Origin of the sequence: Novosphingobium sp. ZW T3_23 (assembly GCF_044987305.1) — a bacterium.
Taxonomy (GTDB): domain Bacteria; phylum Pseudomonadota; class Alphaproteobacteria; order Sphingomonadales; family Sphingomonadaceae; genus Novosphingobium.
In genome coordinates this window covers 1-57,671 of record NZ_JBJDRF010000013.1, presented here as the reverse complement: position 1 = coordinate 57,671, position 57,671 = coordinate 1, and the positions used below count along the sequence as shown (strand labels likewise).

Annotated in this window: 49 protein-coding genes and 1 riboswitch (1 of these 50 running past the window's edge); of the genes, 31 read left to right on the top strand and 18 right to left on the bottom strand. The window is 65.7% G+C overall.

The features are described from left to right. The 3 genes from ACI3K3_RS09665 to ACI3K3_RS09655 all read left to right on the top strand — a co-directional run. A protein-coding gene (locus ACI3K3_RS09665; protein WP_404913375.1) for a putative bifunctional diguanylate cyclase/phosphodiesterase crosses the window boundary here: on the top strand, positions 1–251 show its 3' portion. Its footprint begins 1,516 nt before the window's first position; the window shows 251 of its 1,767 coding nt (coding positions 1,517–1,767); its start codon lies off the left edge, out of view; its stop codon occupies positions 249–251. Between the two features lie 160 nt (positions 252–411). After that, a complete protein-coding gene (locus ACI3K3_RS09660) occupies positions 412–927 on the top strand; it encodes a nitroreductase/quinone reductase family protein (RefSeq protein ID WP_404913374.1) in 516 nt (171 codons plus the stop codon). 35 nt (positions 928–962) lie between these two features. Next, on the top strand, positions 963–2,129 hold the full coding sequence (locus ACI3K3_RS09655; RefSeq protein WP_404913373.1) for a MaoC family dehydratase N-terminal domain-containing protein: 1,167 nt from the start codon (positions 963–965) through the stop codon (positions 2,127–2,129). Between the two features lie 48 nt (positions 2,130–2,177). Here the strand turns inward: ACI3K3_RS09655 and ACI3K3_RS09650 are convergent, their stop codons facing one another. After that, positions 2,178–3,029: a PhzF family phenazine biosynthesis protein gene (locus tag ACI3K3_RS09650; protein ID WP_404913372.1), complete on the bottom strand. Its 852-nt coding sequence runs from the start codon at positions 3,027–3,029 to the stop codon at positions 2,178–2,180. Between the two features lie 139 nt (positions 3,030–3,168). On the opposite strand from ACI3K3_RS09650, the gene ACI3K3_RS09645 reads away from it, so the two are divergent. Beyond that, entirely contained in the window at positions 3,169–3,564 is a 396-nt protein-coding gene (locus tag ACI3K3_RS09645; protein WP_313437929.1) for a glycine zipper 2TM domain-containing protein, read from the top strand. Between the two features lie 77 nt (positions 3,565–3,641). Here the strand turns inward: ACI3K3_RS09645 and ACI3K3_RS09640 are convergent, their stop codons facing one another. Continuing rightward, positions 3,642–4,403 carry a GGDEF domain-containing protein gene (locus ACI3K3_RS09640; protein WP_404913371.1) on the bottom strand — a complete coding sequence of 254 codons (762 nt, stop codon included), beginning with the start codon at positions 4,401–4,403 and terminating at the stop codon, positions 3,642–3,644. Between the two features lie 227 nt (positions 4,404–4,630). Here ACI3K3_RS09640 and ACI3K3_RS09635 point away from each other — a divergent pair, with 227 nt between their 5' ends. From ACI3K3_RS09635 to ACI3K3_RS09605, 7 genes are all read left to right on the top strand, one after another. After that, positions 4,631–6,109: a methyl-accepting chemotaxis protein gene (locus ACI3K3_RS09635; RefSeq protein WP_404913370.1), complete on the top strand. Its 1,479-nt coding sequence runs from the start codon at positions 4,631–4,633 to the stop codon at positions 6,107–6,109. Positions 6,110–6,395: 286 nt separating this feature from the next. Further along, on the top strand, positions 6,396–6,728 hold the full coding sequence (locus ACI3K3_RS09630; protein ID WP_404913369.1) for a glycine zipper 2TM domain-containing protein: 333 nt from the start codon (positions 6,396–6,398) through the stop codon (positions 6,726–6,728). A gap of 109 nt (positions 6,729–6,837) precedes the next feature. Then, a complete protein-coding gene (locus tag ACI3K3_RS09625) occupies positions 6,838–7,623 on the top strand; it encodes a sulfotransferase family 2 domain-containing protein (RefSeq protein ID WP_404913368.1) in 786 nt (261 codons plus the stop codon). Between the two features lie 218 nt (positions 7,624–7,841). Then, positions 7,842–8,579: an SDR family oxidoreductase gene (locus tag ACI3K3_RS09620; protein WP_404913415.1), complete on the top strand. Its 738-nt coding sequence runs from the start codon at positions 7,842–7,844 to the stop codon at positions 8,577–8,579. A gap of 121 nt (positions 8,580–8,700) precedes the next feature. Next, positions 8,701–9,942: a class I SAM-dependent methyltransferase gene (locus ACI3K3_RS09615; RefSeq protein ID WP_404913414.1), complete on the top strand. Its 1,242-nt coding sequence runs from the start codon at positions 8,701–8,703 to the stop codon at positions 9,940–9,942. Positions 9,943–10,030: 88 nt separating this feature from the next. Continuing rightward, positions 10,031–11,263, top strand: a complete 1,233-nt coding sequence (locus tag ACI3K3_RS09610) for an argininosuccinate synthase (RefSeq protein ID WP_404913367.1) — start codon at positions 10,031–10,033, stop codon at positions 11,261–11,263. Between the two features lie 203 nt (positions 11,264–11,466). Then, entirely contained in the window at positions 11,467–11,937 is a 471-nt protein-coding gene (locus tag ACI3K3_RS09605) for a septal ring lytic transglycosylase RlpA family protein (RefSeq protein WP_404913366.1), read from the top strand. Here the strand turns inward: ACI3K3_RS09605 and ACI3K3_RS09600 are convergent. From ACI3K3_RS09600 to uvrA, 5 genes are all read right to left on the bottom strand, one after another. Then, entirely contained in the window at positions 11,912–12,820 is a 909-nt protein-coding gene (locus ACI3K3_RS09600) for a hypothetical protein (RefSeq protein ID WP_404913365.1), read from the bottom strand. The genes ACI3K3_RS09605 and ACI3K3_RS09600 overlap by 26 nt on opposite strands. A 683-nt stretch (positions 12,821–13,503) precedes the next feature. After that, a complete protein-coding gene (locus ACI3K3_RS09595) occupies positions 13,504–14,787 on the bottom strand; it encodes a TIR domain-containing protein (protein ID WP_404913364.1) in 1,284 nt (427 codons plus the stop codon). A gap of 321 nt (positions 14,788–15,108) precedes the next feature. Next, positions 15,109–15,255 carry a hypothetical protein gene (locus tag ACI3K3_RS09590; protein WP_404913363.1) on the bottom strand — a complete coding sequence of 49 codons (147 nt, stop codon included), beginning with the start codon at positions 15,253–15,255 and terminating at the stop codon, positions 15,109–15,111. 16 nt (positions 15,256–15,271) lie between these two features. After that, positions 15,272–15,628, bottom strand: coding sequence for a hypothetical protein (locus ACI3K3_RS09585; protein WP_404913362.1), 357 nt, complete (start codon positions 15,626–15,628; stop codon positions 15,272–15,274). Positions 15,629–15,817: 189 nt separating this feature from the next. Continuing rightward, complete coding sequence (gene uvrA, locus ACI3K3_RS09580; RefSeq protein ID WP_404913361.1) at positions 15,818–18,727, bottom strand: excinuclease ABC subunit UvrA; 2,910 nt, start codon at positions 18,725–18,727, stop codon at positions 15,818–15,820. A gap of 649 nt (positions 18,728–19,376) precedes the next feature. On the opposite strand from uvrA, the gene ACI3K3_RS09575 reads away from it, so the two are divergent. The 4 genes from ACI3K3_RS09575 (at position 19,377) to ACI3K3_RS09560 (ending at position 22,953) form a co-directional block, all read left to right on the top strand. Then, the gene (locus ACI3K3_RS09575; protein WP_404913360.1) at positions 19,377–19,766 is read left to right on the top strand and encodes a UrcA family protein; all 390 of its coding nucleotides are present in this window, start codon (positions 19,377–19,379) and stop codon (positions 19,764–19,766) included. A 228-nt stretch (positions 19,767–19,994) separates the two neighbouring features. Continuing rightward, positions 19,995–20,399, top strand: a complete 405-nt coding sequence (locus ACI3K3_RS09570) for a hypothetical protein (protein ID WP_404913359.1) — start codon at positions 19,995–19,997, stop codon at positions 20,397–20,399. 36 nt (positions 20,400–20,435) lie between these two features. Then, complete coding sequence (locus tag ACI3K3_RS09565) at positions 20,436–20,903, top strand: SRPBCC domain-containing protein (protein ID WP_404913358.1); 468 nt, start codon at positions 20,436–20,438, stop codon at positions 20,901–20,903. A 382-nt stretch (positions 20,904–21,285) separates the two neighbouring features. Continuing rightward, positions 21,286–22,953 (top strand): M28 family metallopeptidase, encoded by a 1,668-nt coding sequence (locus ACI3K3_RS09560; RefSeq protein ID WP_404913357.1) that lies wholly within the window; start codon positions 21,286–21,288, stop codon positions 22,951–22,953. Between the two features lies 1 nt (position 22,954). Here the strand turns inward: ACI3K3_RS09560 and ACI3K3_RS09555 are convergent, their stop codons facing one another. Further along, positions 22,955–24,463, bottom strand: coding sequence for an ABC1 kinase family protein (locus ACI3K3_RS09555; RefSeq protein WP_404913356.1), 1,509 nt, complete (start codon positions 24,461–24,463; stop codon positions 22,955–22,957). Positions 24,464–24,558: 95 nt separating this feature from the next. Between ACI3K3_RS09555 and ACI3K3_RS09550 the strand changes: the two genes are divergently transcribed. Further along, positions 24,559–25,143, top strand: a complete 585-nt coding sequence (locus ACI3K3_RS09550; RefSeq protein ID WP_404913355.1) for a septal ring lytic transglycosylase RlpA family protein — start codon at positions 24,559–24,561, stop codon at positions 25,141–25,143. A gap of 189 nt (positions 25,144–25,332) precedes the next feature. On the opposite strand, the gene ACI3K3_RS09545 is transcribed toward ACI3K3_RS09550, so the two are convergent. Beyond that, positions 25,333–25,785, bottom strand: coding sequence for a globin domain-containing protein (locus tag ACI3K3_RS09545; RefSeq protein WP_404913354.1), 453 nt, complete (start codon positions 25,783–25,785; stop codon positions 25,333–25,335). Positions 25,786–25,880: 95 nt separating this feature from the next. On the opposite strand from ACI3K3_RS09545, the gene ACI3K3_RS09540 reads away from it, so the two are divergent. The 3 genes from ACI3K3_RS09540 to ACI3K3_RS09530 all read left to right on the top strand — a co-directional run bounded on the left by ACI3K3_RS09540 (position 25,881) and on the right by ACI3K3_RS09530 (position 29,069). Next, complete coding sequence (locus ACI3K3_RS09540; protein WP_404913353.1) at positions 25,881–26,327, top strand: Rrf2 family transcriptional regulator; 447 nt, start codon at positions 25,881–25,883, stop codon at positions 26,325–26,327. Between the two features lie 140 nt (positions 26,328–26,467). Continuing rightward, entirely contained in the window at positions 26,468–26,626 is a 159-nt protein-coding gene (locus tag ACI3K3_RS09535; protein ID WP_313437987.1) for a hypothetical protein, read from the top strand. A 274-nt stretch (positions 26,627–26,900) separates the two neighbouring features. Next, a complete protein-coding gene (locus ACI3K3_RS09530) occupies positions 26,901–29,069 on the top strand; it encodes a M3 family metallopeptidase (RefSeq protein WP_404913352.1) in 2,169 nt (722 codons plus the stop codon). A 372-nt stretch (positions 29,070–29,441) separates the two neighbouring features. Here the strand turns inward: ACI3K3_RS09530 and ACI3K3_RS09525 are convergent, their stop codons facing one another. The 5 genes from ACI3K3_RS09525 to ACI3K3_RS09505 form a co-directional block, all read right to left on the bottom strand. After that, positions 29,442–31,622 (bottom strand): TonB-dependent receptor, encoded by a 2,181-nt coding sequence (locus tag ACI3K3_RS09525; RefSeq protein ID WP_404913351.1) that lies wholly within the window; start codon positions 31,620–31,622, stop codon positions 29,442–29,444. A 119-nt stretch (positions 31,623–31,741) separates the two neighbouring features. Then, positions 31,742–32,521 (bottom strand): ABC transporter ATP-binding protein, encoded by a 780-nt coding sequence (locus ACI3K3_RS09520; protein ID WP_404913350.1) that lies wholly within the window; start codon positions 32,519–32,521, stop codon positions 31,742–31,744. Next, the gene (locus ACI3K3_RS09515; RefSeq protein WP_404913349.1) at positions 32,518–33,486 is read right to left on the bottom strand and encodes a FecCD family ABC transporter permease; all 969 of its coding nucleotides are present in this window, start codon (positions 33,484–33,486) and stop codon (positions 32,518–32,520) included. Before ACI3K3_RS09515 ends, ACI3K3_RS09520 begins: the two co-directional genes overlap by 4 nt. Beyond that, a complete protein-coding gene (locus ACI3K3_RS09510; RefSeq protein ID WP_404913348.1) occupies positions 33,483–34,484 on the bottom strand; it encodes an ABC transporter substrate-binding protein in 1,002 nt (333 codons plus the stop codon). The genes ACI3K3_RS09515 and ACI3K3_RS09510 overlap by 4 nt, the downstream gene beginning before the upstream one ends. Further along, entirely contained in the window at positions 34,481–36,313 is a 1,833-nt protein-coding gene (locus ACI3K3_RS09505; RefSeq protein ID WP_404913347.1) for a TonB-dependent receptor domain-containing protein, read from the bottom strand. Before ACI3K3_RS09505 ends, ACI3K3_RS09510 begins: the two co-directional genes overlap by 4 nt. 101 nt (positions 36,314–36,414) lie before the next feature. Next, a riboswitch (cobalamin riboswitch) is annotated at positions 36,415–36,604 on the bottom strand. A 224-nt stretch (positions 36,605–36,828) separates the two neighbouring features. On the opposite strand from ACI3K3_RS09505, the gene ACI3K3_RS09500 reads away from it, so the two are divergent. The 11 genes from ACI3K3_RS09500 (at position 36,829) to ACI3K3_RS09450 (ending at position 50,942) form a co-directional block, all read left to right on the top strand. Next, positions 36,829–37,983: a cell wall hydrolase gene (locus ACI3K3_RS09500; RefSeq protein WP_404913346.1), complete on the top strand. Its 1,155-nt coding sequence runs from the start codon at positions 36,829–36,831 to the stop codon at positions 37,981–37,983. A 190-nt stretch (positions 37,984–38,173) separates the two neighbouring features. Then, positions 38,174–38,491, top strand: coding sequence for a hypothetical protein (locus ACI3K3_RS09495; protein WP_404913345.1), 318 nt, complete (start codon positions 38,174–38,176; stop codon positions 38,489–38,491). A gap of 490 nt (positions 38,492–38,981) precedes the next feature. Further along, positions 38,982–39,944, top strand: coding sequence for a malate dehydrogenase (gene mdh, locus ACI3K3_RS09490; protein WP_404913344.1), 963 nt, complete (start codon positions 38,982–38,984; stop codon positions 39,942–39,944). A gap of 169 nt (positions 39,945–40,113) precedes the next feature. Then, a complete protein-coding gene (gene sucD / locus ACI3K3_RS09485) occupies positions 40,114–41,004 on the top strand; it encodes a succinate--CoA ligase subunit alpha (protein ID WP_132261868.1) in 891 nt (296 codons plus the stop codon). Between the two features lie 189 nt (positions 41,005–41,193). Then, a complete protein-coding gene (locus ACI3K3_RS09480; protein ID WP_404913343.1) occupies positions 41,194–44,043 on the top strand; it encodes a 2-oxoglutarate dehydrogenase E1 component in 2,850 nt (949 codons plus the stop codon). Between the two features lie 8 nt (positions 44,044–44,051). After that, a complete protein-coding gene (gene odhB / locus ACI3K3_RS09475) occupies positions 44,052–45,284 on the top strand; it encodes a 2-oxoglutarate dehydrogenase complex dihydrolipoyllysine-residue succinyltransferase (RefSeq protein ID WP_404913342.1) in 1,233 nt (410 codons plus the stop codon). Positions 45,285–45,401: 117 nt separating this feature from the next. Next, a complete protein-coding gene (lpdA, locus tag ACI3K3_RS09470) occupies positions 45,402–46,802 on the top strand; it encodes a dihydrolipoyl dehydrogenase (RefSeq protein ID WP_404913341.1) in 1,401 nt (466 codons plus the stop codon). Between the two features lie 192 nt (positions 46,803–46,994). Then, positions 46,995–47,435, top strand: coding sequence for a hypothetical protein (locus tag ACI3K3_RS09465; protein ID WP_404913340.1), 441 nt, complete (start codon positions 46,995–46,997; stop codon positions 47,433–47,435). A 20-nt stretch (positions 47,436–47,455) separates the two neighbouring features. Then, a complete protein-coding gene (locus ACI3K3_RS09460; RefSeq protein WP_404913339.1) occupies positions 47,456–48,232 on the top strand; it encodes a TorF family putative porin in 777 nt (258 codons plus the stop codon). A 75-nt stretch (positions 48,233–48,307) separates the two neighbouring features. Further along, positions 48,308–49,837 (top strand): DUF4403 family protein, encoded by a 1,530-nt coding sequence (locus tag ACI3K3_RS09455; protein ID WP_404913338.1) that lies wholly within the window; start codon positions 48,308–48,310, stop codon positions 49,835–49,837. Positions 49,838–49,952: 115 nt separating this feature from the next. Continuing rightward, positions 49,953–50,942, top strand: coding sequence for a zinc-binding alcohol dehydrogenase family protein (locus tag ACI3K3_RS09450; RefSeq protein WP_404913337.1), 990 nt, complete (start codon positions 49,953–49,955; stop codon positions 50,940–50,942). A gap of 23 nt (positions 50,943–50,965) precedes the next feature. Here the strand turns inward: ACI3K3_RS09450 and ACI3K3_RS09445 are convergent, their stop codons facing one another. The 3 genes from ACI3K3_RS09445 to ACI3K3_RS09435 all read right to left on the bottom strand — a co-directional run bounded on the left by ACI3K3_RS09445 (position 50,966) and on the right by ACI3K3_RS09435 (position 55,404). Further along, positions 50,966–52,618, bottom strand: a complete 1,653-nt coding sequence (locus ACI3K3_RS09445; RefSeq protein WP_404913336.1) for a dipeptidyl-peptidase 3 family protein — start codon at positions 52,616–52,618, stop codon at positions 50,966–50,968. Positions 52,619–52,872: 254 nt separating this feature from the next. Next, entirely contained in the window at positions 52,873–54,534 is a 1,662-nt protein-coding gene (recN, locus tag ACI3K3_RS09440) for a DNA repair protein RecN (protein WP_404913335.1), read from the bottom strand. Positions 54,535–54,606: 72 nt separating this feature from the next. Further along, complete coding sequence (locus ACI3K3_RS09435; RefSeq protein WP_404913334.1) at positions 54,607–55,404, bottom strand: outer membrane protein assembly factor BamD; 798 nt, start codon at positions 55,402–55,404, stop codon at positions 54,607–54,609. A 167-nt stretch (positions 55,405–55,571) separates the two neighbouring features. Here ACI3K3_RS09435 and ACI3K3_RS09430 point away from each other — a divergent pair, with 167 nt between their 5' ends. Next, positions 55,572–57,353, top strand: coding sequence for a cation:proton antiporter (locus tag ACI3K3_RS09430; RefSeq protein WP_404913333.1), 1,782 nt, complete (start codon positions 55,572–55,574; stop codon positions 57,351–57,353). 17 nt (positions 57,354–57,370) lie between these two features. On the opposite strand, the gene ACI3K3_RS09425 is transcribed toward ACI3K3_RS09430, so the two are convergent. Then, a partial coding sequence (locus ACI3K3_RS09425) for a glutaminase (RefSeq protein WP_404913332.1) occupies positions 57,371–57,671 on the bottom strand: 301 nt, incomplete at its 5' end.

The window sequence follows — 57,671 nt, the reverse complement described above, 5'->3', positions numbered from 1 at the left end:
TCTCCCGCTTCACCGAGAACCGCTTCGACCAGTCGCTGGTCAACAGCCTGGTGGTGCTCTGCGAAAGCCTTGGGATTCCGCTGGTGGCGGAAGGCGTGGAAACGCCGGAAACCCAGGAACTGCTGGTCTCGCTCGGCTGCAATGCGGGACAGGGCTACGGCATCTGCAAGCCCATGCCCTACGACGACGTGCTCGACTGGATGGACTCCTGGCGCAACCAGACGCCGATGATCCGGCAGGTCAACGCCTGAGAAACGGCCTGAGGCGGCCTTTTCCCACCTATCGGCACCGGGGCGCGGACAACGCCTCGGTGATACCTGCATTGCGCATGTCCATCATTGCTGGACCCTGCCCGCGCCTTTCGCGATCCTCCCGCCAGATCAGGAGAGGCCGAATGAGAGGGAACGCGGCATGAGCGACGAAACGGCAGCGGCGATCAGCGCCGTCCGGCGCGACTGGGTCACCGAGCACCGCGACATGTACCTCGCGTCCGGCGGCGCCCAAGGCCATATCATGGACATCACGCCGGTCGGCGGCCGCAAGTTCGCGACGCACTGTCTGGTGAAATATGTGGGCCGCAAGAGCGGCAAGATCTTCATCACCCCGCTCTGTTATGCCGACATCGGCGGCGAAGTGGTGATCTGCGGCTCGAAGGGCGGCTCCGATACCCATCCGCAATGGTATCTCAACCTCGTGGACAATCCGGAGGTCGAATTCCAGATCGCCACCCAAGCTTTCAAGGGAACCTGGCGCGAGCCGGAAGGCGCCGAGCGCCAGAAAGTCTGGGATTTCTTCATCGACTGCCATCCGTTCTACGCCACCTACCAGGCCTCTACGGAGCGCCTGTTGCCACTGGTCCTGATGAAGGCGGATGCGGAAATCCCCGTGTTCAAGGCCGAAGACGCCACCGGCCTCCGTACGACCTAAAGTTTTTCAGACCGCATTTCCGGGGCTTCACAGCAATGACGACTGCTACGATCGACTTCACCGATATCGACCAGTACCTTGGCAAGACCATGGACTTTTCGCCCATGCGCGAACCCGTCGCCAACAACGACATCCGGCGCTGGGTCCATGCCATGCACTATGCCAACCTGCTGCACTTCGATCCTGCCACGTTCGAGGCCAGCCGCTGGGGCCGCCTGGTGGCACCGCAGAGCTTCGCCATCGCCACCGACGACGGACACGGCGCGGCACCGGCCTGCGTCGGCTGCATTCCCAATTCGCACCTGCTGTTCGGCGGCGACGAATGGTGGTTCTACGGCCCGCGCATCGAAGCGGGCGACGTGGTGACAAACACGCGTATTCCCTTCGATTACAAGATCAAGGAAACCGGCTTCGGCCCCACCTGCTTCCAGCGCGGCGATAATAACTATTCGAACCAGAAGGGCGAGGAGATCGCGCGGCAGCGCTCCACCGCCATCCGCTACCTCGCGCATGCCGGCGGCGATTCGGTAAAGGCAGAGGACTTCGACGAGCCGGAATGGACCGACGAGGCGATCGCGGCCCTGGAAGACCGCAAGTTCGCCTGGATCAAGATGCTCCACGACCTCGGCCACAAGGAGCGCTGGTGGGATGACGTCGTGGTGGGCGACCAGCTTCCGGAGCGCGTCTTCGGCCCGCACTCCCTCGCCAGCTTCGCCACCGAATGGCGCGCCTACATCGTCAACACCTGGGGCACGATGGACTTGCGCAAGAACGACCTCGAAGCGCTGGGCTTCACGCGCGAGATGGCGGGCTATGAGAACGATCCCGAGATGATGCTGGTGAACCCGCTGCTCACCGACGGCGCCTACTACGGCCCTTCGCGCGGACACCTGTTCCCCAAATATGCCCGCAAGATCGGAATGCCGCGCGGATATGGCTACGGCGCGTCGATGGGATCATGGGTGACAGACTTCCTGTCCGGTTGGGCGGGCGAGCATGGCATGGTCGTCCACTCCATCGCCAATTATCGCGGCCCCGCCCTTACCGGCGACGTGACGATCCAGACCGCCGAAGTCACCGAGAAGTCGGTGGACGAGGAAGGACGCCACCTCGTGCACGTCAAGCACCTGATGACCAATCAGAACGGCAAAACCATGTGCACCGGCAGTGCCGAGATCGCACTCCCGAAGAAACCCGGCTGATCAACAGGACCGGCAGCCCGTCCCGGAGGTATACCGGGACGGGCTCGCTCAGAACCCGCCCGGCAGCGCGCCGCCGGTCGAGACCGTCGCCACTCGGCCTGCGATCCAGATCGAGCCGTCAGCTTCCTTTCGGCAGTGGATCGATCCGTCCGCACCCGTTTTTCGGCCCTGCGCAGCGACATAGGCCTCGTGGGCCTGGCCGCTGGCGAAGAGATACTGCGCCACGGCTGCGTTGAGACTGCCCGTCACCGGATCCTCGCAGACACGGCCGGTGGCATCGGCAAAGAAGGCACGCAGCTCCCACTGTGCCTCACCAACGCCCGCGTCATCGCGGGGTCCGAGCAGGGCCACATCGGTATGCAGCGGCGCGCGGGCCACCGGCTCTGCCGCCAGCACGGCTTCGGCGGAGGCGAGATGCAGCAGCTTCCAGCCCGGACCGTTGGCTGCATGGACCCCCGCGACGACGTCCTTCTCGTCCACGCCGCAAAGCCGGATCGTCTCTGCAAGATCCACGGCGTCGAGCGGCCCCGATCGCGTCAGCGGCGGTGCACGGAAGGCCAGCATGTCGCTCTCCTGCCGCACGTCGACCAGCCCGATTCCGCATTCCTGCACGATCCGTCCCGTCGTTTTGGGAACCCCGCCGCTCGCCAGCCAGGCGTGGGCAGTCCCCAGCGTGGGATGCCCCGCGAAGGGCAGTTCGCCTGCGGGATAGAAGATCCGCACGCGGTAATCGGCTGCGGGATCGGTCGGCGGCAACAGGAACGTCGTTTCCGAGAACCCCAGCCAGCGGGTGATCCGCAACATGGCATCGGCATCCAGATCAACCGCGCCGTGCACGACCGCCAGCGGATTCCCGGTGAGAGGACCGGACCCGAACACGTCCACCAGATCGAGTTGCATAGTCAGCATTTCCTTCACGCGTTTTCGCCCTTGGACAAAATCTCAGGGTTTTTCCCGTGGTTCATTCGGGGTTTTGGAGCAAGGGTGCATCCAGAGTGTTATAAGGCCACATAATTCCGTTCTCAGTAAGGACATCTCGATGAAGAAGACCCTCCTGGCCCTGACCATGGCCGCGCTTGTGCTGCCGATGGCAGCCCCCGCAGAGGCTCAGGCTTGGCGCAACGACGATCGCAACCGCCACCACGACCGGTATGACAATCGCCGCGACGACCGCAACCGTTACGACAATCGTGGCCGCTATCGCGAACCGCGCCGCATGACCCGCAACGATCGCGCCTGGCGCGGCAAGGACGGCCGTTACTACTGCAAGCGCGACAACGGCACCACGGGCCTGATCATCGGCGCCGGCGCGGGCGCCCTGGCAGGAAACCAGATCGCCGGCCGTGGCGACAAGACCCTGGGAACGATCATCGGCGGCGTGGCCGGCGGCCTGCTCGGACGCCAGATCGACAAGGGCGACGTGAAGTGCCGGTAATCTGACCGTCCCAGTCTGAACACGAAAAAAGGCGCGCTATCCTTCGGGACGGCGCGCCTTTTTGCTGCCTGCGCCGCTTAGAGCGCGGACACCAGTCGCAAGTGCTGGTCAATCGCCGGTTCGGGCGCGGATACCGTCCGGTTCCTGCCTTGCCGCTTGGCATCATAGAGCGCTTCGTCGGCCTTGCGCATGACTTCCGCCAACGTGAGCCCTCGGGTTGCCGAAACGCCAAGGCTCAATGTCGGCACGACTTTACCCCCCGCGAACGTGGTGACGACCAGTTCCGCCACGGTCCGGCGCAGCCGTTCGGCGGCGGCATGCGCCTCGCGTCCGTTGCGGGCGTGGAGGAAGAGGCCGAACTCCTCGCCCCCAAGCCGCCCGCACAAGTCGCCCGCGCGCAAGTTGGACTGGATAGCATCCCCGATCGCCACGAGCACGCGGTCTCCCACGCCGTGCCCGAACGCGTCGTTGATCTGCTTGAAATGATCGACGTCGGCCACGATCAGCCAGCCGTCCCGATCGGCCATGGCGTCCCGCGTCATCTCCAGGAACACGTCGCGGTGGGTCAGGCCGGTCATGCCGTCTACCCGCGCCGACCGTTCCAGCCGCCTGAACGCCTGGGCGAGTTCCTCATGCAGGGCGGAAATGCGGGCCTGCTGGCGCGAAAGCACGATGCAGACGGGCGCGGACACCGCCAGTGCCACGATCATGCCCACGACGATCAACTGCACGGGCATCGCGAAGCCGGGCACCAGCGCCGCCACCGCCAACAGCAGCGAAGTTGCGGCTACCGCCAATCCGGTTCCCGCAGCCACATGGCGCAAGCCATGGCTTTTCATGCAAACGATACCTTACCCCGTTGAACCCCTCGAACCCCATAGACCGGCATAGTTAACAGTTTGCTGCCCCGGTTAACTTTTGCGCCTGAAAGCGCGGTTCGTGCCGCGCCGTTAGAGGGATGGGTCTTCACTCGCACCCCAGGAATACCCCTTAGCCCCCACGGAAAGCCCTTTTAGTCTCTCGCCGCTAAACCGCCCTGGCCACTTCGACAGGGGAAGAAGACAGCATGACCGCCACTTCTCAAACCACGGGCCGCGGCAATATCGCACCTCTCGACGAGGCCAACTACCGCACCTTCCCCCGTATCCTGGCCGCCATCCGCAAGCATGCCCCGGTTGCGCTCAAAAGCCTCTATCGGCGCGTCGAGGCATCCTCCGAACTCAGCCGCCTCCTGCCCGATCCGGAAATCCGCCGTCGCGCCTCGGATGCGCAGTACGAGCACTGGATCAAGATGTTCTCCGGCCGGTTCGACGCCGATGCGGCCAAGCGCAGCGAGAAGATCGGCCACATCCATGCGCGCGTAGGCCTGACGCCGGACTACTACATCACCAGCTACGCCGCCGTGCTTGAAGACATGATCGAAGCGATGATGGCCCGGCGCTTCATCACGCCCTTCAACAGCCGGGACGCGGGCAAGACGGTGGGCACACTGGTCAAGGCTGCCCTGCACGACATGCAGATCGCCCTCAGCGCCTATTTCAACGCAGAGGCCGAAGCCCGCAATCGCGTGCTCGATTCCATGAGCCTGGCCCTGTCGGAAATGGCGTCCGGCAATCTCCAGGCCCAGCTCGGCGACTTGCCCGAAGCCTATCGCAAGCTTGGAGAGGACTTCGACAACATGCGCCGCCACGTCGGCTCGCTGGTGGTGGAGATCACCGATTCAGCGGACAGCGTCAAAGTCAGCGCCCAGGAGATCAGCGCCGCCGCCAACGATCTTGCGTTTCGCACCGAAAGCCAGGCCGCGACGATCGCCCGCATATCCGAAGGTGTGCGCGAGGTCACCGGCGCGATCGGTACGACCGCAGGAAGCGCCCGCAACGTCGATTCCAGCGTATCCGAAGTCGCGGGCCACGCCCGTCGCGGCGGCGAGGTGATGGAAACGGCGGTCGTCGCCATGGACAAGATCAAGACCTCCTCCACCGAGATCGCGCAGATCATCGACGTGATCGAAGCCATCGCCTTCCAGACCAACCTGCTGGCGCTCAACGCCGGCGTGGAGGCCGCGCGCGCCGGAGAGGCGGGCAAGGGCTTCGCCGTGGTCGCCACCGAAGTCCGCGCACTTGCCCATCGCACCACCGAGTCGGCGAACAATATCAAGAACCTGATCACCAAATCGACGCAGGACGTGCATCAGGGCGTGGACCTGGTGGCGCAGACGCGATCCGCCCTCGACGAGATCATCGCCCGCCTGGCCGAAACCACGCAGATGGCTGACGAAATCTCGCGCTACTCGCAGACCCAGGCCCAGACCATGCGCGAACTGAGCACGGAGATCCAGCAGCTCGACACCAACACCCAGCAAAACGCCGCGATGGTGGAAGAATCCAACGCCGCCGCGCGGGCCCTCACCGAACAGGCCCACGCCATGGCGACCACGGTGGGCAAGTTCCGCTTCGAGCGCGGAAGCGAGCCTCGCAGGAACGAAGCGGATCGCTCGCGTCAAGGGACATGGCCGGTCGCCGTCAGAAAGGCCGCCGGGTTCTAGGACGGATCGACATTCAGCCCATGCGGGCCTGCGAAGCGCGATTTGAAGCTAGGCTCTTGGGCTTCGATGCTCACGGACCGAAAGTCCGCTGCGCTTCGATGCTCGAAAAATCACGCTTCTCGGCTCCACCTGCACTGAATGTCGATCCGTCCTAGGCCATTCGTCGCTCCGACCTCACGCCTCGGCGTATATATCGCTCCGTGCAATACTGTTCATCGCAGGTTCTGGCGCGCGCTGGAAATCGGAAATCCGGTCGTCAAGACATTCAACAAAGAAGGATTTCCAGATGCGCAAAGCCATCGCAGCAGCCGCCTTGGCTGCCCTCACCATTCCCGCCACTTTCGCCGTGACCGAAGTAGCGGAAGCCCGGGACCGCGGTTCGCGCTATCACCGCACCGACAACGGCATCCGCTACTGGCGCGGCAATGATGGTCGCTATCGTTGCAAGAAGTCCAACGGCACCACCGGCCTGCTGATCGGCGGCGTGGCAGGCGCCCTGGCGGGTCGCGCCATCGATACGCGCGGCGATCGTGCCACCGGCACCATCCTCGGCGCCGCCGGCGGTGCCCTGCTGGGCCGCGAGATCGATCGCAACAACTCGCGTCCGCGCTGCCGCTGATCGACGAGGAACCACGGCGCGTCGTCCCTCCGGACGGCGCGTCGCATGGCTGCCACAACTGAAATATTTCGAAATCGCCAGGCGATGCGCAACCTCTAAGCCGCCGCGCATGGCACTAGAATTGGAAGCGACTACCGGGACCACCGGCGTCAATCGTATCGTCGCAGCGGCCTTCGGCGTGAAGCTGGTCAGCGACGTTCCAGAGCGGCTCTGTCGCAGCGGAATGCGACCATGGCTGGACGGCAAGCGCCGCAGCCGGATCGACAGGATCCGCGCAAGCCGCCTTCTTTTCATCCACGTTCCCAAGAACGCCGGCACCTCCATCTGCGACCGGCTCTATGGCGCGCAGATGAAGCATTGCTCCGCCCGCTACTACGCCAGGGTCGCGCCGGACCTGCTGGGGTTGCCAAGCTTCGCCTTGGTCCGCGATCCTGTAGACCGGTTCCTTTCCGCCTTTCGCTATGCCCGCGCGGGCGGCACTTGCCATCGCACGATCTCCGAACCGTTCCGGGACGGCTATGCCGGCTTCCGCACGATCGCCGATGCCATCGATCATCTGGCGCGGGCCCGTTCGCCATTCGACGTGGATCATATCTTCCGCCCGCAGAGCTGGTACGTGCTGGATGCCAAGGGCCGCGCCGCGGTCGACCACCTCATCCCCTACGAAAGGATAGGTGAGATCGGCAGGCGTCTCGGACGGGAGGAACTCGGCACCCTGCCCGCCTTCAACCGCAGCAGCCGAACCGGCGAACGGCCCTCTCACCGGGAGCTAGATTTCCTCCATCGCTTCTATGAGGCCGATTTCGCACTGCGGCTCCAGGCGGTCAGCGGCATCCCCGCCCCGACAGGCCGCCCAGGCTCGTCCGAAGCACCGCGTCCCGCGTTGGCCCGGTGACGAGGGCAGAGCTAAATCTATGTAAATTCCGACAGGCCTTTCCTACAGGTTCGGTCTGTGCTCCTATGCCGCCCGATGATTGCTTGCCTGCCTCCCCCTCCGCGCCGCCCTTCCCTCCGAACGGGGCCGGACGCCAAGGCCGCCGGAAATTTCCTCTCAGGACCGTGTAAACTGTGTCAACCTGAAGGCCGCTTCGCGTGACGGACGCAAGGCCTGCCATGCTGGTGACCGGCGGTGCCAAGCGCATCGGCGCGGCCATCGCCCGGATGTTCGGCGCGGCGGGATGGCACGTCGTCATCCACTACGGGCATTCGCGAGAGCAGGCCGAAGCTCTGGCGACGGAACTGCCCTCGTCGGAGATCGTCAGCTGCGAACTGAACGACTGGAACGCCGGCCCCGCCATGGTCGAGGCGCTGGCCGCCCGACTGCCCGACTGGCGCGTGCTGGTGAACTGCGCCGGCATGTTCGACCTCGACACAGCGCAGGCCCTCGATCCGCAGATTTTCGAGAAAGCCATGCACGTCAACGCCGGGGCCCCGGCAAGACTGGCGCAAGCCTTTCTTGCCCATGCCCGCGCGAAGGGCGGACGCCGGGTGATCCACGTCACCGACCAGAAACTGCTCAACCCGAACCCGGACTTCTTCTCCTACACCATGAGCAAGCATGCTCTGGCCGCCACCATCCCGATGCTGTCGATGGCGCGCATGCATGAAGAGGACCGCATTTACGGCCTCGCGCCCGGCGCGATCCTTGCCAGCCACGACCAGACCGACGCGGAAACCGAAGTCTCTCACCGCATGAACCTGCTCGGGCGCAAGACCACGCCGGAAGACGTGGCCTCCGCCGCGCTGTTCCTTTCACAAGGCTGGCTGGAAAGCGGCGAAACGCTTTACGTCGATTCCGGGCAACACCTCCTCGCGCAGCCCCGCGACGTCCTCTTCCTCGCACGTCAGTAATCGAAACTCCTCCATGGGGCTCCTTCTCCAACTTTGACGACTACAACGCCTTCGCTTGCGCATATCGCAAGCGAACCCTCTTGCACCGGGCCGAAGCGCCCTTCACAAATGGTTGATGGCAATGGGAATTCTTGATCACTTCCTCCAGCGCGGCGTCCGTCAGGGCGTGCTGGAGGTCGCCCGCCCCGATGGCAGCGTAAAACGCTTCGGCACCTCAACCCCCGGCTTCCCCGAAGTGCGCATCCGCTTCACGGACAAGGCCGGCGAACGACGCATCCTCACCGACCCCCGGCTCGGCGCGGCGGAAGCTTTCATGGATGGCCAACTCGTCGTCGAACAGGGCGACATCATGGAGATGGTCGAACTGATCCGCGCCAACGCCAAGTGGGACAAGGGCGGCGAACTGCATGAACACACCGCGTTCAAGAAACTGAAGGGCAAGGTCGTCACACTGGTGGACGGCATCAACAAGGCGGCCAGCGCCAAGAAGAACATCGCCCACCACTACGACATCGGCAACGAACTCTATAACCTGTTCCTCGATATCGAGCACATGCAGTACTCCTGCGCCTATTGGCCCGATCCGGCCATGACGCTGGAACAGGCCCAGACCGCCAAGCTTGCGCACATCGCCGCCAAGCTCGCGCTCGAACCCGGCCAGCGCGTGCTCGACATCGGTTGCGGCTGGGGCGGCATGGCGATCTACCTGGCCAAGCACGCAGGAGCCTCGGTCCTCGGCATCACCCTCAGCGAGGAACAGCTTGCCCTCGCACGCGAGCGCGCCGAAGCAGCCGGCGTGGCGGACAAGGTCACGTTCGAACTCGTCGATTACCGCGACCTCGCGGCGCGCGGCGCCAAGTTCGACCGGATCGTCTCGGTCGGCATGTTCGAACATGTCGGGCAGGCGCAGTTCGGCCAGTTCTTCAAGGCCGTCGGCAACCTGCTGACCGACGATGGGGTCATGCTGCTCCACACGATCGGCCGCATGGGCGGCCCGGGCGCGACCGACGCCTTCACCCGCAAATACATCTTCCCGGGCGGCTATATTCCCGCGCTCAGCGAGACGGTTGCCGCCAGCGAGAAGTTTCGCCTGATCGCCACCGACGTGGAGAACCTGCGCCTTCACTACGCGCTCACCTTGCGCGAATGGTACAAGCGCTGCGTCGCCAACAAGGAAGCCATCGTCAATCTCATGGACGAGCGGTTCTATCGCATGTGGATCTTCTACCTTGCCGGGGCCACCGCAGCCTTCGAAAGCGGCGGCATGTGCAACTACCAGATCCAGTACGCCCGCAGCCGCCATGCCCTTTCGCTGACGCGCGACTACATCGCCGCGAACGAGGCCGCACTCCTGGCCGAATAGCGCCGCACCTTTCCTTCATTGCGCAAGGGGGCGCGTGCTGATAGGCGCGCGTCCCGAATCCACTGCCCTTTCTGCGGAGCCCGCGCCCATGTCCGACAGCATCAAGAAGGTCGTCCTCGCCTATTCCGGCGGCCTCGACACCAGCGTCATCCTCAAGTGGCTCCAGGTCACATACAACTGCGAAGTCGTGACCTTCACGGCCGACCTCGGCCAGGGTGAGGAACTCGAACCCGCACGCGCCAAGGCCAAGCTGATGGGCCTGCCGGACGAAAACATCTACATCGACGACCTGCGCGAGGAATTCGTGCGCGACTTCGTCTTCCCGATGATGCGTGCCAACGCCCGCTACGAAGGCGACTATCTCCTCGGCACCTCGATCGCCCGTCCGCTCATCTCCAAGCGCCTGATCGAAATCGCACACGAAACCGGCGCCGACGCCGTCGCCCATGGCGCGACCGGCAAGGGCAACGACCAGGTCCGCTTCGAACTCTCGGCCTATGCGCTCGACCCGAACATCAAGGTCATCGCCCCCTGGCGCGAGTGGGATCTCACCAGCCGCACCGCCCTGATCGCCTGGGCAGAACAGCACCAGATCCCCGTCCCCAAGGACAAGCGCGGCGAAAGCCCGTTCTCTACCGACGCGAACCTCCTCCACACCTCGTCCGAAGGCAAGGTTCTGGAAGATCCCTGGGAAGAAACCCCGGACTACGTCTACTCGCGCACCGTCAACCCGGAAGACGCGCCGGACGCGCCGGAATACATCACCATCGACTTCGAAAAGGGTGACGGCGTCGCTCTCAACGGCGTCGCGATGTCCCCCGCCTCGCTCCTCACCGCGCTCAACGAACTCGGCCGCAAGCACGGCATCGGCCGCCTCGACCTCGTCGAGAACCGCTTCGTCGGCATGAAGTCGCGCGGCATGTACGAGACGCCGGGCGGCGAAATCTACGCCCGCGCCCATCGCGGCATCGAGCAGATCACGCTCGACCGCGGCGCCGCGCACCTCAAGGACGAGCTGATGCCGAAGTATGCTGAGCTCATCTACAACGGCTTCTGGTTCGCCCCCGAGCGCGAGATGCTCCAGGCCGCGATCGACCACTCTCAGCTTCGCGTGAACGGCACCGTCCGCCTCAAGCTCTACAAGGGCAATGCCTCGGTCGTCGGCCGCAAGTCGCCGGACTCGCTCTACTCCGAACGCCACGTCACGTTCGAGGACGATGCCGGTGCCTACGACCAGAAGGACGCGGCCGGTTTCATCAAGCTGAACGCCCTGCGACTCCGCCTGCTCGCCCAGCGCGACGCCCAAAGCGACTTCAAGTAAGTACCCTGGATTCGGCCATCCGAATCCTTTTAACGTCTTAACGACATCCGGCGGCCCGTTGCCAAAGTGCGACGGGCCGCTTTTGCATGGGTGCCCCTGGCGACGAACTGCCTGTAGGACTCCTCGCCATGACGGGGAAGCACAACCAACCGCATAAAGCCCAGCGACTTGCTCGCATCGGCTTTGCTCTCGCAACCGCTGCCATGCTGGTAGCGCCTGCCTCCTCGGCCATTGCCGAGTCGAAGCTCGCGCCCGTGAAGCAGGCCGAGACGCCCGCGCCCGCCGCGATCATCGCCGTTCCCGCCAATCCCACGCCCGTCGCCGCCCTGCCGCAGTCGCTGGAACAGGACACGCAGGAATTCGAGGCCATCAAGGGCGGCACTGCCAGCTTCTACGGCCGCGAACTGCGCGGCAACCGCACCGCCAGCGGCGAACGCTTCAACCCGGACGACCTCACCGCCGCCCATCCCTCGCTGCCCTTCGGCACCATGCTGCGCGTCACCAACCCGCGCAACGGGGACTCGGTCATGGTCCGCGTCAACGATCGCGGCCCGTTCCACTCCAACCGCGTGATCGACCTTTCCGAGGCCGCCGCGAAGGAAATCGGCATCGCCCGCATGGGCTCCGGCAAAGTCGAACTCGCCGTCCTCAATGACGGAACCAGCGACGAGTAATCCGCGTAAAATCGTGAATAAGGCGAGGTCGACGCGGTAACGGAGGGGGTGGGGGAAGCACCGCGCCGACCTTCACAGACGATAACATCGCACCCCGCATCGAGTTCCCGGCCAGGTTGCAGATTGCCGCGCAGATTGCCGGCCGCCCCCTCGACCGCTTGACACACTTTACACGGTCCAGAGCGAAAAAAGCCGCCCCCTCCCCCCTCGGGCCAGCGCCGAGCGATTTGAACTCCATCGGCAAATCGTCCGCCTCCATATCCTCCCCAACAAGCGCATCCACCGCCCCCTCCGCGCGACGACGCCAGCCGTCCCAGTCCCGCGCCGCCTCCCCGCGCCAGAACGCGAGGTAAGGAACCGGCTCGCCCTCCGGCCCCGCCAGACCGTCCTCCAGAGCCTCGTCCCACGCATGCTCCGCCTCCTCCTGTAGCAGCGCCCCCGCCCGCTCGGCATAGACCGCGCGCGCCGGCGGCAGCACCGCCTCCGCCGCTCCCGGAACCGGCACCAGCTCGACCGGCGCCTCGCCCCCGACGACCGCCAGCACCTCGTCGAACCGCTCCCCCGGATCGCCCGCCGCGCCAGCCGCGCCCTCCGCCGCCCGGTCGAGCCGCGCCAGATGCGCCATCAACAGCCGCGCGTCATAGCGACGCCGCACCGCCACCTGCTCGCCGTGGTAGAAGACAGGCTCCTCCACCCCGTCCAGAGCCCGCGTCGCCAGCACCTCCTCGACATGCCGCCGCGCCAGCCCCAGCGCCGCCTCCCACCCGAGCGCAAATGCCCGGTCCCGACGCCGCACCAGGTAAGCCGACTGCCGCGACATCCCCACCCGCGCCGCCGCCGCCCGCACGTCGCCCTTGTCCGAGAGATAATGGAGAAACCGCACCTTCCGCGCGGGCGTCCAACCGCCGTCGGAGCCTGTCGCCGGGGTGGATTCCGTCGAAGGGGAGGCAGGAGAAGGAGAAGAAGGAGAAGTACGAGGGCCATCGCCCTCGCGCTCCCCGACCCTTTCCGCCGTGCCCCGCCGATCCGGAGCGCGCCCCTTGAGAGCCTCTTCCAGCACCGGACCGCCCGCCCCTCCGTCATCCCGGCACAAGCCGGGATCGCTGTCGGCCTTACGCCCACGCGGAGCAAAGGACTCCCCCGGCAACCCGATATCCCGAGAAGCCGGAATCCACCCCCGCCCGGCAGCGGTAGGATAGGAAGAGTTCGAACGATCGGACATGGTTCACCCCCGGAACTGGAGCCAAAGCCCGACGCTGCCGCGTCGGGATGAACCGGATCATTTATCGCATGGGGGGAGGTGTAGGAAAGCGAGTCTTCTGATCAGTCAGCAAAGTTAGGTTGGGTACGCCACCATATTTTGGTAACCGAAACTGGCGGGGAACAGACCGGCCTATTTCAAGAAGGTGACGGCCAATAGCTGTCGTTCGCCACGGCCATCGCCTGAACTGGATTCGCCGATAAAGCGGCTGTTCGAGCGATCAATCCAAGTCGCCGAAGAACCCATTGTCGTTAAAGCTAGTCCGGAGCAGCTGCAATCAGCGCTGTTGAAGGACGGACACAATCCTAGGACAGCCCGCGCTTTGTTTCGAGTTGATGCACAGGGGAGGCACCACTCAAACCATCTTCCTCTCTCGAAGTGGCCGCCTCCGGCGTTTCCGCGCCGAACGGCCATTTGCGCGCTTTGCTTTGTAGGTGCTCAATGCCGAGAAGACAGGCCATCTCCTTGCGTATCATTGGTGCGACTACCTCGTAGGAGATGTGGGCAGATTGCGGCCCGAACGCGTATGGAGCAACTTGGTAAGTTGAGAAAAGGACGTTAATTCCGTCCTCTCGAAGGGCAAAGCTCCCAAAGTCGCTCCATTCCTTCGTGCCGTCCTCCACGTAGCCCTTATCGAGCCTCAACTCGGTATTATCATTTGTCATCTCATCAAAATTCATGGCGAGAAGTTGCTCGCGACATTGGCTCTGGATCAGAAGGAAGGCCTCGTCAGCATTTTCGAACAGTTCCTCAAGTGAACGAAATTGAGTTACCGGATTAATAGAGAAACAAAACGTTGCGAAATACTGATTGGGGTGCATGGCCTTTGCACCATACCACCAAATAGAATAGATTAAACTCAACACTCCGCCTTTGATAATCGGCTCATTGCATGCAGATTCCCAAGTGTTTTGCCGACTAAACTTTTTCTCACCAAAATTAAACAATTCAGAAGATTGGGAAAACTTAACCTCCCGCTGCGCCATGGCTTGTGATTGCAACCAACCCCGCACCACATCAGTGATTTCGCCTACTTGTGGATTTTCGAGGGAGCTAAAGTGCGGAAGTTGATAGCTCACCTCATAGCCTGGCAACCCCTCCCATGCATCACGGTAGGTAGTCATCGTCCAACGCAAGTTTGCCTCGGCCTGAGCTTTTGCTGTCTCTACACCGAGCCGGCCTAATTGGTGCGTGATTGCATCTTTGAGCGCGTCGCGTGGATCGTGATCATCAACTCCAATTGCCTGAATGCGGCTGAGTTGGTCCGGGATCGGAGTGTCCGACTCTAACAAGAGCGGGATCAGGTAAATGTCGTCCACCAGTCGATCATTTGCCTGATCGAGCGCGATCTTAATTTCTCGCTGGGCATAGCCACGCCGGTCTACGGAGTTGCCGGAGAGGAACACAACAATGATCACAGCCTGTTGCAGGGCCTTCTTGATCTCAAAATCCCAATTCTGCCCGCCCTTCAAACGATGCTTATCCATCCAGACGTTGTAACCCGCACTGGCAAGATCGTCGTGGAACCTCAGCACAGCATCGCGGTCAGGCGATGCATAACTGAGAAATATGAGGTTCTGATTGTCCATAACTTCATTGTAGCATCAAGCCACTAAGCGACCTAGATGCATCGGAGGAACGCAAAATTGGCCCAACAATGACGGGTTTGAGCGCAGAATCGTAATCGCCGATGCCACCTCAGCAAAGACGACGTGTCGCGTTCTTGAACATTTGCGCGGAAAGCGCTGAACGGGCATTTCTGCGCTACTTCTTTGCGCCTTCGCGCCTTTGCGCTTCCGCGCGCTCTAAAAAGGCCTCGTGTTCGTGGAGTGGGCGGGTGGCCCGCTTGGAACCCCGGTTCAATAGGCCAGCGGTCCCGGATCAAGTCCGGGACGACGGGCGGATGGAAGCTACCAGTTGGCGTCCGTCCTTGCGATTTCATCGAGAAGGGCTTGTTTGGCTGGCGTGCGATTTCCCCCGTCGTTGCGGGGCAGGTGGGGAATGCCCGCCGCCCTGCGTCGGGCGGCGAGGCGCGCGCCGAGTTCGGCCATGTCCATGACCGTCTCTTCCGGTTCAGTGGGTGATGTCTTCGACGCCATAATCGCCCATGCTTTCCTCGCGGATGCGGCGCTCAAGATACGCCAGGTCAGCGTCGGGGTGAAGGGATAGCAGGATGCGCGCCTGATCGATGCCGTCTGCGATCAGGTCTTCGACGCAGATGACGCGGAACAGCGCGGTTTCGCCGATGGGGCGGACAAGGCGCAGACGGGCGGGTTCGACGGCACCGTCCATCGGCACCTCGGCCACGACTTCGAAACCGAGGCGCAGCTCCGGGTGGATCCAGCCCTTGACCATGGCGCCCGCCCCGCTTGGCCGGACAAGGCCCGCCTGTTCCATCTCCTCTTCCAGTTCGGGCGCCGGGTGGTGCATATGTCGAAGTCGCCGGTGGTGACGGCGCTGAGCGACCAGAACTCCGCCGCCGCCCTGCCGACGAGGATGGGCCGCTGCAAACCGCGCTGGCGCATGGCCTCGCTCAGGCGCGCGAAAAGCTGGAGGGCGGCGACGAACTCAGGCCGGTAGCCGGAGTTGGCCTCGCCCTCCTCGCTCACTTGGATTCCCTCATTTCGCCCAGCTTGAGAGCAGCGGCTTGAGATAGTGCCCGGTGAAGGACTTCTTCTCCTTGACGATATCCTCCGGCGTGCCTTCCGCGATGACCTGGCCGCCGCGGACGCCGCCTTCGGGGCCCATGTCGATGATCCAGTCGGCGGTCTTGATGACGTCGAGGTTGTGCTCGATCACCACCACCGAATTGCCCTGCTCGACGAGGCGGTGGAGCACTTCGAGGAGCTTGCGCACGTCCTCGAAGTGGAGGCCGGTGGTCGGCTCGTCGAGGATGTAGAGCGTCTGCCCGGTGGAGCGGCGGGCGAGTTCCTTGGCGAGCTTGACGCGCTGCGCCTCGCCGCCGGAAAGCGTGGTCGCCTGCTGGCCCACCTTGACGTAGCCGAGGCCGACTTCGTTCAGCATGTGCATCTTGTCGCGGATCGGGGGCACGGCCTTGAAGAACTCTTCCGCGTCCTCGATGGTCATGTCGAGCACGTCGGCGATGGAATGGCCCTTGAACTTCACTTCCAGCGTTTCGCGGTTGTAGCGCTTGCCGTGGCATTCCTCGCAGGTGACGTAGACGTCGGGCAGGAAGTGCATCTCGATCTTGATCAGGCCGTCGCCCTGGCACGCCTCGCAGCGGCCGCCCTTGACGTTGAAGCTGAAGCGCCCGGCCTTGTAGCCGCGCGCCTCGGATTCCGGCAGGCCCGCGAACCAGTCGCGGATCTGGGTGAAGGCGCCGGTATAGGTTGCAGGGTTGGAGCGCGGGGTGCGGCCGATCGGGGACTGGTCGATCTCGATCACCTTGTCGCAGTTTTCGAGGCCGGTGATCCGGTCGTGCGCGCCCGCCACCACGCGAGCGCCGTTGAGCTGGCGCGAGGCGCCCGCCTGCAGCGTGTCGATGGTGAGCGAGCTTTTGCCCGAGCCCGACACGCCGGTGACGCAGCAGAAGGTGCCGAGCGGGAATTCCGCCGTCACGTTCCTGAGGTTGTTGGCGCGGGCGTTCTCGACGACGATCTTCTTGCCGTTGCCCTTGCGGCGCTCCGTCGGCACCTCGATCTTGCGGGTGCCGTTGAGGTAGGCGGCAGTGAGGCTCTTCTTGCTCTTGAGCACTTGCTTGAGCGTGCCTTCGGCCACGACTTCGCCGCCGTGGACCCCGGCGCCGGGGCCGAGATCGACGATATGGTCGGCGGTGCGGATCGCGTCCTCGTCATGCTCGACGACGATCACGGTGTTGCCGAGGTCGCGCAGGCGCTTCAGCGTTTCCAGCAGCATGTCGTTGTCGCGCTGGTGGAGGCCGATCGAGGGTTCGTCGAGCACGTAGAGCACGCCCGAAAGCCCCGAACCGATCTGGCTGGCGAGCCGGATGCGCTGGCTCTCGCCGCCTGAAAGCGTGCCGCTGGTACGGTCGAGGTTGAGATAATCGAGCCCGACGTTGTTGAGGAAGCCAAGGCGCTCGTTGATTTCCTTGAGGATGGCCTTGGCGATCTGCTGCTGCTGGCTGGTGAGCTTACCCTCAAGCTCCCCGAACCACGCGAAGCCGTCCGACACGGAAAGGCGCGCGGCATCGGCGATGTCGCTGCCGGCGATCTTGACCGAGAGTGCCTCGGGCTTGAGGCGCTTGCCCTCGCACGTCTCGCAGGGCTGCGCGGTCTGGAACTTTGACAGTTCCTCGCGCATCCAGGCGCTGTCGGTCTGGATCATGCGGCGGTTGAGGTTGCCGATCACGCCTTCGAACGGCTTGTTGACCGTGTATTCCTTCTTGCCGTCCTTGAACGTCAGGGGCACGGCCTTTCCGGCGGTGCCGTAGAGGATGACGATCTTCACCTCGGGCGAGAGCGCGTCCCACGGCGTGGTGAGGTCGAACCCGAAGTGCCCGGCCAGGCTGGAGAGCACCTGCATGTAGTAAGGCGAAGGCGGGTTGGACTTGGCCCAGGGCACGATCGCGCCCTGCTTGAGGCTGAGATGCTCGTTCGGGACCACCAGTTGCGGGTCGAACAGCAGCTTCTCACCCAACCCGTCGCAGGCCGGGCAGGCGCCCTGCGGGGCGTTGAACGAGAACAGGCGCGGCTCGATCTCCTCGATGGTGAAGCCGCTGACCGGGCAGGCGAACTTCTCGGAGAAGACGATGCGGTTGGGCGGCAGGCCGGTGCCCTTGAGCGTCTTCTTGCTGCCCTTCCCCTCGTCCTCACGGCCGGGAACGACACCGTCGGCAAGGTCGATATAGGCCAGCCCCTCGGCCAGCTTCAGCGCCTGCTCGAAGCTGTCGGCAAGGCGGGTCTGGATGCCGTCCTTCACCGCGATGCGGTCCACCACGACTTCGATGTCATGCTTGTACTTCTTGTCGAGCGCAGGGGCGTCCTCAATGGCGTAGAGTTCGCCGTCGATGCGCACGCGGGTGTAGCCCGCCTTCTGCCACTCGGCCAATTCCTTGCGGTACTCCCCCTTGCGGCCGCGTACGACGGGCGCGAGCAGGTAGGCGCGCGTGCCTTCGGGCAGTTCCATCACCCGGTCCACCATGTTGGAGACGGTCTGCGCCTCGATCGGCAGGCCGGTGGCGGGCGAGTAGGGAATGCCCACGCGCGCCCAGAGCAGGCGCATGTAGTCCCAGATCTCTGTCACCGTGGCCACCGTAGAGCGCGGATTGCGGCTGGTGGTCTTCTGCTCGATCGAGATCGCGGGGCTGAGGCCGTCGATATGCTCGACGTCCGGCTTCTGCATCATCTCCAGGAACTGGCGTGCATAGGCCGAGAGGCTCTCGACATAGCGACGCTGCCCCTCGGCATAGATCGTGTCGAAGGCGAGGCTGGACTTCCCCGAGCCCGAAAGCCCGGTGATGACGATCAGCTTCTCGCGCGGAAGCTCGATGTCGAAGCCCTTGAGATTGTGCTCGCGCGCACCGCGCACCGTGATGTGGGAGAGACTCATGGAGGTGACGTGTTCCAGATTTGTTCGCAAAGCGCAAGCAGCCGCGACCAGAAGCGTTAAAGACTGTTTGGAAAATGCCCGAGAGGGCATTTTCGTTGCGGCACCGGCCCGCGCCCCCACCCTACCACCCGCAGGATACTACCGTTGGGTGGTAGGGTGGGGGCGCGGGCCGGTGCCGCGAAATTCGCGTTCCGCGAATTTCCAAACAGACTCTTCGGCCTGCAAGGACGGCGCTTCATGTGGGAACGCCCGTCAGGATTGCAACGGTTTGCGCAATGTCGCGAAACGCCGCATGTCGCCGGTCGGTCGTTCTATGTCGTTTGCCGATGCACCCCTCTGGATGACTTGAATATGGTGAAGTTCTGAGCAATAGAGAATAGGCCTGTAAAGAATACCGACTCGCCTTTTGCTTCATGTCTCACTTACTTGCCAAAGTAATGTCCAGACATTGCCACCCAGCCGGGACGAGATCGATGGGGCAATTTTAAAGTACATACATGATTGATGAAGTCGAAAACCGCCCTGCGACATAGCCGTTGCTTGGCCAAGACTTCCTTCGTGCATCGAGGTCGCTTTGCAGATCCCGCAACGCGGGCCGTGGGGGCCTGCGCCAGGCGGATCTGCACTCTTGAGCAAACGGAGAAGACAGATGACCAGCATTCGTACCGTATTCGCCGCCATCGGCCTGCTTGCCATGGCCACCGCCGGGACCGCTACCGCCGAAGTCGTGGTGAAGGACAACTCCCTGCGCGACGTTCCTCAACGCGAAGTCCGCTACAGTGACCTCAACCTCGATTCGCAGGACGGCATCGATACGCTCAACAAGCGGCTGGAAGTCGCGGTTCGCGCCGTCTGCGGCCCGGTCTACACGCATCAACTGGAAGAACTCGACGACATCCACGATTGCCGCGATGCTTCGCGCGATCGCGCTTTCGCTGCGAGAGACGAACTTCTGGCAACGCGCATGGCCGCGCGTGAAAATCCCGGGCAGCTTGCCATGGCCAAGCCGATCGCGATCACTGCCGCACGCGGCCGCTGAGGCTCTTTCGACCCGCTTTGGAAAGTCGTCGACGGGAGGGCTCCGGTCGGCGACTTTTCCTTTCCGGGAAAGCGGCAGTCCGGCTCAGGCAAGTCCCGGTTCGTCGCTGCGGCCTGCCGTTCGTCGCATCCCTGTTTGCATCCGCCCCATCGTCTCGTCACAGAGCGCAAGGATCATCGAGGGACGGAGACGGGACGTATGAAGGGGCCACGAACAGGAGCCGGGCGAATGATGTTCGCACTGGCGACGCTGGCGCTTTCCACGCAGGCATTTTCCGGCACGGCGCGGGCCGACGATCCCAATGACCGCATGTCGCCCGAGGACATCGCGCGCGACGCCGCGATCATCCGCAAGCTCAATCGCGACCAGCTGGATTATGTCCGCAAGCGCGATGCACAGTACGCCACCGGCTGGAAGGCTTACGACCGCGCAAACGGCGACGACGACCGATATGCCGATGCTCGCGACGATGAGGACGATTACCGGGAGGACGATTACCGGGACAGGCGCCGCGACTATGCCGGCCAGTCCCGCGCCTATGCCCAGGCTCGCCGCGACTACGAGGCGGACCTGGCCCGATGGCGCCGCGACGTGGCCGCCTGCCGCGCCGGAGACTATTCGCGCTGCGAGTAGAAATACGATAGAAGCGGCGAACGAGGGAGAACAACGATGAAGCCCAGGTTCACCGTCTCCGGCAGGATCGCCAGACCGATCGGCGATGTTTTCGAAGCCGTCGCCGATCCCGCCTCGCTATCGCACTACTTCACGACCGGCGGCGCCAGGGGACGCCTGGAAACCGGCGCGGTCGTCTCCTGGGATTTCCACGACTTCCCCGGCGCCTTTCCGGTCCATGTCGTGGAAGCCGTGAAGGACCGCCACGTCCTGCTCCGCTGGGGCGGCGACAAGGAAGCCGTCCTCCCCGACGAGGAAGGCGAGCACCGCACCCTCGTCACCCTGGCCTTCGAGATGCTCGATGACGGGCGCACCCTCGTGCAGATCACCGAGGAAGGCTGGTCGGACACGCCCGAGGGGCTGAAGGCCTCCTACGCGAACTGCGAGGGCTGGACCGGCATGCTGGCGGCGCTGAAGGTCTGGCTGGAGCACGACGTGAAGCTGCGCGAGGGGTTTTATAAGTAGGATTGGCAGGTGCGTTGTCGCGGCTTTGTGGGGTTTTTATTCGGAAGCCGTCCCGGCAGGAAGCGCTTATTGCGGACTCTGGCCAGGGTCGCTCTCGCAAAGCCGACAGGGCAGCTTCGTCGTCCCGGACTTGATCCGGGACCGCTGGCCGTTCTTCAGGCGCGAGCTTGCGGAGGGGCGCCCTGCCGGGAGCAGGGGGACGCGAGGCCAGCGGTTCCGGATCAAGTCCGGGACGACGGTTGGTCCGGAGCGCCCTTACCTCCCACATGGTTCGTCCGGAGCGCCCTTACCTCCCATACCGTTCATCCCGCGCACCCCTGCCCCCCTGTGGATCGTCCGGCGCCCCTTGCCTCCCCTGCCCGGCGTCCTAAAAGCGCAGGTTATGAAGACATCCCCCCTCCTCGCGCCGGTCGCCGCGCTGCTCGCCGTTTCCTTGCCCGCAACCGCCCTCGCCAGGGACGCGATCGACGGCGACCGCATGGTGGCCGATGTGAAGACGCTGGCCTCGGATACCTTCGAAGGCCGCGCGCCGGGCACGGTGGGGGAAGAGCGCACCATCGGCTACCTCATCGCCCGGTTCCAGGACATCGGCCTCCAGCCCGCCGGGCCGGACGGGCAGTGGGTGCAGAAGGTGCCCTTGCTCCACACCACGCTCGGCAAGCCCAAGGTGCTGGCCTTCTCCGGACCCAAGGGCGCGATGCCGCTGACGGTCGCCAAGGACGTCTACCTCTCCACCCTGAGGCCGGACGACAGCGCCCGCATCGCGCAGGCACCGGTGGTCTTCGTCGGCTATGGCGTGAACGCCCCGGAACGCGGCTGGGACGATTTCAAGGGTATGGACCTCAAGGGCAAGGTCGTCGTCTTCCTGGTCAACGATCCCGATTTCCATGCCGCGAAGGGCGAGCCCGCCGCGGGCAAGTTCGGCGACCGGACGATGACCTATTACGGCCGCTGGACCTACAAGTTCGAGGAAGCCGCCCGCCAGGGCGCGGTGGGCGCGCTGATCGTCCATGAGACCGAGGGTGCGGGCTATGGCTGGAACGTGGTGACCAGCCCCGGCGGCGAGAACTACGACATCGTGCGAGGGGCCGACCAGCTTACCAGCGTGGCGCTGCAGGGCTGGCTGTCGGGCGATGCGGCGACGCGGCTGTTCGCCTCGGCGGGGCTCGATCTCGCCAAGCTGTCGGTGGCGGCGCGCCGTCCGGACTTCAAGCCGGTCGTGCTCAAGGGCGTGACCTTCGACGCCGACGTGCCGGTGGGCCATGAGGAGGTCATGAGCCACAACGTCCTGGCGCAGATCCCCGGCACCGCGCGCAAGGACGAAGTGGTGATGTTCGGCGCGCACTGGGACGCCTACGGCAAGGGCGCGCCGGATGCGCAGGGCCGCATCTACCGCGCGGGCGCCAACGACGACGCGGTGGGCGTGGCCGCCCTCTTCGACATCGCCCGCGTCATGAAGGCGGCTCCGGCGCCGCAGCGCACGGTGGTCTTCGCGGCCTGGACCGCCGAGGAACGCGGGCTGCTGGGGTCGGAATTCTACGCCGCCAACCCGGTGTTCCCGATGGAGAAGACCGTCGCCAACCTCACCATCGACGTGCTCCAGACCGCCGGACTTGCCCATGACGTGACGCTGATCGGCAAGGGGCAGGACACGCTGGAGGACGACATGGCCCGCGTCGCCGCCTCGCAAGGGCGCCGGGTAACGGCGGAAAGCCTGCCGGAGCGCGGACTGTTCTACCGCGCCGACCACTTCTCCTTCGCCAAGCGCGGCGTGCCGGTGATGCTGATGATGGGCATCGCCGGGGCTTCCGATCTCAAGGAGGGCGGCGTCAAGGCGGGCCAGGCCTGGATCGATGCCTATACCGGCCAGTGCTACCACCAGGCCTGCGACGCGTGGTCGCCCGCGTGGAACATGGCGGGCGCGGTGCAGGACGTGGAACTGGTGCGCACGATCGGCGAAGACCTCGCGGGCTCGGCCAGGTGGCCGCAGTGGAAGGCGGGTTCCGAGTTCAAGGCCGTGCGCGACAAGTCGGACGCGGCGCGGAAGTAACTCACGTCCAGTGAACTAGCAGGCTGGCGGCGGCGTGGATCACCACCGCGCCGCCCACCAGCCAGCCGGCCAGCCTTACCGCCCGCGCGGTGCCGTCGTCTCGCGCGGGCGGCGGCGGCGCTTCCATCCGCGCCGAGGCCGCGCGCAGGAAGCGCGGCGCTTCTTCGGCCACGCGCGAGAGTTCGAGCAGCGCCGTCTCCAGCTTGTCCGGCGCGGCCAGGCGCTGCAACCGCGAGGCGACCAGCTTGCCGCGCATCCGCCCAAGTGCTTCCGAAAGGTCGAAGTCCGGAGCGATGCCGGAAAGCACGCCGTCCATCGTCACCATTGCCTTGAAGATCAGCACCAGGTCGGGCGGCAGCACCAGCCCCTCCTGCCGCAGCAGCGGGAAGAAGTCCGCCACCATCGCGTTCAGCACCAGCGCGCCGGTGCCATGCCGCGACACCAGCCGCTCCGAGGCCCGCAGCAGCTTTTCGCGCGGGACTTCGCCGCTTTCGGACCAGGTCGCCAGCATGTCGGCCACGCCGCCGGGATCGCCGCTGCGCAAGGCGAGGATGAAGGTCAGGAATTCGTGCTGCCGGCGCGGGCTGACGAAGCCCACCGAGCCGAGATCGAGAAGAGCCAACCCGTCTCCCGGAAGGCAAAGCAGGTTGCCCGGATGCGGATCCGCATGGAAGCGGCCGTTGACCAGCACCATCTCCAGCACCAGTTCCGCGCCCAGCGCCGCGATGCGCGAAGGGTCGATCCCCGCCGCCTTCAGCACTGCCGGGTCGCGCGGGGGGATGCCCTCCACATAGTCCATGACCAGCACCTGCTCGCCGGTCCACTCCCAGTGGATGCGCGGCACCGTGACGCGCTCCAGCGAGGCGAGATCGGCCCGCAGCAGGTCGGCATTGCGGCCCTCGTTGGTGAAATCCAGCTCGTCCAGGATCTCGCGCCCCAGTTGCTCGATCATCGCCGCAGGCTTCATCCGGCGCACCAAGGCGCTGCGGGCCTCGGCCAGCGCGGCGAGATGGCGCATCAGCCTGAGGTCGGCCTCCATTCGCGCGCGAATCCCGGGACGGCGAATCTTCACCGCCACTTCGGTGCCGTCCTTCAGCCGGGCGCGGTGGACTTGCGCGATTGAGGCGGCGGCCAGTGGTTCGGTTTCGAAATGCGCGAAGGCGCTCTCGGGCGGCTCGCCCAGCGCGGTTTCGACTTCGCCGCGCAAGGTTTCGAAAGGAATGCGCGGCGCGTCGCTCTGGAGCTGCTCGAAAGCGGCGATCCAGGGGTCGGGCAGCAGGTCACGGCGGGTGGCGAGGATCTGGCCGAGCTTCACATAGGTGGGGCCGAGCGCTTCCAGCGCCTGACGCACGCGGGTCGGCAAGTCGCGCGGTTCCGCGCCCGTCTCATCGTTCCCCTCGCCCAGACCGAGCCGCACCGCCAGCGAGTCCAGCCCGAACCGGGCGATCACCGCAGAGACTTCCGCCATCCGGCCCCGATCGCGCGCGGCAACGGCTATCGACTTGAACATGCCTGACTCCTTCGACCCTGCACAACCTGCCGCCTTGCCGCCCGGTTCCCCCCAAGCCATGGACAACAGAGCCTTGGCGAAGCTAGGACCCGCACATGAGCGTTGGTTTAACGAGGGCGCTGAGGCCCGCATTCGCATTGGCCCTGACTTGCGCCCTGGCGGCCTGCGGCGGCGGCACGAAGTTCCGTCCGGTCAGCGACACCCCGATCCGCGTCGGCGCGCCCTACAAGGTGCGCGGCCAGACCTATACGCCCGCCGCCCAGCCCGGCTACGACGTCCTTGGCTATGCGACATGGTACGGCAGCGAGTCCGGCAACCAGGTGGCCAATGGCGAGCGGTTCCAGCCGAAGTGGATTACCGGGGCACATACCACCCTGCCCCTGCCCAGCTATGTCGAAGTGACCGCGCTCGACACCGGCCGCCGCATCCTGGTGCGCGTCAACGATCGCGGACCGTTCGGGGAAAGCGCCCGCATCATCGACCTCTCGCGCGGGGCGGCCGAGGCGCTGGGTGTGCGGGCCAAAGGCAAGGCGGCCGTCCGCGTGCGCGTGGTCGAGCCCACCGAAAAGGACCGCGCCGCCTTGCGCAAGGGCAAGACCGCGCAAGACCTGCCGCCGATATCGGGCGCGACTTTGGCGAACCTCCAGTCGCAATTCGAGAGCGGCGTGGGGACGCGGTAGAACCGGCGGATATGTTGAAGAAAGACGCGGAAAATAAACGTCGTCCCGGACTTGATCCGGGACCGCTGGCAGTCCTTTAGGCAAAACCCCGCAGAAAAGCGCCCAGCCGAGAGTTGGGTGACGCGAGGCCAGCGGTCCCGGATCAAGTCCGGGACGACGGGTTTCAAGCCTTGGCTTATTCCACCAGACTCAGGCCTCTTCCAGTTCCGCGTAAGCCTCTGCTTCCTTGCCGATCAGGATGTCCGCCAGGAACCAGTAGGCCTCGCCCCAGGCGGCGAGAACTGCGTCGGTGGCGACGTCTTCGCCGAGGACTTCGCGGATAGCGGGCAGCAAGGCTTCAGCCACCAGCGGATAGTGCTCGGCCTTGACGCCGGTATCGACATGGCGCTGCACCATGCGCGCCACCGCGCCGGTCAGGTTCTGGAGCTTGTCCACGTTCTGCGCATAGCCAAGGATCGCGGCGGCGAGACGACGCGGCTGCTCGCCCGAATCCTGCGCGGCCTGGTCGAACATGGCGCGCACATCCTCGTTCTGGAACAGCCTGGCATACATGCGCGTCGTGATCTCCACCCCGTGCTGCTGGAGCGCGGGCGCGGTGGCCTTGATGATGGCGACGGTCTGTTCGCTGAGCGGAGCGGCCATTTCGATTCGTCCTCTTAAAAGATGCAAACTGAATGCATCTATACGCCGATCGCAAAAGATGTAAAGTGGATGCATCATTTCATCGGAGACTGCCCTTGCGCCTCACCGCGCACACCGACTACGCCTTGCGCATCCTGCTTCACGTCGCCGTCGATCCGGCGCGGCTGGTCTCCATCGCGCAAGTGGCCGATGCGCACGCCATCTCGCGCAACCATGCGATGAAAGTGGTCAACCTGCTCGGCAATGCCGGGTATCTGGAAACCGTGCGCGGCCGTAACGGCGGCTTTCGCCTCGGTCGGCCGGCGGATCGGATCACGCTGGGCGAAGTGGTGCGCCTGACGGAGCCGAACATCACCCCGGCCGATTGCGGCAACTGCCTGCTCCAGGCCGCCTGCGGCCTTTCCGCGATCCTGCGCCAGGCGATGAGCGCCTTCCTGGCGGAACTGGACGCGCATACGCTGGCGGATGCGGCTGCGGGGACGAGGCTGCCGTTCCTGCTCGGCGTGCCGGGAGATTCCAGGGCCGATCCCGCGCTGTCGTGACACACCCATTGCCGCATACGCTCTGGTCGAGCACGGCCTTACCCCTCACACGGCGTCATCCCGCTTGTCCCTCCAATCCGCATTCTCCGGGAACTTTCCCCGCCCAGGCTGCGTTTCCCCTCGAAAGAGGAGAGCCTGAAATGAATATCGGAGCCGAAATTCCGTTTCGCCGCAGCAGGTTCGCGCGCAAAACGGGTTCGTTGATTCTGGATCGCCAGCGGGAAGAACATCGCCGCGATCACGAGGACGGCACCGATCCCATGCGTGTGTGGACCAAAGGTCGCTTCCGGTCGAACTGACCGGACCGATTCCCCCTTGTCGGAGCGACCTGACGGCGCGCCGGAACGCAACTTGATTGCGTTCCGGCGCGTATTCCTGTGCCTAGGGAAACGTCGTATACGTCATTTGAGCAATGCGGCTGATCCGGCGCCCCTTGCGCTTGCAACCCCTGGTTTTCTGCGCTTCAAACGCGCCCATTGATCATCTCGGCACCCGCCTGCGATGTCTCGAAAAGGCGTCGCACGTTCGTTTGGACATTCCCCCAAGGGCTGCCGAAGCCAGGAGAAAAACCGCATGAAGACCCGGCTCATGGCCGCCGCTGCTCCGCTCGTGCTCGGCGCGGCCCTGCTTGGAGGATTTTCCGTGACGGCACTTGCCAAGACCGCCCCGAAGACCGCTTCCGCTGCTCCCGCCTATACCGGCCCCTTCGCCAAGCCGAGCACGCTGCCGCTCCATGCGCCGGACTTCACGCAGTACAAGGACAGCGACTGGCAGCCCGCGATCGAGGCCGGCATTGCCGCCAAGCGCGCCGAGATCAAGGCCATCGCCGCCAACAAGGCCAAGCCGACGTTCGAGAACACGATCGTCGCGATGGAGCGTACCGGCTCGCTCTACGACCGCGCCTACAACGTCTTCAGCCAGCTGACCTCGGCCAATACCAACGATACGCTGGATGCCATCGACACCGCCGTGAGCCCGCAGGTTTCGGCGCTCAACGACGACATCTACCTCGACGATGCGCTGTTCGCCCGCGTCAAAGCCGTGCATGACAGCGCCGCAGGAAAGGCCCTGACCGGCGAGGACGCCATGCTGCTGGCGACCACTTACGACAAGTTCGTCCATCGCGGCGCCCTGCTTTCGGCTGCGCAGAAGGTCGAGCTGAAGGCGATGAACCTGGAGATCGCCAAGCTCGAAACCGCCTTCGCGCAGAAGCTGACCACGGCCACCGCCGCCAAGGCGCCGATCTTCGACACCGCCGCGCAGCTCGACGGGCTCTCGCAGACCGAGATCGCCGCCGCCGCCAAGCTGGCCGCCGACAAGGGCCATGCCGGCAAGTTCATGCTGGCGCTGGACAACACCACGCAGCAGGCCGCGCTCACCAGCCTCAAGAACCGCGACAGCCGCACGAAACTGTGGGACGCCAGCGTCAACCGCACCTCGGGCGGCGACCAGTACGACACCACCGGGATGATCACGCAGATCGCCACGCTTCGCGCGAAGAAGGCGAAACTGCTCGGCGCGCCCGACTTCGCGACGTACCAGATGTACGACCGCATGGTGAAGACGCCCGCCAAGGCGATGGAGTTCATGAAGGGCTTCGTCCCCGCCCTGCGCGCCACGCAGGACCGCGAGGCCGGCCTGCTCGAAGCTGCCGCGAAGGCCGAAGGCCAGAACATCAAGCTGGAGCCCTGGGACTGGTCCTACTACGCCGAGAAGGTCCGCAAGGCGAAGTACGACCTCGACGAGAACCAGATCAAGCCCTACTTCGAAGTCTGGCGCACCCTTGAGGACGGCGTGTTCTATGCCGCCAACAAGACCTACGGCCTGACCTTCAAGCGCCGCACCGACCTGCCGGTCTACCACCCGACCATGCGCGCCTACGACGTGATAGACGCCGACGGCAAGCAGCTGGCGATCTTCTACTTCGATCCCTTCGCCCGCTCCAACAAGCGCGGCGGCGCCTGGATGAACAATTTCGTCGAGCAATCCTACCTGCTCGGTGAAAAGCCCGTCGTCAGCAATACCCTGAACATCGCCCCGCCAGCCGAAGGCCAGCCCGCGCTCGTCAGCTTCGACAACGTGGAGACCATGTTCCACGAATTCGGCCACGCGCTGCACGGCTTCTTCGCCAGCCAGAAGTACCCCTCGCTCTCGGGCACCAACACCGCGCGTGACTTCGTGGAGTTCCCCAGCCAGTTCAACGAGAACTTCGCGACGATCCCCGAAGTGCTGAACAACTACGCCAAACACTACCAGACCGGCGCGACGATCCCGGCGGAGCTGATCGCCAAGATCAAGGCCGCCGAGACCTTCAACCAGGGCCTGGGCCTGGGCGAGACGCTGTCGGCGGCGATGGTCGACATCCAGTGGCACCAGCTGTCGCCGGAAGAAGCCGCGCAGCCGCCGATGGCCTTCGAGGCCAAGGCCCTGGCTGCCACCGGGCTCAACACCGACATGATCCCGCCGCGCTACAAGACCCCGTACTTCCGCCATATCTGGGACAACGGCTATGCGGCCGGGTACTATTCGTACATCTGGACCGAGATGCTCGCGCACGACGGCTGGGACTGGGTGGAAAAGCACGGCGGCATGACCCGCGCGAACGGCGACCACATCCGCAAGACCTTCCTCGGCCAGGGCCACACCAAGGACTTCGCGGAACTCTACCGCGACTTCACCGGCCATGACCCTGAGGTCCAGCCGATGCTGGAAGCGCGCGGTCTGGCACCCAAGGCGAAATAAGGACGAGGCTCGCGGCTGAAGCCCGTCCCGCGAGCCGCCGGATGACGCGAAGGGCTCCGTTCACGGGAACGGAGCCCTTCTTACATCTCGTCGTCCCGGACTTGATCCGGGACCGCTGGCCGTGAACAACCCACCTCTCCGCGAGGCGCTTCCCTGCGAGCTATCGCCTGAAGGATTGCCAGCGGTCCCGGATCAAGTCCGGGACGACGACGATCTTCTAGCGGGCCCTCCGGCTGGACCGACGCAACCGCGCCAAACACGAAAAAGCCGCCGCTCCGTATTCCGAAGCGGCGGCTTTTTCGTTCTTCGAATCTCAGAACGAACATCTGGGGGCGGCACCGGTCCAGCCCCCTAGGCCGGTGCCGCAAACTCTCAGAATTCGATCGAGGCGGAGGCCTTGAAGGTGCGCGGGCCGCCCTGGAGCAGCTGGGTGCCGCTGGTCGAGAAGGCCGATGCCCAGTAACGCTTGTTCGCCACGTTATCGACGTTGAAGCGCAGCGTCAGCGGCATGTCGCCGCCGATCAGCGCCACATAGCGGGCGCCGAGATCGAAGCGGGTCCAGTCGTTCAGCTCCAGCGTATTAGCCCGGTTCACCGCCTGCTTGCCGGTGTAGACCACGCGCCCGGTCAGGGTCAGCGCAGGGAGGAACGGCAGATCCCACTCGACGTTGGCGTTGGCGAGCCAGTCGGGCACGCCCGCTGCGTCGTTGCCCTGGTCCACGCCGCCATCGGTGCGGCGCAGTTCCGCGTCGGTGTAGGTCACGCCGCCGATGACGCGCAGGCCGTCGACGGGCTCGCCGTCGATGGTGAACTCCACGCCCCGGTTACGCTGCTGGCCATAGTTGCCGTACTCGTAGGAGCCGGCATTGTCGGCGTCGGGGCGGTAGAAGGTGTTCGGCTTGTCGATCTGGAACACCGCGAGACCCGCGTTGAAGCGGCCCATCGCGAGCTTGCCGCCCACTTCGTACTGCACCGACTTGACCGGCGCCAGCACCTGCCCGCCGTTGGTGACAGGGAAGATGGTGCCGCCGACATCGACCGTGGCGCTGGCCTGGGTGCCGGGTATCAGCCCCTCAATGCGGTTGCCATAGAGCGAGAGGCCCGCGACCGGCTTGATCACCACGCCAACCACCGGCGTGATCGCGTCCTTGTTGTAACCGCCCTGCTTTGCACCGGTGGCGTAGGAGTAAGAGGTAGTCTTGATTTGCTGAAGGCGCAGGCCGCCGGTGATCAGGATGCGGTCTTCCCAGAAGCCCACCGTGTCCGAGGCGAAGACGCTGGCAACGCGGGTGCGGCTGATCGGAAACGGATCGTCCAGATTACCGCCCAGGAAAGCGGAATCCGGTATAACCACGACCGGCGTGTCGTAGAGATTTGTGGCGAAAGAGCCGGAGAAGTCATAGGCGTTGCGGTTCACCTGCCAGCTCGCCGCGACGCCGATATTGATCTCGTGGCTCACGCCGCCGCCGTTCAGTTTGACGCGCAGGCCGGTTGTGGCGGATTCGTTGTTATCGGTGCGCGGAACATAGGAATGGCTGCCCGTGGCTGCTCCGGTAACCGGGTCAGTCACGTTGATCGCCGCCGTGATCTGGTCCTCCTTGCCGTCGCGCGCGCCGACCTTGGCATAGATCATGGCGTTGTCGGCCAGATCGTATTCGAGGCTGAGGGTGCCGAAGAAGTCTTCGGTCTGGATCTTGCTCCAGGGCTGCGAATAGTTGGCGTCCGCCTTGGGCACGCGCGGGATCGCATTGGTGATGCCCACCTTCGGACGCCAGTTGCTCTGGCGCAGGCGCTGGTAGTTCACGTTCAGCATGGCGCGCAGCGGGCCGCTGTCATAGTCGACCGTGCCGCCCAGCACGTAGCTGGAGTGGAACTCGTTATCGATGGCGATGTCGCCGCGCCGGGCCGAGCCGTTGACACGCACGCCCCATTCGCCGTTCGGGCCGAACCGGCGGGCGACGTCGAGCGCGCCCGAGAAATGCGAGTCCGAGGTGTAGCCGACCGTCGCGCGGATCATGTCGCGCTCCGCCTTCTTCGGCAGCAGGTTGACGCTGCCGCCGATGCCGCTGCCGCCGGGAGCAGCGCCGTTGAGGAAGGCGCTGGCGCCATTGATCACCTGCACCGACGAGAACAGCTCGGGCGCCACCAGCTGGCGCGGGGTGATGCCGTAGAGACCGTCGAAGCCGACGTCGTCCGAGGCCAGTTCGAAGCCGCGGATCACGAAGACTTCACCGGCGATGCCGAAGCCCAGGGTGGTGCGGATGGTCGGATCGTTCTCCAGCACTTCACCCAGGCTGTCGGGCTGCTGGTTGAGGATCAGCGCTTCGTTGTAGGCGCGCAAGTTGAACGGAATGTCCTCTGCCGCCTTGTCGCCCAGCGCGCCCAGGCTGCCGCTGCCGCTGACCTGCGTCTGGTTCGCCCGCTGCGCGGTGACCAGGATGTCGTCGGAACTGGCCGGCGCTTCCTGCGCCGTGGCCGCCATCGGCGCAAGCATGCAGGTGCCTGCCAGGAGAAGCGCCGAAAAGCGGATGGAACTGCGGGTTTCGATCGACATGGCGTTATCCCTGAAAACGATTTCATCCCAGTGCAATTCTGCCCGAGGCGATTTTCACGCGCCATGCCGCATATGCGAATGCGTTGCAATAGCCCGAAAGGGAATGCGGGATCGGAGATCTAGAACTGTTGCCGGAAATCCACGGCCAGCGGTGCGGGGGCGCCGATCGAAAGCGCGCGTTCGCCGGGTTCGCCCAGCCAGTGCGCGGGGCAGTTCCACACCCGGCCGATGACCTCGTGCGAGAGCGCCATTTCCGGCGGTCCTTCCGCCTCAACCCTGCCCTTCGCCAGCACCATGACCTGATCGGCGTGGTTCATCGCCGTCGCCAGATCATGGAGTACCAGGACCACGCCCTTGCCTGCCCGCGCCTGCTGGCGAAACCGCTGCATCAGCGCCGCGCCGTGGGCAAGGTCGAGGCTGGCGAACGGCTCATCGGCGAGCAGCCAGCCGGGCTGGGTCGCCAGGACGCGGGCCATCAGCGCACGGGCGCGTTCGCCGCCCGAGAGCGTGGAGACCGGCCGATGGCGCAAGTCCTGCAGGTCCATCGCGGCGATGGCGTCCTCGATCGCGGCCTGCGCTTCGGCGGCGGGAGCGTCGCGCCACGGCAGGCGGCCGAGCGATATCAGCACTTCCACCGAAACGTCCCAGGCCACTTCGGGCGACTGCGGCAGATAGCCGATCCATTGCGACCGCTGGGCGAGCGAAACGGCGGTGAGCGGGCGCCCGCCCATCACCGCCTGGCCTGCGTCAGGCCGGATCAGGCCGGCGATCACCGACAGCAGTGTGGACTTGCCCGCCCCGTTGGGGCCGCAGATCGCGGTGACCATGCCCCGGCGGCAATTGAGCGAGACGCCGTCGAGGCGCCCTGCCACCGTCACGTTATCGGCCCCGAAGCTCACGCCACCATCCCCCGCCGCATACGCAGCAGCAGTCGCAGGAAGAACGGCGCGCCCAGCAGGCTGAGCGCGATGCCCAGCCGCAGTTCACCGCCCGCCAGCGGAAGAATGCGGCAAAGGCAGTCCGCGATCAGGAGCAGCAGCGCTCCGGCCAGCGCGGAAGGCAGGATCAGCGAGGACGGCTTGCGGTCGGTCATCGGCCGCACCAGATGCGGCACCATCAGGCCGACGAAGCCGATGATCCCGGCCACCGCCACGCCAGCGCCGACGACCAGCCCCACGCCCACGATCATCAGCGCCTGAAGCCGCAGCGGCTCCACGCCCAGCGAGCGCGCGGCCATCTCGCCCAGGGTCATGGCGTCGAGGTCGCGTCCGGCGTAGAGCAAGACGCCGATCCCCGCGAGCGTCAGCGGCGTCGCGATCCAGACTTCGCGCCACGACCGGTCGGCCAGAGAGCCCATCATCCAGGTGACGATCTCGCTCATCGCGAAAGGCGAAGGGCTGAGGCTGATCGCCAGGCTCATCAGCGCACCCGCCAGGCTGGACACCATGAGCCCCGCCAGCGTGAACAGTGCCACGCCGCCGCCGCGTCCGGCGATCAGCGCCAGCAGGGTCATCGCCCCGCCCGCCCCGATCAGCGCGAAGACCGGCAGCATCCAGGGGGCCGAGGCATAGCCGGTCCAGAAACTCAGCACCGCGCCCAGCGCCGCGCCCGGCGCGATGCCGAACAGGCCGGGGTCGGCCAGCGGATTGCGGAGGTAGCCCTGCATCGCCGCGCCCGACGCCCCCAGGCCAGCGCCCAGCACGAGCGCCAGCACCGCGCGCGGCATGCGCAATTGCAGGAGGATGATCGAGGCGCTGTGCAGTTCCGGCGCCAGGGGGTTGATCCAGACGCGGCCCGCCAGCAACGACAGCGGCACCGCGATACAGAGCGCGATGGCCAGCAGCAGGACGAAACGCAGGTTCATGGCCGGGGCGAAGACGTCCCTGAGTGCGGCGCCTGCGACAAATGCCGCGACAGGACGTAAGCCCGGCGGGCCGCCGCCAGCTCGTCCAGCGCGCGCGGAATGGTAGGTCCGCCACACCACAGGATGGAACGGCTGAGCTGGAACCGCCGGGTACTCTTCAGCGCGGAAAGCGCCGGATGGTGCAGCATTCGATCCTCCTCGGCGAGCGGATCGCCCACCGCGAAGACCACGCGCGGCGGGTCCGCCAGCACGTTCTCCAGAGGCAGGTAATCGGCCTGGGAAAGACCTCGCGCGCCGGCAACATTCGTAAAGCCCGTGTGCCTCATCATGTCAACGATCAGGGTCCGGTCTCCGGCGACAAGTCCACCGGATTCCCACACCAGTGCCGGAATCTGTCGCCACGCAGGCGGCGGCGCGTTGCGGGCCACGGCAGCGTCGATCCGCGCGACGAGCTTCTCGCCCTTCCCGGCATGGCCCGCCAGCCGCGCCAGTTCGCGCACCTGCTCGCGCGCGGAGGCGAGGTCGGGGGCGATCGGCATCTTGACCAGCCGGTACCCCAGCCGCCGAAACGCCGCCTCGCTGGCGGGATCGAGGAAGGCGCTGGCCACCACCACGCGCGGATGGATCGTCGCCACTTCCTCCACGGTCCCGGAGATCGCGCGAAAACGCCCGGCCTCCGCCATGGGCATGGAGCTGCTTTCGGGATCGTGGCTATAGCTGGAGATGGCCAGCAGCTGCCCCGGCCCGGTCACTTCGGCCAGGATCGCATCGGTGCAGGGGTTGAGCGAGACGATCGTCGGCCCGGAACCGCCGGAGGCTGTCCTTCCGCCGGAGGCTGGCCTTCCGCCGGGCGGTTCCGCGGGGGCGGCCTCGGTGGTGCCACCGCCCCCGCAGCCCGCCAGTATTGCCGAGCCGGCCAGAGCCAGCACGACAAGGAACCGCCGGGCCTTGCGCCTGCCCCGTACAACCGCGGTCGTCAGGGCAGACGACAGGATCACATCTTCACCCGAACCCCGGCATAAGCCGCGCGTCCGGGCGTGCCGTATGTCCGCACGACTTCGTAATGCTCGTCGAACAGGTTCTCGATACGGCCGTAGACCTGGATATTCTGCGTCACATCATAGGCGGTGCGCAGGCCGACCACGACGTTTCCGCCGAGATAATTGACGTTGGCGACGTCATCGTAGCGTCCGCCGCCCACGCGCAGATCGGCGCCAAGGCGGAAGCCCGCCGCCCAGCGCTTGTCGAGGCTGGCATAGAGGTTGGTCTTGGGGCGACGGGCCAGGCGCGCGCCGGTGATCTCGTTGGTGGCGTCGAGGTAGGTGGCCGAAAGGCTCATGTCGAAGCCCTCCCAGTCGGTCGCCTGCATGCCCAGTTCCACGCCCTTGGCGCGGGCGCGGCCGACATTGTAGTAGTTCCACGCGGCCAGATCGTAGTCGATCAGGTTCTTCGTCTTGCGATCGAAGTAGGTGACCGAGAACGTGCCGTGGCCATCCGCGAAAGGCTGCTCCACGCCCACGTCCCAGGACTTCGACGTCTCGGGATCGAGCGCGCGGAAGCCGGCGTTGGTGTAGAGCTGGTAGAGCGACGGCGCCTTGAAGCCCTCGCCATAGCTGGCGCGCAGGATCGGGGCTTCCGCGCTGCCGCCGATCACCCAGGCGCCGTTGGCCGAGAAAGTGGTCTTGCTGCCGAAGTCCGAATTGTCGTCATAGCGCACGCCGCCGTTCAGGGTCAGGCCGGTAACCGGGCGCAGGGTGACCATGCCGAAGACGCTGTCGATCGAGGTGGAATCCTTCGAGCCGTAGTTGTCCGAGAACTTCTGCTTCTCGGTTTCGGCGCCGACCAGCACGCTGACCATGTCGATCGGGGTGTAGGAGACCTGCCCCTCGAAGCGATCGTTACGGCCGTTGGTGGTGAAGGGACCGAAGACCGCGTCGTCGGAGATGCGGCGCGTATCGGTAAGGCCATAGCCGAGCCGCGCGGTGAGGCGGCCATCGAGGCCCTTGTAGCGCAAGTTAGCGTAGCCCACGGTGTCGCGCTTCATGCCCACGTTCAGGGCATCGGCCCCGGTATTGTCGTAGTCGTAGTTGGCCTTGGTCCAATAGGTTCCGGCGTCGGCGGAAAGGCCCTCCACGATCTGCACTTCGGCGCGGGCATAGGCGCTCTTGCTTTCGAAGCCGTCCTTTTCGGTGCCACCGCGGCGCTCGTTGAAGGCGGAATAGCCGTCACCCTTGAGCCAGTTGCCGCCCAGCGTCAGGCCGACCGGACCCAGTTTGCCCGCTGCCGAGGCGCCGAGCTGCTTCTGGTCGCGCCAGCCGTATTCCGCCTGCCCGCGCGCGGTCCATTCATCGGTCGGGCGCGCGGTGATGAGGTTGATCACGCCGCCGATGGCCCGGCTGCCCCAGAGCACGCCGGACGATCCGCGCACCACTTCGATGCGATCGAACTGGCCCACCGTCAGGCTGCCGAAGTCGAAACCGCCGCCCACGTCGCCCGGATCGTTGATCCGCACGCCGTCGATCAGCACCAGGCTCTGCGCGTTCTCGGCGCCGCGGATGAAGACGCTGGCGGGCTGGCCGAAGCCGCCCGACTGGGTGAAGGTCACGCCCGGCAGGCGCGCCAGCACGTCGGTGGCGGTGACCGCCTGGGTGCGCTCGATATCCTCGCGGGTGACGACCGAGACGGACTGGCCGATCTCGCTCGTGGGCGTTTCGGTGCGGGTCGCGGTGACGACGATATTATCGATTGCGGCTTCGTCCGCCAGTGCGGCGGTGGCAAAAGGCGTTGAGACCGCGAGTGCGGTCCCCAGCATAAACAGGTATTTCACGCGTATTCCTCCAACCTGAACGACAAGTGCCGTCCATGGCGGAGCCGCGCGCCTTTCCTCATGCGCGCGGGCTCGCTGCATGCCGGGACACCCCGCCCGGCTGCGGAACGACCGTCACAGGCAGGTCTCCTGGCTCCCGGATCGTCGCGCCGCCTCCCGCCTTCCCGGTATGACCCAGTGGCATCGCGTGGAAGGGGCGCTCCCCGGTCACAGTTGCGGGGGCAGCTTTTCGACTTGCGCCGAAATTCCCACCAGGTCCTAAGACTTGGGGCCCGGCTCCGGGCCACCCATGACGTATCGCGCCGATACTGGGCAGCGGGGGGATTGGCAAGCGGGGCGGATGGGTGACCTTCCGGTATCGCCGGGGGAAATCACAAAGAGAGTCTTAAGCGATTCAGGCTATCCCGCGCGCCTGTGCCGCTTCGGGACGGGCCCATCTCGGCGGGTGCCGCGCGGACCAAAGCAGGATAGGCGCGAAGGGCGCCTCATGCGAGGACGTACCGAGAGGATCCGAATTGACCGCCGCCAACCGCCCATCCTGCACCGAAAACTGGGAACCGCGTCCGCGTGATTTCCAGGGCAATTTCGTGCGCGGCGGACGCAAGCGGCTCCAGCGCAGGCGGCGTCGGTGGACGCTCTGCGCCGCCTCGCTCGTGGCGGTCGCCCTCCCCGCCTTCGCTTCCCCGCCGCTTGCAGCATGGGAGCCGTTCCCCTTCGCTGACGCCACCGCTGCCGACCAGACCGTGCTGCCCATGCCGTTCGAACAACCGGGTGCCAGCTTCCCCGGCTCGGCCTATTACTATCTCGAAGCCGAGCAGCCGGTGCTCAAGGTCGGGGAAGGCATTCATTCGGATGCGGACGGCGGCGCCATCGGCCCCGTCGCCCGCGCGCTCAGGATCGACAATTCCGGCGTGGACCGCAGCCGCGCTCTCCAGTGCCTCACCGCCGCGATCTATTACGAAGCCGCCAGCGAGCCCGACGGCGGCCAGCGCGCGGTGGCGCAAGTCGTGCTCAACCGGGTGGCGCATCCGGCCTATCCCAAGACCGTCTGCGGCGTCGTCTATCAGGGGTCGGAGCGACCGACCGGCTGCCAGTTCTCCTTCACCTGCGACGGATCGCTGGCGCGGGCGCCACAGCGCTACTTCTGGCAGCGCGCCGAAGAGGTGGCCCAGGCCGCGCTCTCGGGCCAGGTCTATGCGCCGGTCGGGCTGGCCACGCATTATCATACCATCCAGATCAACCCCTACTGGGCGCCGAGCCTCCATTACCTCACGACGATCGGCGCGCACCGTTTCTATGCCTTCAACGGCGCCGCCGGAAACCCGGCCTCGTTCCGTTTCGCCTATCTCGGCGGAGAACCGCTCGCCGCGCCGCATCGCCGCGACGATTCCGCCGCCAGCGCCTTGGCCAGCGCCGCGCTAGACCCGCTGGCCGTGCAACGCACATTCGAGGAAGCGCCTGTCCGGGTGGAAACCGTAGCAGTTCCGGCCGCGCAGGCCGCGCCCTCCGGCCCCGCCTATTCAAACCCCGCCTATTCCAGCGACGTGCGCGAACGCGGCGGCGAGGATCTCTACCGCGCGCGCAATCTGCCTGAAGCTACCGGCGTGCGCCCGGAATACGCCAATTCCGGCAAATGGATCGCCCAGCCCGAAGCTAGGCCCAAAAGCTAGACGCGGGCCTCAAGGATTCGCGAAATATCGGCCGCAAGGTTTCAGCAACCATACGCCCTCACCAAGACTTAGCGGCTTCATCCTATAACTAAGGTCCGAGACGCCGCTCCAGGGCGTCCTTCAACAAGAGGCGCGCTTTACCATGGCCATCCGCTTTTCCGCTGCCCGGAAACGCTCCTGCCCCGTGATCGTGCGCGCCCTCTGCCCGTCGGTGCCGCTCTGCGCCGCCAACGATAACACGGCGGCACGCCTTCGCTCCCATCGCCGCCGGGACATCCGCGAAGCCGCCTCCGACACCGTTGCCGACACCGCCAACGAGCGCATCTTCGCCGAGGCGCTGCGCCATTTCTCCCGCCACGGCCTGTCCGCCGCCGCTCATGCTCGCGCCAATGCCGCAGCCGCGCGCCTGGCCGGTGACGACGCGGCATGCACCTGGTGGATCGCGATCTGCCGCCAGCTCGACCGCCGCATGGCCGATGCCTTCGCGCGCCGCATCGGCAACGGCTGAGAGACAGGCGAAATCGTATCCTGCAGAAGGCGCGGACAAACTCCCGCCCCGGGAAACATTCCGCAAGACCAGCGACACCCACCGTTAGCGTCCAGCCTCTACAATAGGCTGGCACACTCATTCGACGCGACCGCCTGCCCTTTCCTCGGGGCGACTCGCAGAAGGTGACGCTTGCCGGTCACCCGCGCGTGCGAGAGACTCGAAGCCGGCATGCAGCGGATGCAATCTGCGCCTTGCCGATTGCGTAAAAGAGGCCGAAACCCTCGTTTCGGGCGGCGTTTTCCGCGCACTCCCATGGCTTATTGCAATTGCGAACTATTATCAGTAAAAAGCGACGCATGAGCCCTCTGCATGGGCTTTTCCCGGTTGCATTGTCGGTTCGGGGGGCGTAGGCCGCCCGGCATTGAACACCGGCACCTGCCTCAGCGGGACAAGCGCAGGCCGCCTTTTCGTCCGTTGGTCCCGCCTTTGGGAAGGACAAGCAAGCATCATGGCTCGTAAGAAGATTGCCCTCATCGGCGCCGGCAACATCGGCGGCACCCTCGCGCACCTCGCCGCGCAGAAGGAACTGGGCGATATCGTCCTCTTCGACGTGGCTGAAGGCCTGCCCCAGGGCAAGGCTCTGGACCTGTCGCAGTGCGGCCCCGTTGAAGGCTTCGACGCCAAGATCACCGGCACCAACGACTATGCCGACATTGCCGGCGCAGACGTCATCATCGTCACCGCCGGTGTCGCCCGCAAGCCCGGCATGAGCCGCGACGACCTGCTGGGCATCAACCTCAAGGTGATGAAGTCGGTCGGCGAAGGCATCGCCGCCAATGCACCCGACGCATTCGTGATCTGCATCACCAACCCGCTCGACGCGATGGTCTGGGCGCTGCGCGAATTCTCGGGCCTTCCCCACAACAAGGTCGTCGGCATGGCCGGCGTGCTCGACTCGGCCCGCTTCTCGACCTTCCTCGCCTGGGAATTCGGCGTCTCGATCCGCGACGTGAACACGTTCGTGCTCGGCGGCCACGGCGACACCATGGTGCCGGTCGTGCAGTACTCGACCGTCAACGGCATCCCGGTTCCGGACCTCATCAAGCAGGGCCGCACCACCCAGGAAAAGATCGACGCGATCGTCCAGCGCACCCGTTCGGGCGGCGGCGAGATCGTCGGCCTGCTCAAGACCGGCTCGGCCTTCTACGCCCCGGCCGCCTCGGGCATCGCCATGGCCGAAGCCTACCTGAACGACCAGAAGCGCATCCTGCCGATCGCCGCCTATGTCGACGGTCAGTACGGCGTTGACGGCCTCTATGTCGGCGTCCCCGCCGTGATCGGCGCCAATGGCGTCGAAGAGATCATCGAAATCGAGCTGGACGGCGAAGCCAAGACCAACCTTCAGGTCTCGGTCGACGCGGTCAAGGAACTGCTGGTCGCCTGCAAGGGCATCGACGGCACTCTCGCCTGATCCGAACTAGACGGCCCCGCCCGCCCCGTAATTCGACGGGGCGGGCGGGGCTTCGGCCTATCCGGCCGTTGATTTTACGATCTGGACGGTTGCACTTCGCGGAATTTGCGCCAAGGCGCTTCCCAAGCCGGAATCGGCCTACACCAGGAACAGGAATTAGGATTCCCCTATGTCCATTCTCGTCAACAAGAACACCAAGGTCATTACCCAGGGTATGACCGGTGCCACCGGCACCTTCCACACCGAACAGGCCCTTGCGTACGGTACGCAGATGGTCGCCGGCGTGACCCCCGGCAAGGGCGGCACGACCCACATCGGTCTGCCGAACTACAACACCGTCGCCGAAGCCAAGGCCGCGACCGGTGCGACCGCCACCTGCATCTACGTTCCGCCGCCGTTCGCGGCCGACTCGATCCTGGAAGCGATCGACGCCGAGATGGAACTGATCGTCGCGATCACCGAGGGTATCCCGGTTCTCGACATGGTCCGCGTGAAGCGCGCCCTCTCGGGCTCGAAGTCGCGCCTGATCGGTCCGAACTGCCCCGGCGTCCTGACCCCCGGCGAATGCAAGATCGGCATCATGCCCGGCAGCATCTTCTCCAAGGGTTCGGTCGGCGTCGTCTCGCGCTCGGGCACGCTCACCTATGAAGCCGTGTTCCAGACCACCAACGCCGGTCTCGGCCAGACCACCGCAGTCGGCATCGGCGGCGACCCGGTCAACGGCACCAACTTCATCGACGTCCTGGAACTGTTCCTGGCCGACGACGAGACCAAGTCGATCATCATGATCGGCGAAATCGGCGGCAGCGCCGAAGAAGAAGCGGCCCAGTTCCTCAAGGACGAAGCCAAGCGCGGCCGCAAGAAGCCCATGGCGGGCTTCATCGCGGGCCGCACGGCGCCTCCGGGCCGCCGCATGGGCCACGCCGGCGCGATCGTGTCGGGCGGCCAGGGCGGCGCCGAGGACAAGATCGCGGCGATGGAAGAAGCGGGCATCCGCGTCTCCGCCTCGCCGTCGCTTCTGGGTGAAACCCTTGTGGAAGTCCTCAAGGAACTCGCCTGACCCAATACCTGCGGGCGGCGCTGATCTGCGGATTTGCGCCGCCTGTGGACCCACAGGCGATCCGGCACGTTCGAGATGCCGGACGCACAATGCGAACGAAACGGCCCCTCCTCTCCCTCGGGACCATCGAACGCACTATTTAGCTTGGTAGCGCCGGCCGTTTTCCGGCGCGACAAAAGGTGACACCCGATGGGCGACGAAAGTTTCGACTTCACCCCCGATGAGGCCCTCGACGGGCCGCAGGCCGGCCCGAGCTGGCAGCGCAAGAACTGGCCGCTCGTAGGCGCGGATTTCGAGGACGACCTGACCCAGGGCCTCGACCCCAGCGCCCTCAAGATCAAGATCGAGAAGGCAGCGGCAAAGGGCGGCCAGAAGGTCGACCAGTCCCGCATAGACGAAGCCGCGGCCGACGCAATCCGCGCCATGATGCTGATCCGCACATATCGCGTGCGCGGTCACCTGGCTGCCGAACTCGACCCGCTGGGCCTCAACCAGCGCCAGCTTCCCGCTGACCTCACGCCCGAATACCACGGCTTCGTAGGCGCCGCGCAGGACCGTCCGGTCTACGTCGGTGGCGCGCTCGGCCTGGAGTGGACGACCGTCCGCGAGATCGTGCAGATCCTGCGCGCGAACTATTGCGGCAAGGTCGGCCTCGAATACATGCACATCGCCGATGTCGAGGAACGCCGTTTCCTCCAGGAGCGCATGGAAGGCGCCGACAAGGAAATCGAGTTCACCCCCGAAGGCAAGAAGGCGATCCTTCAGGCCGTCGTGCGCGGTGAGCAGTACGAGAAGTTCCTCGGCAAGAAGTACGTCGGCACCAAGCGCTTCGGCCTCGACGGCGGCGAAGCCATGATCCCGGCGCTCGAAGCGGTGATCAAGTACGGCGGCACGCTGGGCGTCAAGGAGATCGTCTACGGCATGGCCCACCGCGGCCGCCTGAACGTGCTCGCGAACGTCCTCGCCAAGCCCTACAAGGTCATCTTCCACGAATTCTCGGGCGGCACCGCCAATCCGGAAGACGTGGGCGGCTCGGGCGACGTGAAGTACCACCTCGGCACTTCGGCCGACCGTGAGTTCGACGGCATCAAGGTCCACATGAGCCTGATGCCCAACCCGTCGCACCTCGAAACCGTCGATCCGGTGGTGCTCGGCAAGGTCCGCGCCTACCAGACCATCGCCGACGACATCGGCGACGACATCGGCCCCGGCGCCAAGCACAAGCAGGTGCTGCCGGTCCTCATCCACGGTGACGCGGCCTTCGCCGGCCAGGGCATCATCTGGGAGTGCTTCGGCCTCTCGGGCGTGAAGGGCTACAACACCGGCGGTTGCATCCACTTCATCATCAACAACCAGATCGGCTTCACGACGAGCCCGCAGTTCGCGCGCAACTCGCCGTACCCGTCGGACGTGGCCAAGGGCGTCCAGGCGCCGATCCTGCACGTCAACGGCGACGATCCGGCTGCCGTGACCTTCGCCTGCAAGCTGGCGATCGACTATCGCCAGACCTTCGGCCGCGACATCGTGATCGACATGTGGTGCTATCGCCGCTTCGGCCACAACGAAGGCGACGAGCCCGGTTTCACGCAGCCGCTGATGTACCAGAAGATCCGCCAGCACCCGCCGGTCAGCAAGATCTATGGCGATCGCCTGAAGCAGGAAGGCGTCATCGACGACACGTTCCTGGCGCAGACGGAAGCGGACTTCACCGCCCATCTCGAAGACCAGTTCGAGGCGGCCAAGACCTACAAGGCCAACCAGGCCGACTGGTTCTCCGGCCAGTGGAGCGGCTTCCACAAGCCCGCCGACCCCGAAACCGCGCGCCGCAACGTCGACACCACGATCGAGAACAAGCTGTTCGACAGCCTCGGCCGTACCCTGACCACGGTTCCCGAAGGCCTGACCGTCCACAAGACGTTGGCCCGCGTGCTCTCGGCCAAGGAAGAGATGTTCAAGTCGGGCGAAGGCTTCGACTGGGCCACGGCGGAAGCGCTCGCTTTCGGCAGCCTCGTCACCGAGGGCTACAACGTGCGCCTCTCGGGCCAGGACTGCGAACGCGGCACCTTCTCGCAGCGTCACTCGGTCTGGGTCGACCAGACGGACGAGCGCAAGTACACGCCGCTGACCACCCTGCCCCACGGCCGCTTCGAGGTTCTGAACTCGACGCTGTCGGAATACGGCGTGCTCGGCTTCGAGTACGGCTTCGCCAGCGCCGATCCGAAGACGCTGGTGCTCTGGGAAGCGCAGTTCGGTGACTTCGCCAACGGTGCGCAGATCATCATCGACCAGTACGTCGCCTCGGCCGAGTCCAAGTGGCTGCGCGCCAACGGCCTCGTCATGCTGCTGCCCCACGGCTACGAAGGCCAGGGTCCGGAGCACTCGTCGGCGCGTCTGGAACGGTACCTGCAGCTCTGCGCGCAGGACAACATCCAGGTCTGCAACATCACGACGCCCGCGAACTACTTCCACGTTCTGCGCCGTCAGATGCACCGCCCGTTCCGCAAGCCGCTGATCATCATGACCCCGAAGTCGCTGCTCCGCCACCCGCTGGCGAAGTCGGCCGCATCGGAGTTCACCAGCGGCACCTTCTCGCGCATCCTGTCCGATCCCAAGGGCTCGGAAGACGCCGCGACCAAGAAGGTCATCCTGTGCTCGGGCAAGGTCTTCTACGACCTGCTCGAAGCCCGCGATGCCGCCGAGATCGACGATACCCAGATCATCCGCATCGAGCAGCTCTACCCCTTCCCGGGCGAGCCGCTGGCCCAGCGCCTGTCGCGCATGCCGAACCTCGAAGAGGTCGTGTGGTGTCAGGAAGAACCGCAGAACAACGGTTCCTGGTTCTTCGTCGAATCGCAGATCGAGGCTGCCGCCAAGGAAGCCGGAGCGGCCCAGCCGCGTCCGCGCTACGCCGGCCGCAATGCCTCGGCCTCGCCTGCCACCGGCCTCGCCAAGCGCCACGTTGCCGAACAGGCCGCGCTGGTTGCAGACGCGCTGCATCTTTCCGTTCGTTCCGAACTCCGTCGCAAGCAGAAGGCTTGAGATAAATCATGACCACCGAAGTCAAGGTCCCCGTCCTTGGGGAATCCGTCGCCGAAGCCACCATCGGCCAGTGGCTGAAGCAGCCCGGCGAAGCCGTTGCCGCTGACGAGCCCATTGCCAGCCTCGAGACCGACAAGGTCGCGATCGACGTCATGGCGCCCCACGCGGGCGTCATGGGCCAGCAGATCGCCAAGGAAGGCGACACCGTCGTCGTCGGCGCGCTGATCGCCACGATCGAAGAAGGCACTGGCGCCGCCGCCGCGCCCAAGGCCGCAGCCGCTCCGGCTGCTGCTGCCCCAGCTCCGGCGCCCGCCGCTGCCGCCGTCGCCCCCGCTGCCGCCGCCTCGGACGAAGCTTCGGCCGGTTCCTCGGTCCTCTCGCCGGCCGTGCGCCGCGCGATCCTGGAACACGGCATCGACCCGGCGACCATCAAGGGCACCGGCAAGGACGGCCGCATCACCAAGGACGACGTCCTCGAAGCGGCCAAGAACAAGCCCGCCTCGGCGCCTGTCGCAGCCTCGGCTGCTGCCGCTCCGGCCGCGCGCAGCGAGGAACGCGTCAAGATGACGCGCCTGCGCCAGACCATCGCCAAGCGCCTGAAGTCCGCGCAGGACAACGCCGCGCTGCTCACCACCTTCAACGACGTCGACATGTCGGCCGTCATCGAGGCGCGTGAGAAGTACAAGGACGTGTTCCAGAAGAAGCACGGCATCAAGCTGGGCTTCATGTCGTTCTTCGCCAAGGCTTCGGTCCTGGCGCTCAAGGACATCCCGGCCGTCAACGCGCAGATCGACGGCGACCAGATCGTCTACCACGACTACGTGGATATCTCGATCGCCGTCTCGGCCCCGAACGGCCTGGTCGTTCCGGTCGTCAAGGACTGCGACAAGCTCGGCTTCGCGGGCATCGAGAAGGCCATTGCCGAATTCGGCAAGAAGGCCAAGGAAGGCACGCTGACCATGGCCGACATGGCCGGCGGCACCTTCACGATCTCCAACGGCGGCGTGTTCGGCGGCCTGATGTCGACCCCGATCATCAACCCCCCGCAGTCGGCCGTGCTCGGCCTGCACCGCATCGAGGACCGCGCCGTCGTGCGTAACGGCGAAATCGTGATCCGCCCGATGATGTACATCGCGCTGTCCTACGATCACCGCCTGATCGACGGCCGCGAAGCGGTCACCGCGCTCAAGACGATCAAGGAAGCGATCGAGGATCCCACCCGTCTCCTCATCGACCTCTGAGTTAAGAAACCCCGCCCACCCCGATCCGGTCGGGCGGGGTTTTCACTTGAGCCGAAATGACTATTTTCCGCTCGTGCCCTGAATAGTGCGAAGCACGAGCGTACGGAGGCCTGAACAATGGCTGATTACGATTACGACGTCCTTGTCATCGGTGCCGGCCCTGGCGGCTATGTCGCAGCGATCCGCGCCGCGCAGCTCGGTCTGAAGACCGCCTGCGCCGAAGGCCGCGAGACGCTGGGCGGCACCTGCCTCAACGTCGGCTGCATCCCCTCGAAGGCGCTGCTCCACGCTTCGGAATACTTCGAAGCGGCGAAGGAAGGCGGCTCGATGGCCAAGATGGGCATCAAGGTCACGCCCGAGCTGGACCTCGACACCATGCAGGGCCAGCGCCTCGACGCGGTGAAGGGCCTGACCGGCGGCATCGAATTCCTGTTCAAGAAGAACAAGATCGACTGGCTGAAGGGCTATGCCCAGTTCAAGGACGCGCACAGCGTCGAAGTGGCCGGCAAGACCGTGACCGCCAAGAACATCGTGATCGCCACCGGTTCCTCGGTCACCCCGCTTCCGGGCGTCGAGATCGACAACGCCGGCGGCGTGGTCGTGGACTCGACCGGCGCGCTGGAATTGAAGGCCGTTCCCAAGAAGATGGTCGTCATCGGCGGCGGCGTGATCGGCCTCGAACTCGGTTCGGTCTGGCGTCGTCTCGGCGCGGAAGTCACCGTCGTCGAATTCCTCGACCAGCTCCTGCCGGGCATGGACGGCGAAGTACGCCGTGAAGCCGGCAAGATCTTCAAGAAGCAGGGCATGGCCCTGAAGCTCGGCACCAAGGTCACCGGCGTTTCGGTCGAGGGCAAGATCGCCAAGGTCACCGTCGAACCCGCCAAGGGTGGCGATGCGGAAGTCATCGAAGCCGACGTCGTGCTGGTTTCGATCGGCCGCCGTCCCAACACCGAAGGCCTCGGCCTCGGCAACATCGGCCTCGAACTGAACGCCCGCGCCCAGATCGAGACCGACCACGACTTCGCCACCAAGGTGGACGGCGTCTGGGCCATCGGCGACGTGATCCCCGGCCCGATGCTCGCCCACAAGGCCGAAGACGAAGGCATCGCGGTGGCCGAGAACATCGCGGGCCTCACCGGCATCGTGAACCATGACGTGATCCCGGGCGTGGTCTACACGCAGCCGGAATTCGCGGGTGTCGGCCTCACCGAGGAAGCCGCCAAGGAACGCGGAGCCATCAAGGTCGGCAAGTTCCCGATGCTCGCCAACTCGCGCGCCAAGACCAACCACGAGCCCGACGGCTTCGTGAAGGTGATCGCCGATGCCGAGACCGACCGCGTCCTCGGCGTGTGGTGCATCGCCTCGGTGGCGGGCACGATGATCGGCCAGGCCGCGCAGGCCATGGAATTCGGCGCGACCTCGGAAGACATCGCCTACACCTGCCACGCGCACCCGACCCACTCGGAAGCGATCAAGGAAGCGGCCATGGCCGTGCTGGGCAAGCCGATCCACATCTGATCGGCGCTCTTCCTTCCAAAAAAGAGAAAGGCCGGCGGTGCGAAAGCCCCGCCGGCCTTTCTGCATCGGGCGCTTGCGGACAGGGAACTTCAACGCCCAGACACGCTTCAGACATGATTGATCGCTACCTCTCTTGCTCAACAATTGAGCAAACCTTGCCTATAATTTAGGCATAACGAGAGGATGTAAGACGTGAGCTTCCTTGCCCTGACCGCCGCAGCAACTGCCGCTCTCGCTTCGGGCGCCGCCCCTGCCCACAGCGTGCAGATCGACCATCGCGGCGCCAGCTACGCCGTGGACTACGTCACCCATGTGGAAACCAGCTCCAAGGCGATCGGCATTTCGCAGGGCACGCGCCCCAGTTCGCGCCGCTGCATCGTCACCGCCGAAGTCAGCGTAGAGCGCCGGATCCAGCCCGCCAGCGGCAGCCGCGCGATCGCGACGCGCCTGCCGGAGACGCGCAGCTTCACGCAGAACCATCCCGGCGATTGCCGCAAGGGTGGGGACGAAGGCGCCCAGCTTGTCGCCGCCAAGTCCGACGCGATCGGCGCCCATGTCCGCGAACTCGCCTCGGCGGATCATCACGACACTCTGGCGGCCATCGACGCCGCTCGCGATTTCGCGGTGAACTGAAACAGGCTACACGCCGGCGCATGAACCGTTACCTGATTCCGGCGGCCTTCCCGGCCGCCGCCGCAGCCTGTCTGGCAACCGGCATCCTTGCCTCCTCCCCCGCCCTGGCACAGACCGCGTCGCCCAGCGTCTCGATCGAAGCCGCTACCGACCTGCGCGAGCGCGGTCTCAGCTGGAGCGACGGCAAGCCGGCCATGTCGCTCGACGCCACCCTGCCCTTGTCCCACAACGTGACCGTCGACCTTGGCGCCGCCACCTTGCGCGACAGCCCCCGGCACGGCGGCGCCAATCTCGGGCTTGAGGTCGCGCCGGAAATCATGCTGCTGTCTAGCGGCGGCTGGACGCTTTCGGCGGGCGCCACCGGCCATGTCTTCGTGGGCGGCTCCGGGCTCAGCTATGCAGAGGCGAAATCGACGCTGTCCTACGCGATCGGCCCCGCGCAACTGGCCCTTGGCGCAAGCTACGCCCCCTCGCAGAAGGCCATCGGCGGCAGCAATCTCTACCTCGAAGGCAATATCGCCATGTCGATCCCGGCCACCGCGCTGACCCTCTACGGCGGCGGCGGTTACAGCACCGGCTCCACGCGCGATGACGCACTCGCCGCCGAACGCGTGCGCCGCCTGCGTCCCGACGGCAGCTACTGGGACTATTATCTGGGCGTCGAGCACCAGATGGACCGGCTCGCGCTCGGCCTGCGCTATACCGGCACTTCGGTCGGGGACGATCTAGCCCCCGGCCGCTATGTCGATCGCGACACCGGCTCCCGCCTTGCCGCCTATCTGCGCTTCACCCCCTGACGCCGCCGATTGGAACCAGGCGATGTCTCGGGTATTGTCCCTCTCCAAACGGGACATATCCGGGGCATTCACGTCATGAAGACAGAAAGCGCCTGCCGCGAAGGCGGCAAGACCATTCGGCCCGCCCGATCCGCCGCGCGCTTTCTTCTTCCGCCGCTCCTGCTGGCCCTCGCGACCGCCGGATGCAAGCGGGACACCCTGGACAAGCCGCCCCCAAGGGCCGACGACGCGATCACGATCGAGCCCCAGGCCTCGCTCATCACCGTACCCATCCATGCCGACGTGACCGCCCTTGCCGCCGCGCTGGAAAAGGAAATCCCGCGCCGCCTCTGGGCGATCGACCGGCCGGAAGCGCCCTGCGTCGCGTCCAAGAAGGTCAAGCTGGCCTTCGTCAAGCTCAAGACGCCCACCATCAAGTGCCGCATCGTCGGTGAAGTGACTCGCGGGCCGCTGCGGTTCGTGGGCAAGGGCCGCGATATCGTGATGAGCATGCCGCTCCATGCGGTCGTCCGCGCCGAGGATATCGGCGGCATCCTGAAACGGGAAACCGCCACCGCCGATGCCCTGGCCCATGCCACGGTCCGCCTTACCCTCGGGCGGGACTGGTCGCCGCGAGGCACGGTCGACATCCGCTACGACTGGACGAACACGCCGCACCTCGATTTCCTGGGCCAGCGCATCGATTTCACCGACAAGGCGGACGAGCACCTGAAGCCGGTGATCGCGCGCCTGGAACGGACCCTGCCCGGCCATCTCGCGCGCATGGAACTGCGTCCTCAGATAGAGCGGGCCTGGGCCTCCACCTTCACCTCGCTGCTGCTGAACGAGAAGAACCCGCCGGTGTGGATGCGGGTGACGCCGGAGGAGTTGCAGTACGGCGGCTACGACCTGCGCGGCAATCACCTGCTGCTGCGGCTAGGCCTCAAGGCGCGGACCGAAACCTTCATCGGCGAGCGACCGACCGATCCCGCGCCCACGCCCCTGCCACCGCTCCGGCCGCTTGAGGATGAGGCCGGGCGGCTTGCGTTCTTCATCCCGGTGATCGCGGATTATCGGCAGCTGGAGCCGGTGCTGATGCGCGCCTTGCGCAAGCGGGCGCAGCGGCCATTCGAGGTGCCGCACGTCGGCCCGATCATCGCGGACTTCAGCAAGGCCACGATCTACGGCACCACCGGGCACCGGATCGCCGTGGGGGTTACCTTCACCGCGCACGACAAGGCGGGCCGGGTCAAGCCCGCGCGGGGGACGGTGTGGATGACGGCGATGCCGGTCAATGCCGAGAACTCGCGCAAGATCGATTTCGCGGACTTCCATGTCAGCGGCACCACCGACGCGGTGGGCGGCGATCTGCTCCTGCGTCTGGCCAACACGCCCGGATTGTCGGGTACGCTGGCATCGGCGCTGGGGCAGAACTTCGAAAAGGACTATCAGGAGCTGCTGGGCAAGATCGCCCGCGCCATCGACGACAAGCGCGAAGGCGCGTTCATGATCCGCGCACAGGTGCGTCACGCCGAGACCGGCCGCATCCAGGCCAGCGGCCGGGGCCTCTACCTGCCCGTGACCGCCCAGGGAACCGCCTCGATCGAGGTGCGACCGATGCTCTGAGGCGGAAGAGCGCTTCAAATCGGGATTCCGGCCATGCGGAACACCCTTGACGTGCAAACGATTTTATACACAGTTGCCTAACAAATTAGTTCCATCAGTCGCACGTGGGGATCGCTTGAACGCCGTATTTTGCTCCGGGATCGAAGATGGCCCGCTGCTGACATTCGGAACCGCGCCCGAGCCCCAACTCGCGGAAAACATGGTGCTGGTCCGTGTCGAACTGGTGTCCATCGAAGCGATCGACCTCATCAAGCTGGCCCTCTACCGCCATGGCCTGGCCGAGCCGCCACCGGGCGGGATCGTCGGCTGCCAGGCGAGCGGCACGGTCGAAGGCATCGGCGCACAGGTCACCCGCTTCCGCCTGGGCGACCGCGTGGTCGCCTATCACGCTTGCGGCAGCCATGCGGAGCTGTTCGTCGCGCCGGAAGCCTCCACCTGGCATCTTCCCGAAGGGCTCGACCCCGGCTCCGCCGCCGCCGCACCCTTCACGCTGGCCGCAACCCGGGACACGCTATGCAACCGGGGCCGGCTACGCGCGGGCGAGACCATCCTGATCAACCACGTCACCAGCAGCCTCGGCCTCATGACGGTGCAACTGGCGCTGGAAACCGGAGCCAAGGTGATCGGCATCGCCCGCGATCCGGCCTGCCGCGACCGCCTGCGCAAGATCGGCCTCACCGAGATTCTCAGCGCCACGCGCGACGACGTGATGGCTCGGTGCCTGGAACTGACGCAAGGCCGGGGCGTCGATTTCGTATTCGACGTCAGCGCCGGGGAACGCACTGCCGATCTGGCGAGACTGGTGGTTCCCGGCGGCCGTTACGCCGCTTTCTCGGTGATCGACAGCATCGCAGATCAGCCTTACGGCCCAGACGGGGCTGCGCCGGATGCAACGGGGCCGGAACTCGAACGTCTGCCGATCATGACCGCTTCGCCCATGCACGATCCAGCGGTCCACGCGCAGGTCGGCGTCATGATGGGCCGCATCGCCAAGGGCGAACTGCAACTCCCGATCGAGCACGAGTTCGCCCTCTGCGAAGCCGCCGAGGCCTACGACTTCATCCTGCATGGCCGACCTTTCGGCCATGTCGTCATGAGGCCCTAAGTCGCCTCGGATCGTTTCGGGCCTCAGATAGCCTCGGGATAAACCGGGCGGATGTCCACCGGCACGTTCGCCATGCTGGCGATCACGCCTTCGGCTTCCGGATCGAGCTTCGCCCAGCGTGCCATGAAGGTCTTGGTGCCCTCATAGTCGCCGCGCGCCTGAAGCATCAGCATGTCGTGCAGCAGGTCGCGCAGGCCCGCTTCCATCTTCGCGTCGTCGTAAGTGTAGCGCTTCGTCGCGGGGTCGTAAGTGAAGGCGCCCTTGTCGCGCAGATAGCCATATTGCAGCGCCGCGCCCTTGCCGTGGGCCTCCACCGCGCCGAACCGCACCGAGCGGAAAATACCGGCGACATAAGTGGCGAACAGCTGCGGGCGTTCCGAAGCCGGGATTTCGCCCTTCTTCATCATCAGCAGGATATCCCAGACGCCCGCGACATCGGCCTTGGCCTCCTCGATCGCGGAGTTCTGCTCCTTCAGCGCCTTGTCCACCGTGGTGGTCTGGCCGTTCACGACGATCGTGCCCGGCCCCAGGCTGTGCGACAGTTCGTGGAACAGCGTCTCAAGCTGCATGTACTTGCGATCGACCTGCGCCGCCTGCGAAGGCACCAGCACCAGCGCGCCCATCGGCTTCAGGATGCGCTCGAACTTGGCCCCCAGCACGTTGGAGAGGATCACCTTCTTCGCGCCCTTGGCCTCGCGCACGCGCTCGTCGTTGGGCAGGTTGAAGGCCACCGTCTGCGGGCCCGGCACGTTGTCTCCGCCGCCGCGAATCTGCTCGGCCACGGCGATCGGGCTCTCGAAGCCGCGCTGGAAGTTCTTGTATTCCTCCGCGATCGGCAGGTTCGCTTCCATGTCGCGCAGATAGTTCTTGTACTTGGCGAGCGCGGCCGATTCGACCGGATCCTTCAGCGTCACGAAGCTCTCGAACGATGTCTTCGCGCCCATCAGACGGTCGGTATAGACCTCGTAAGGCCCGATCGCGACTTCGATCGGCGTGTCCTTCAGGTCCATCCACGCCAGTTCGCTCTCGTAGTAGTCGTCCGTGCGGAAGGCCTTGGCGCGCAGCGAGAGGAAGGTCTTCAGGCTGGCATTGCTCGTCCGCGCCGCAGCCTGATCCAGCAGCTTGGCCGCCGGCTCCAGCCATTCTCTGTAAGCGACCGAATAGGGCACCGCGATCAGCTTGGCGCCGTCCCGGCGGACCACCGTATAGGGGCTCGTGAGCGCTGCCTTCTCACCCGGATGCGCCGCAAGATAGGCCTCGAAGTCGGCGCGCGTCAGGTCTTCCGGATAGAACCCCGCGCCTTCCGGCATCGGCGTGGTGCCCCAGAACGGGTGGAGATCGGCCAGCTCGTCCCAGGGGCCGAAATTGCGGTCGAACATCTCGACCAGCAGGTCGCGGTCGGCGCGGCGGTTCATCGAGACCGCACGGCGCACCTGCGGATTCTCGGCATAGCGCTGGCGCAAGTAGACCTCGCTCATCAGGTCGGACGCCTTGATGAGCAGGTTCACCACGTCGCGCTCCTCGGCCGAGAGGAACTTCGTCTCCACCTCCATCGGGATCGTCGCCAGCTTCGCCTTCTGCGCGGCGAGGTCGTAGGCCGGTTCGGCGGCAAGGGCCGGAACGGAAACGAGGCTGGTCGCGGCGAGCAGCGCGGAGGCGAAGAGGAAATTGGGCATGGTATATGGTCCGTCTGGGGGGAATTTACGGGGCGGACCCTAGGCTTCTCGTTTGGGGAAGGAAAGTAGAAGCAGGGGAGCATAGCCCCCCTGCACCCCCAGGAATGTCGATGTCACGCGGGCCAACCGCGTCATACGCCCACGGCTGCGTCGGGAGACAAAATGGCTGCGCCGCCGGGAGCGCACTACGGATAGGCAGCGCGCGGCGCCGACATTCCGAGGGTCCGGGGGATCATCCCCCGGTCTTCCCCTTTTCAGACTTCCAACAACCGATCCGCCTGAGCCCGCGCCTCGGCCGTTACTTCCGCCCCGGACAGCATCCGCGCGATCTCTTCCTTGCGCTCGCCCTCATCGAGCAGCGCCACCGAGGTGCGCGTAACGGTGCCTTCGCTGGACTTGGCGATCATGTAGTGCCGCCGCCCGCGCGCCGCGACCTGCGGGCTGTGGGTGACGGCAAGAAGCTGCCCTTCCGACGCAAGCCGGGCGAGACGCTCGCCGATGGCGCTGGCCACCGCGCCGCCCACGCCCCGGTCGATCTCGTCGAAGATCACCGTCGCCGCGCCGCCCTCTTCCGCCAGCGCCACCTTGAGCGCGAGGATGAAGCGCGAGAGTTCGCCGCCCGAGGCGATCTTGGCCAGAGGCGCAAAGTCGGCGCCGGGGTTGGTGCTGATGAGGAACTCCACCGCATCCATGCCCTGCGCGTTCCAGCGTTCCTCGGGCAGGCGGATCACCGAAGTCTGGAACCGCGCGGCATCGAGCTTGAGCGGCGCGAGTTCGGCGGCGACCGCCTTGTCGAGACGCTTGGCGGCGGCGCGGCGCAAGTCGTGCAATGCCTCCGCCTGCTCGCGATAGACCAGCGCGGCCTTCTGCGCGGCGCGTTCCAGCCCGGCCACGTGTTCCTCGCCGCCCTCGATGGCATCGAGCGCGCTGCGCATCTCGCGCATCTTCTCGGGCAGATCGTCCACCTGGCAGCCCTGCTTGCGCGCGGCGGCGCGAAGGTCGAACAGGCGGGTTTCGATGCGGTCCAGCTCGTCGGGATCGAAAGCCAGCGCCTCGGCGGCCCGGTCGAGCCGGTCTTCCGCCTCACTCGCCTCGATCACGGCGCGGTCGAGCGCTTCCAGTGCCTCGGCCAGCAGCGGGTGCTCCCCGGCGATCCGGTCGAGCCGGCGCGATGCGCCGCGCAAGGTGGCCAACGCCGAATCGGACCCGGTCCAGAGATGCTGGAGCGCCACGAGATCGTCGGAGAGCTTCTCGCCCTTCTGCATTCCCGCGCGGGCCTGGGCGAGTTCCTCTTCCTCGCCTTCCAGCGGCGACAGTGCATCGAGTTCGGCCAGATGCGCCAGCAGCAAGTCCTGGTCCTCGGCCGCCTTGGCGACTTGCGCGCGCGCCGTATCAAGCGCGTTCTGCGCGGCCCGCCAGGTCTTCCAGGCCGCCTCGACCCCGGCGACGTCGCCCCCGGCGAAACGGTCGAGCAAGGCGCGGTGGCCGCGCGAATTGACGAGGCCGCGATCGTCGTGCTGGCCGTGGATCTCGACCAGCGCGGGCGCGATCTCGCGCAGCAGGGCCACCCCGACGGGCTGGTCGTTGAGGAAGGCGCGGCTGCCGCCGTCGGCCTTGAGCTGGCGCTTGAGGATCAGCGGCTCGCCCGGTTCGATGTCGATATCGGCATCGTCGAGCACGGCCCGGAGGTTCCCCGGCAGCTGCGAAAACTCGAAACTGGCGGTTACCGTGGCGCGGGCCTCACCGGCGCGGACCAGACCGCTGTCGGCGCGATTTCCGATCACCAGGCCCAGCGCGTCGAGCAGGATCGACTTGCCCGCGCCGGTTTCGCCGGTGAGGACGCCCAGCCCGCGCGCGAAATCCAGGTCGAGCGCTTCGATCAGCACGATGTTGCGGATGGAGAGGCGGTTCAGCATGTTCGCGATCCGTTCTAACGAAAACCGATCCGCCCGTCACGCATCTTTGCGTGACGTCGCTCCCCTCACGCCTCAGGCGGCGAGATTCTCGGGCGCGTTCTTGTTCATCAGCTTGTAGGCACGATCGTACCACTTGCTGTTCGGGTAGTTGTGTTCGAGCACGGCAGCGGCCTTCTGCGCTTCCTCGGGCACGCCGAGCGCAAGGTAGCCTTCCACCAGGCGGAACAGCGCTTCGGGCGCGTGGCTGGTGGTCTGGAAATTGTCGACCACGTTGCGGAAGCGCAGCGTTGCCGCCAGCCACTTGCCGCTGTTCTCGTAACCACGGCCGATGGTCATTTCCTTGCCCGCGAGGTGATCGTTGACGAGGTCGATCTTCAGCTTCGCGTCGGAGGCGTAAGGCGTGTTCGGATAGCGGCGCATCACGTCGGTCAGGGCCTGCTTGGCCTGCTCGGTGGTCTTCTGGTCGCGGGTGACGTCGCTGATCTGCTCGTAATAGCAGATCGCGATCAGGTAGTAGGCGTAAGGCGCGTCCTTGTTGCCGGGATGGATCGACAGGAAGCGCTGCGCCGACTGGATCGACTTGGTATAGTCACGCGCGGCATAGTAGCTGAACGCGCTCATCAGCTGGGCACGACGGGCCCAGGGCGAATAGGGGTGCTGGCGCTCCACTTCGTCGAACAGCGCGGCGGCCTGGCGGGTGCGGCCCTCGTTCAGGCGTTGCTGGGCGGCGGCGTAGAGCGTGTCGACGTCGCGCGCGACGTAGGCCGTATCCTTGGCCCCGCCCCCACGCCCGGCACATCCGGCGGTCAATACAAGCGCCCCGGTGGCGGCGGCGGCGAGGGCGATCTTGAAGCGCGAGCGTTCGAACATGGGGCCGGTCTATAGACAGCGCTTTGCTGAACGCCAAGTGAAGTTGCATGTCGATACACATTAGCGTGGACGGCAAGCTGCGTTATGCCGCCGCGAGGCAGAAATACTCGGGAATAGGCCCGCTTCGCCATTGTGCGGCGCGCCCCGCCTGCCATAGTCGGCGGACAATGGCCGGCAGCAACGCACTCTCTTCCCCCGTCATGTCCGACGCCCTCGTCATCCTGGGCGCGGCGGGCATCGTGATTCCCGTATTCAACCGATTCCGCATCACCCCGGTCATCGGCTTCATCCTCGTCGGCCTGCTGGTCGGACCGTTCGGACTGGGCCGCCTGGTGTTCGACACGCCGTGGCTGTCCTGGGTGACCATCACCGACCCGGACGGGCTGGAGATATTCGCCGAATTCGGCATCATCCTGCTGCTGTTCTCGATCGGGCTCGAACTCTCCTTCGGGCGATTGTGGGCAATGCGAAGATTCGTCTTCGGGCTGGGGTCGCTGGAACTGATCCTGACCGGCAGCGCGCTCACCTTCTTCTTCGCCGCCATCGGACAGGGCTTCTCCGGGGCCATGGCGCTGGGCCTCGCGCTCGCGCTCTCGTCCACTGCGCTGGTGCTGAAGATGACGGACACCACCACCCCGGTCGGCCGCGCCGCGCTGGCGATGCTGCTGTTCGAGGATATCGCGCTGGTGCCGATCATCTTCCTGCTCGGCGCGCTTGCGCCCCATGCCAAGGGCGCGGGCATGGACGGGCTGATCCACACGCTGGTCTGGGGCACGCTGGTCGTCACCGCGCTGCTTGTGCTCGGCCGCTACCTGCTGCCGCCGCTCTTCGCGCAGGCCGCCCGCACCAAGAGCCCGGAACTGTTCCTGGCGGCCAGCCTGCTGGTGGTCATCCTCGCCTCGCTGGCGACCGGCGCCACCGGCCTGTCCCCGATCGTGGGCGCCCTCGTCGCCGGGCTGCTGATCGCCGAGACCGAATATCACACCGAAGTCGAGCAGATCATCGAGCCGTTCAAGGGCCTCGCCCTCGGGGTGTTCCTGATCACCATCGGCATGAGCATCGACTTGCGAATCGTGTGGGAGAACCTGGCGTCGATCCTGATCGCCACGGTCGGCGTGATCCTGCTCAAGTCCACGGTAACCGGCCTGCTGCTGCGCATGATGGGCGCCCGGCGCGGCACCGCGACCGAGACCGGCATTCTCATGTCGAGCCCTTCGGAAACCACCCTGATCGTGCTGAGCGCCGCCGGCGCCGCGCAGCTCATCCAGCCCGGCACCGCCATGTTCTGGCAGATCGTCACCGCGCTCGGCCTGACGGTCACCCCGCTGCTCTCGATGATCGGCAAAGTCCTCGCGCGGCAGGTGGACAGCGTCGAGGCGCCGCACCAGCCCGCCGAAGCGCCCGACAAGCCGCGGGTTCTGATCGTCGGTTTCGGCCGGGTCGGCAGGCTGGTGGCAGACATGCTGGCACGCCACGGCCGCCCCTATATCGCGGTGGACAGCAATACCGACCTCGTCACCGAAGGGCGCCGCCACGGCTACACGGTCGCCTTCGGAGACGCCGGTCGCGGCGATGCCATGCTGCGCTTCGGCGCGGCGGGCGCGGCGGCGGTGATCCTGACCATGGATGAGCCGGTGACGGCACAGCGCATCGTCCGCAAGCTGCGCGCCGATTTCCCGGACTTGCCGATCATCGCCCGCGCCCGCGATGCCGAGCACGCCGCCGTGCTCTACCGGGCCGGAGCCACCCATGCGGTGCCGGAGACGCTCGAAAGCTCGCTGCAACTCTCCGAAGCCGCGCTCACCGAGATCGGCGTCGCCATGGGACCGGTGATCGCCTCGATCCACGAAAAGCGCGACGAATTCCGCGAGCAGATCATGCAGGAAGGCGGCCTGTCCCAGAAGCCGGCGCTCAAATCGAGCCAGCTGCGCGAGCCGGAAAAAGCTTAAACGATCAGGCGGGGCGTTCAGCCGATACGGGGCTCGAACACCGACCACCCGGTGCGGTGGACGAGCCGCTCCAGCGCCATCTGGCCCAGCTGCGAATTACCGCTTTCATTGAGGCCGGGCGACCATACGGCAACGCTGGCGATTCCAGGCGCCACCGCCAGGATGCCGCCGCCCACCCCGGACTTGCCCGGCAGGCCGATGCGATAGGCGAAGTCGCCCGAGTTGTCGTAATGGCCGCAGGACATCATCAGCGCATTGATGCGCCGCGCGCGTTTCTCGCTGATCACCCGGTGCCCCCCTGCCCCGCCTCCCCCGGAA

Excerpts from the sequence above, each read along its gene's own strand:
- ACI3K3_RS09660 (WP_404913374.1), top strand. The coding sequence starts at position 412 with ATGAGCGACGAAACGGCAGCGGCGATCAGCGCCGTCCGGCGCGACTGG.
- ACI3K3_RS09655 (WP_404913373.1), top strand. The coding sequence starts at position 963 with ATGACGACTGCTACGATCGACTTCACCGATATCGACCAGTACCTTGGC.
- ACI3K3_RS09650 (WP_404913372.1), bottom strand. The coding sequence starts at position 3,029 with ATGCAACTCGATCTGGTGGACGTGTTCGGGTCCGGTCCTCTCACCGGG.
- ACI3K3_RS09645 (WP_313437929.1), top strand. The coding sequence starts at position 3,169 with ATGAAGAAGACCCTCCTGGCCCTGACCATGGCCGCGCTTGTGCTGCCG.
- ACI3K3_RS09640 (WP_404913371.1), bottom strand. The coding sequence starts at position 4,403 with ATGAAAAGCCATGGCTTGCGCCATGTGGCTGCGGGAACCGGATTGGCG.
- ACI3K3_RS09635 (WP_404913370.1), top strand. The coding sequence starts at position 4,631 with ATGACCGCCACTTCTCAAACCACGGGCCGCGGCAATATCGCACCTCTC.
- ACI3K3_RS09630 (WP_404913369.1), top strand. The coding sequence starts at position 6,396 with ATGCGCAAAGCCATCGCAGCAGCCGCCTTGGCTGCCCTCACCATTCCC.
- ACI3K3_RS09625 (WP_404913368.1), top strand. The coding sequence starts at position 6,838 with ATGGCACTAGAATTGGAAGCGACTACCGGGACCACCGGCGTCAATCGT.
- ACI3K3_RS09620 (WP_404913415.1), top strand. The coding sequence starts at position 7,842 with ATGCTGGTGACCGGCGGTGCCAAGCGCATCGGCGCGGCCATCGCCCGG.
- ACI3K3_RS09615 (WP_404913414.1), top strand. The coding sequence starts at position 8,701 with ATGGGAATTCTTGATCACTTCCTCCAGCGCGGCGTCCGTCAGGGCGTG.
- ACI3K3_RS09610 (WP_404913367.1), top strand. The coding sequence starts at position 10,031 with ATGTCCGACAGCATCAAGAAGGTCGTCCTCGCCTATTCCGGCGGCCTC.
- ACI3K3_RS09605 (WP_404913366.1), top strand. The coding sequence starts at position 11,467 with ATGCTGGTAGCGCCTGCCTCCTCGGCCATTGCCGAGTCGAAGCTCGCG.
- ACI3K3_RS09595 (WP_404913364.1), bottom strand. The coding sequence starts at position 14,787 with ATGGACAATCAGAACCTCATATTTCTCAGTTATGCATCGCCTGACCGC.
- ACI3K3_RS09590 (WP_404913363.1), bottom strand. The coding sequence starts at position 15,255 with ATGGACATGGCCGAACTCGGCGCGCGCCTCGCCGCCCGACGCAGGGCG.
- ACI3K3_RS09585 (WP_404913362.1), bottom strand. The coding sequence starts at position 15,628 with ATGCACCACCCGGCGCCCGAACTGGAAGAGGAGATGGAACAGGCGGGC.
- uvrA (WP_404913361.1), bottom strand. The coding sequence starts at position 18,727 with ATGAGTCTCTCCCACATCACGGTGCGCGGTGCGCGCGAGCACAATCTC.
- ACI3K3_RS09575 (WP_404913360.1), top strand. The coding sequence starts at position 19,377 with ATGACCAGCATTCGTACCGTATTCGCCGCCATCGGCCTGCTTGCCATG.
- ACI3K3_RS09570 (WP_404913359.1), top strand. The coding sequence starts at position 19,995 with ATGATGTTCGCACTGGCGACGCTGGCGCTTTCCACGCAGGCATTTTCC.
- ACI3K3_RS09565 (WP_404913358.1), top strand. The coding sequence starts at position 20,436 with ATGAAGCCCAGGTTCACCGTCTCCGGCAGGATCGCCAGACCGATCGGC.
- ACI3K3_RS09560 (WP_404913357.1), top strand. The coding sequence starts at position 21,286 with ATGAAGACATCCCCCCTCCTCGCGCCGGTCGCCGCGCTGCTCGCCGTT.
- ACI3K3_RS09555 (WP_404913356.1), bottom strand. The coding sequence starts at position 24,463 with ATGTTCAAGTCGATAGCCGTTGCCGCGCGCGATCGGGGCCGGATGGCG.
- ACI3K3_RS09550 (WP_404913355.1), top strand. The coding sequence starts at position 24,559 with ATGAGCGTTGGTTTAACGAGGGCGCTGAGGCCCGCATTCGCATTGGCC.
- ACI3K3_RS09545 (WP_404913354.1), bottom strand. The coding sequence starts at position 25,785 with ATGGCCGCTCCGCTCAGCGAACAGACCGTCGCCATCATCAAGGCCACC.
- ACI3K3_RS09535 (WP_313437987.1), top strand. The coding sequence starts at position 26,468 with ATGAATATCGGAGCCGAAATTCCGTTTCGCCGCAGCAGGTTCGCGCGC.
- ACI3K3_RS09530 (WP_404913352.1), top strand. The coding sequence starts at position 26,901 with ATGAAGACCCGGCTCATGGCCGCCGCTGCTCCGCTCGTGCTCGGCGCG.
- ACI3K3_RS09525 (WP_404913351.1), bottom strand. The coding sequence starts at position 31,622 with ATGTCGATCGAAACCCGCAGTTCCATCCGCTTTTCGGCGCTTCTCCTG.
- ACI3K3_RS09515 (WP_404913349.1), bottom strand. The coding sequence starts at position 33,486 with ATGAACCTGCGTTTCGTCCTGCTGCTGGCCATCGCGCTCTGTATCGCG.
- mdh (WP_404913344.1), top strand. The coding sequence starts at position 38,982 with ATGGCTCGTAAGAAGATTGCCCTCATCGGCGCCGGCAACATCGGCGGC.
- sucD (WP_132261868.1), top strand. The coding sequence starts at position 40,114 with ATGTCCATTCTCGTCAACAAGAACACCAAGGTCATTACCCAGGGTATG.
- ACI3K3_RS09480 (WP_404913343.1), top strand. The coding sequence starts at position 41,194 with ATGGGCGACGAAAGTTTCGACTTCACCCCCGATGAGGCCCTCGACGGG.
- odhB (WP_404913342.1), top strand. The coding sequence starts at position 44,052 with ATGACCACCGAAGTCAAGGTCCCCGTCCTTGGGGAATCCGTCGCCGAA.
- lpdA (WP_404913341.1), top strand. The coding sequence starts at position 45,402 with ATGGCTGATTACGATTACGACGTCCTTGTCATCGGTGCCGGCCCTGGC.
- ACI3K3_RS09460 (WP_404913339.1), top strand. The coding sequence starts at position 47,456 with ATGAACCGTTACCTGATTCCGGCGGCCTTCCCGGCCGCCGCCGCAGCC.
- ACI3K3_RS09455 (WP_404913338.1), top strand. The coding sequence starts at position 48,308 with ATGAAGACAGAAAGCGCCTGCCGCGAAGGCGGCAAGACCATTCGGCCC.
- ACI3K3_RS09445 (WP_404913336.1), bottom strand. The coding sequence starts at position 52,618 with ATGCCCAATTTCCTCTTCGCCTCCGCGCTGCTCGCCGCGACCAGCCTC.
- recN (WP_404913335.1), bottom strand. The coding sequence starts at position 54,534 with ATGCTGAACCGCCTCTCCATCCGCAACATCGTGCTGATCGAAGCGCTC.
- ACI3K3_RS09435 (WP_404913334.1), bottom strand. The coding sequence starts at position 55,404 with ATGTTCGAACGCTCGCGCTTCAAGATCGCCCTCGCCGCCGCCGCCACC.
- ACI3K3_RS09430 (WP_404913333.1), top strand. The coding sequence starts at position 55,572 with ATGGCCGGCAGCAACGCACTCTCTTCCCCCGTCATGTCCGACGCCCTC.